Origin of the sequence: Erwinia persicina, assembly GCF_014838825.1 — a bacterium.
Taxonomy (GTDB): Bacteria; Pseudomonadota; Gammaproteobacteria; order Enterobacterales; family Enterobacteriaceae; genus Erwinia; species Erwinia persicina_A.
On sequence record NZ_JACYMO010000002.1, the window covers coordinates 1 to 57,671 of the forward strand.

At 55.3% G+C, this 57,671-nt stretch carries 56 protein-coding genes and 1 pseudogene (1 of these 57 running past the window's edge); 26 read left to right on the top strand and 31 right to left on the bottom strand.

Annotated features, from left to right (window positions below; translation table 11 throughout):
• Positions 1-251 (top strand): integrase core domain-containing protein (locus tag IFU29_RS06030; RefSeq protein ID WP_191933146.1); only part of this gene is annotated, 251 nt, incomplete at its 5' end.
• Here IFU29_RS06030 and IFU29_RS22460 read toward each other — a convergent pair.
• Positions 249-458, bottom strand: a pseudogene (locus tag IFU29_RS22460) (tape measure protein); the annotation flags it as partial. The gene IFU29_RS06030 and the pseudogene IFU29_RS22460 sit on opposite strands and share 3 nt — an antisense overlap.
• Positions 459-478: 20 nt before the next feature.
• Between IFU29_RS22460 and IFU29_RS06035 the strand changes: the two are divergent.
• Positions 479-1,759 (top strand): tyrosine-type recombinase/integrase, encoded by a 1,281-nt coding sequence (locus tag IFU29_RS06035; protein WP_191933147.1) that lies wholly within the window; start codon positions 479-481, stop codon positions 1,757-1,759.
• A gap of 35 nt (positions 1,760-1,794) precedes the next feature.
• Here IFU29_RS06035 and fliE read toward each other — a convergent pair whose 3' ends face one another.
• Positions 1,795-2,109 carry a flagellar hook-basal body complex protein FliE gene (fliE, locus tag IFU29_RS06040; RefSeq protein WP_191933148.1) on the bottom strand — a complete coding sequence of 105 codons (315 nt, stop codon included), beginning with the start codon at positions 2,107-2,109 and terminating at the stop codon, positions 1,795-1,797.
• Positions 2,110-2,349: 240 nt separating this feature from the next.
• Here fliE and fliF point away from each other — a divergent pair, with 240 nt between their 5' ends.
• The 15 genes from fliF (at position 2,350) to IFU29_RS06115 (ending at position 16,336) form a co-directional block, all read left to right on the top strand.
• A complete protein-coding gene (gene fliF, locus IFU29_RS06045; RefSeq protein WP_191933149.1) occupies positions 2,350-4,092 on the top strand; it encodes a flagellar basal-body MS-ring/collar protein FliF in 1,743 nt (580 codons plus the stop codon).
• Complete coding sequence (gene fliG / locus IFU29_RS06050) at positions 4,089-5,081, top strand: flagellar motor switch protein FliG (protein WP_062743693.1); 993 nt, start codon at positions 4,089-4,091, stop codon at positions 5,079-5,081. The genes fliF and fliG overlap by 4 nt, the downstream gene beginning before the upstream one ends.
• The gene (gene fliH, locus IFU29_RS06055) at positions 5,074-5,763 is read left to right on the top strand and encodes a flagellar assembly protein FliH (RefSeq protein WP_191933150.1); all 690 of its coding nucleotides are present in this window, start codon (positions 5,074-5,076) and stop codon (positions 5,761-5,763) included. Before fliG ends, fliH begins: the two co-directional genes overlap by 8 nt.
• The gene (fliI, locus tag IFU29_RS06060; RefSeq protein WP_062743695.1) at positions 5,763-7,124 is read left to right on the top strand and encodes a flagellar protein export ATPase FliI; all 1,362 of its coding nucleotides are present in this window, start codon (positions 5,763-5,765) and stop codon (positions 7,122-7,124) included. The genes fliH and fliI overlap by 1 nt, the downstream gene beginning before the upstream one ends.
• Before the next feature lie 58 nt (positions 7,125-7,182).
• Positions 7,183-7,629, top strand: a complete 447-nt coding sequence (gene fliJ, locus IFU29_RS06065) for a flagellar export protein FliJ (RefSeq protein WP_137268853.1) — start codon at positions 7,183-7,185, stop codon at positions 7,627-7,629.
• Positions 7,626-8,939, top strand: a complete 1,314-nt coding sequence (locus IFU29_RS06070) for a flagellar hook-length control protein FliK (protein WP_191933151.1) — start codon at positions 7,626-7,628, stop codon at positions 8,937-8,939. Before fliJ ends, IFU29_RS06070 begins: the two co-directional genes overlap by 4 nt.
• Before the next feature lie 149 nt (positions 8,940-9,088).
• Positions 9,089-9,571 carry a flagellar basal body-associated protein FliL gene (gene fliL / locus IFU29_RS06075; protein WP_062743698.1) on the top strand — a complete coding sequence of 161 codons (483 nt, stop codon included), beginning with the start codon at positions 9,089-9,091 and terminating at the stop codon, positions 9,569-9,571.
• A 9-nt stretch (positions 9,572-9,580) separates the two neighbouring features.
• Positions 9,581-10,588 (top strand): flagellar motor switch protein FliM, encoded by a 1,008-nt coding sequence (fliM, locus tag IFU29_RS06080; protein ID WP_062743699.1) that lies wholly within the window; start codon positions 9,581-9,583, stop codon positions 10,586-10,588.
• Positions 10,581-10,982 (top strand): flagellar motor switch protein FliN, encoded by a 402-nt coding sequence (gene fliN / locus IFU29_RS06085; RefSeq protein WP_062743700.1) that lies wholly within the window; start codon positions 10,581-10,583, stop codon positions 10,980-10,982. The genes fliM and fliN overlap by 8 nt, the downstream gene beginning before the upstream one ends.
• Entirely contained in the window at positions 10,983-11,372 is a 390-nt protein-coding gene (fliO, locus tag IFU29_RS06090; protein ID WP_191933152.1) for a flagellar biosynthetic protein FliO, read from the top strand.
• Positions 11,369-12,106: a flagellar type III secretion system pore protein FliP gene (fliP, locus tag IFU29_RS06095; protein ID WP_191933153.1), complete on the top strand. Its 738-nt coding sequence runs from the start codon at positions 11,369-11,371 to the stop codon at positions 12,104-12,106. The genes fliO and fliP overlap by 4 nt, the downstream gene beginning before the upstream one ends.
• Positions 12,107-12,121: 15 nt before the next feature.
• On the top strand, positions 12,122-12,391 hold the full coding sequence (gene fliQ, locus IFU29_RS06100) for a flagellar biosynthesis protein FliQ (protein ID WP_191933154.1): 270 nt from the start codon (positions 12,122-12,124) through the stop codon (positions 12,389-12,391).
• Positions 12,391-13,176 carry a flagellar biosynthetic protein FliR gene (fliR, locus tag IFU29_RS06105; protein ID WP_191933155.1) on the top strand — a complete coding sequence of 262 codons (786 nt, stop codon included), beginning with the start codon at positions 12,391-12,393 and terminating at the stop codon, positions 13,174-13,176. Before fliQ ends, fliR begins: the two co-directional genes overlap by 1 nt.
• Positions 13,177-13,831: 655 nt before the next feature.
• The gene (rcsA, locus tag IFU29_RS06110; RefSeq protein ID WP_191933156.1) at positions 13,832-14,467 is read left to right on the top strand and encodes a transcriptional regulator RcsA; all 636 of its coding nucleotides are present in this window, start codon (positions 13,832-13,834) and stop codon (positions 14,465-14,467) included.
• Positions 14,468-14,632: 165 nt separating this feature from the next.
• A complete protein-coding gene (locus IFU29_RS06115; RefSeq protein WP_191933157.1) occupies positions 14,633-16,336 on the top strand; it encodes a methyl-accepting chemotaxis protein in 1,704 nt (567 codons plus the stop codon).
• A gap of 90 nt (positions 16,337-16,426) precedes the next feature.
• On the opposite strand, the gene dsrB is transcribed toward IFU29_RS06115, so the two are convergent.
• Both dsrB and IFU29_RS06125 read right to left on the bottom strand, forming a co-directional pair.
• Positions 16,427-16,618, bottom strand: coding sequence for a protein DsrB (dsrB, locus tag IFU29_RS06120; protein ID WP_191933158.1), 192 nt, complete (start codon positions 16,616-16,618; stop codon positions 16,427-16,429).
• A 71-nt stretch (positions 16,619-16,689) separates the two neighbouring features.
• Entirely contained in the window at positions 16,690-16,848 is a 159-nt protein-coding gene (locus IFU29_RS06125) for a YqaE/Pmp3 family membrane protein (protein WP_017800079.1), read from the bottom strand.
• Between the two features lie 681 nt (positions 16,849-17,529).
• Between IFU29_RS06125 and IFU29_RS06130 the strand changes: the two genes are divergently transcribed.
• Together IFU29_RS06130 and IFU29_RS06135 are read left to right on the top strand one after the other, a co-directional pair.
• The gene (locus IFU29_RS06130) at positions 17,530-18,333 is read left to right on the top strand and encodes a mannosyl-3-phosphoglycerate phosphatase-related protein (RefSeq protein WP_191933159.1); all 804 of its coding nucleotides are present in this window, start codon (positions 17,530-17,532) and stop codon (positions 18,331-18,333) included.
• Positions 18,334-18,361: 28 nt separating this feature from the next.
• Positions 18,362-19,582, top strand: a complete 1,221-nt coding sequence (locus IFU29_RS06135) for a glycosyl transferase (protein WP_191933160.1) — start codon at positions 18,362-18,364, stop codon at positions 19,580-19,582.
• On the opposite strand, the gene dgcQ is transcribed toward IFU29_RS06135, so the two are convergent.
• Positions 19,579-21,234, bottom strand: a complete 1,656-nt coding sequence (gene dgcQ / locus IFU29_RS06140) for a cellulose biosynthesis regulator diguanylate cyclase DgcQ (protein ID WP_342214451.1) — start codon at positions 21,232-21,234, stop codon at positions 19,579-19,581. The two genes, IFU29_RS06135 and dgcQ, sit on opposite strands and share 4 nt — an antisense overlap.
• Positions 21,235-21,434: 200 nt before the next feature.
• On the opposite strand from dgcQ, the gene IFU29_RS06145 reads away from it, so the two are divergent.
• The gene (locus IFU29_RS06145) at positions 21,435-21,644 is read left to right on the top strand and encodes a hypothetical protein (protein ID WP_191933162.1); all 210 of its coding nucleotides are present in this window, start codon (positions 21,435-21,437) and stop codon (positions 21,642-21,644) included.
• A gap of 114 nt (positions 21,645-21,758) precedes the next feature.
• Positions 21,759-25,205 (top strand): transcription-repair coupling factor, encoded by a 3,447-nt coding sequence (gene mfd, locus IFU29_RS06150; RefSeq protein ID WP_191933163.1) that lies wholly within the window; start codon positions 21,759-21,761, stop codon positions 25,203-25,205.
• A gap of 107 nt (positions 25,206-25,312) precedes the next feature.
• Here the strand turns inward: mfd and IFU29_RS06155 are convergent, their stop codons facing one another.
• The 8 genes from IFU29_RS06155 to hinT all read right to left on the bottom strand — a co-directional run bounded on the left by IFU29_RS06155 (position 25,313) and on the right by hinT (position 31,508).
• On the bottom strand, positions 25,313-25,852 hold the full coding sequence (locus IFU29_RS06155; RefSeq protein ID WP_062743712.1) for a glycine zipper 2TM domain-containing protein: 540 nt from the start codon (positions 25,850-25,852) through the stop codon (positions 25,313-25,315).
• 302 nt (positions 25,853-26,154) lie between these two features.
• Positions 26,155-27,459, bottom strand: a complete 1,305-nt coding sequence (locus tag IFU29_RS06160) for an NAD(P)/FAD-dependent oxidoreductase (protein WP_191933164.1) — start codon at positions 27,457-27,459, stop codon at positions 26,155-26,157.
• Between the two features lie 245 nt (positions 27,460-27,704).
• On the bottom strand, positions 27,705-28,247 hold the full coding sequence (gene ycfP, locus IFU29_RS06165) for an alpha/beta hydrolase YcfP (protein WP_191933640.1): 543 nt from the start codon (positions 28,245-28,247) through the stop codon (positions 27,705-27,707).
• Positions 28,248-28,286: 39 nt separating this feature from the next.
• On the bottom strand, positions 28,287-29,318 hold the full coding sequence (gene nagZ / locus IFU29_RS06170; protein WP_191933165.1) for a beta-N-acetylhexosaminidase: 1,032 nt from the start codon (positions 29,316-29,318) through the stop codon (positions 28,287-28,289).
• Between the two features lie 3 nt (positions 29,319-29,321).
• Positions 29,322-30,173: a thiamine kinase gene (gene thiK / locus IFU29_RS06175; protein WP_191933641.1), complete on the bottom strand. Its 852-nt coding sequence runs from the start codon at positions 30,171-30,173 to the stop codon at positions 29,322-29,324.
• A complete protein-coding gene (gene lpoB, locus IFU29_RS06180) occupies positions 30,157-30,741 on the bottom strand; it encodes a penicillin-binding protein activator LpoB (protein WP_191933642.1) in 585 nt (194 codons plus the stop codon). Before lpoB ends, thiK begins: the two co-directional genes overlap by 17 nt.
• A 23-nt stretch (positions 30,742-30,764) precedes the next feature.
• Positions 30,765-31,133, bottom strand: coding sequence for a YcfL family protein (locus tag IFU29_RS06185; RefSeq protein ID WP_191933166.1), 369 nt, complete (start codon positions 31,131-31,133; stop codon positions 30,765-30,767).
• Between the two features lie 24 nt (positions 31,134-31,157).
• Positions 31,158-31,508 carry a purine nucleoside phosphoramidase gene (hinT, locus tag IFU29_RS06190; RefSeq protein WP_191933167.1) on the bottom strand — a complete coding sequence of 117 codons (351 nt, stop codon included), beginning with the start codon at positions 31,506-31,508 and terminating at the stop codon, positions 31,158-31,160.
• A 371-nt stretch (positions 31,509-31,879) separates the two neighbouring features.
• Between hinT and IFU29_RS06195 the strand changes: the two genes are divergently transcribed.
• Positions 31,880-33,490, top strand: coding sequence for an MFS transporter (locus IFU29_RS06195; RefSeq protein WP_191933168.1), 1,611 nt, complete (start codon positions 31,880-31,882; stop codon positions 33,488-33,490).
• Positions 33,471-34,610 carry a beta-galactosidase BglB gene (gene bglB, locus IFU29_RS06200; protein WP_191933169.1) on the top strand — a complete coding sequence of 380 codons (1,140 nt, stop codon included), beginning with the start codon at positions 33,471-33,473 and terminating at the stop codon, positions 34,608-34,610. Before IFU29_RS06195 ends, bglB begins: the two co-directional genes overlap by 20 nt.
• Before the next feature lie 57 nt (positions 34,611-34,667).
• On the opposite strand, the gene ptsG is transcribed toward bglB, so the two are convergent.
• The 14 genes from ptsG to yceD form a co-directional block, all read right to left on the bottom strand.
• The gene (ptsG, locus tag IFU29_RS06205) at positions 34,668-36,101 is read right to left on the bottom strand and encodes a PTS glucose transporter subunit IIBC (RefSeq protein WP_191933170.1); all 1,434 of its coding nucleotides are present in this window, start codon (positions 36,099-36,101) and stop codon (positions 34,668-34,670) included.
• 304 nt (positions 36,102-36,405) lie between these two features.
• On the bottom strand, positions 36,406-37,197 hold the full coding sequence (locus IFU29_RS06210; RefSeq protein ID WP_191933171.1) for a metal-dependent hydrolase: 792 nt from the start codon (positions 37,195-37,197) through the stop codon (positions 36,406-36,408).
• A 10-nt stretch (positions 37,198-37,207) separates the two neighbouring features.
• Positions 37,208-38,206, bottom strand: coding sequence for a DNA polymerase III subunit delta' (gene holB / locus IFU29_RS06215; protein WP_191933172.1), 999 nt, complete (start codon positions 38,204-38,206; stop codon positions 37,208-37,210).
• The gene (gene tmk / locus IFU29_RS06220) at positions 38,203-38,835 is read right to left on the bottom strand and encodes a dTMP kinase (RefSeq protein WP_191933173.1); all 633 of its coding nucleotides are present in this window, start codon (positions 38,833-38,835) and stop codon (positions 38,203-38,205) included. Before tmk ends, holB begins: the two co-directional genes overlap by 4 nt.
• The gene (gene yceG / locus IFU29_RS06225) at positions 38,825-39,850 is read right to left on the bottom strand and encodes a cell division protein YceG (RefSeq protein WP_191933174.1); all 1,026 of its coding nucleotides are present in this window, start codon (positions 39,848-39,850) and stop codon (positions 38,825-38,827) included. The genes tmk and yceG overlap by 11 nt, the downstream gene beginning before the upstream one ends.
• A 12-nt stretch (positions 39,851-39,862) precedes the next feature.
• Entirely contained in the window at positions 39,863-40,663 is an 801-nt protein-coding gene (pabC, locus tag IFU29_RS06230) for an aminodeoxychorismate lyase (RefSeq protein WP_191933175.1), read from the bottom strand.
• Between the two features lie 129 nt (positions 40,664-40,792).
• Complete coding sequence (gene fabF / locus IFU29_RS06235) at positions 40,793-42,034, bottom strand: beta-ketoacyl-ACP synthase II (RefSeq protein WP_191933176.1); 1,242 nt, start codon at positions 42,032-42,034, stop codon at positions 40,793-40,795.
• Positions 42,035-42,122: 88 nt separating this feature from the next.
• Entirely contained in the window at positions 42,123-42,359 is a 237-nt protein-coding gene (gene acpP / locus IFU29_RS06240) for an acyl carrier protein (RefSeq protein WP_004157115.1), read from the bottom strand.
• A gap of 154 nt (positions 42,360-42,513) precedes the next feature.
• Complete coding sequence (fabG, locus tag IFU29_RS06245) at positions 42,514-43,248, bottom strand: 3-oxoacyl-ACP reductase FabG (RefSeq protein WP_062743729.1); 735 nt, start codon at positions 43,246-43,248, stop codon at positions 42,514-42,516.
• A gap of 13 nt (positions 43,249-43,261) precedes the next feature.
• Positions 43,262-44,191 (bottom strand): ACP S-malonyltransferase, encoded by a 930-nt coding sequence (gene fabD, locus IFU29_RS06250; protein WP_191933177.1) that lies wholly within the window; start codon positions 44,189-44,191, stop codon positions 43,262-43,264.
• A gap of 16 nt (positions 44,192-44,207) precedes the next feature.
• Complete coding sequence (locus tag IFU29_RS06255) at positions 44,208-45,161, bottom strand: beta-ketoacyl-ACP synthase III (protein WP_191933178.1); 954 nt, start codon at positions 45,159-45,161, stop codon at positions 44,208-44,210.
• A gap of 6 nt (positions 45,162-45,167) precedes the next feature.
• On the bottom strand, positions 45,168-46,202 hold the full coding sequence (gene plsX, locus IFU29_RS06260) for a phosphate acyltransferase PlsX (protein ID WP_191933179.1): 1,035 nt from the start codon (positions 46,200-46,202) through the stop codon (positions 45,168-45,170).
• A 22-nt stretch (positions 46,203-46,224) separates the two neighbouring features.
• Positions 46,225-46,395, bottom strand: coding sequence for a 50S ribosomal protein L32 (rpmF, locus tag IFU29_RS06265; protein ID WP_003849870.1), 171 nt, complete (start codon positions 46,393-46,395; stop codon positions 46,225-46,227).
• 14 nt (positions 46,396-46,409) lie between these two features.
• The gene (yceD, locus tag IFU29_RS06270; protein ID WP_062743733.1) at positions 46,410-46,931 is read right to left on the bottom strand and encodes a 23S rRNA accumulation protein YceD; all 522 of its coding nucleotides are present in this window, start codon (positions 46,929-46,931) and stop codon (positions 46,410-46,412) included.
• Between the two features lie 142 nt (positions 46,932-47,073).
• Between yceD and IFU29_RS06275 the strand changes: the two genes are divergently transcribed.
• Complete coding sequence (locus IFU29_RS06275; RefSeq protein WP_191933180.1) at positions 47,074-47,661, top strand: Maf family protein; 588 nt, start codon at positions 47,074-47,076, stop codon at positions 47,659-47,661.
• A gap of 41 nt (positions 47,662-47,702) precedes the next feature.
• On the opposite strand, the gene rluC is transcribed toward IFU29_RS06275, so the two are convergent.
• Complete coding sequence (rluC, locus tag IFU29_RS06280; RefSeq protein ID WP_191933181.1) at positions 47,703-48,665, bottom strand: 23S rRNA pseudouridine(955/2504/2580) synthase RluC; 963 nt, start codon at positions 48,663-48,665, stop codon at positions 47,703-47,705.
• A 691-nt stretch (positions 48,666-49,356) separates the two neighbouring features.
• Between rluC and rne the strand changes: the two genes are divergently transcribed.
• Positions 49,357-52,983, top strand: a complete 3,627-nt coding sequence (gene rne / locus IFU29_RS06285; RefSeq protein ID WP_191933182.1) for a ribonuclease E — start codon at positions 49,357-49,359, stop codon at positions 52,981-52,983.
• 146 nt (positions 52,984-53,129) lie between these two features.
• Positions 53,130-53,879, top strand: coding sequence for an NAD-dependent epimerase/dehydratase family protein (locus tag IFU29_RS06290; protein WP_191933183.1), 750 nt, complete (start codon positions 53,130-53,132; stop codon positions 53,877-53,879).
• A gap of 95 nt (positions 53,880-53,974) precedes the next feature.
• Here the strand turns inward: IFU29_RS06290 and flgL are convergent, their stop codons facing one another.
• The 3 genes from flgL to flgJ all read right to left on the bottom strand — a co-directional run.
• The gene (gene flgL / locus IFU29_RS06295; RefSeq protein ID WP_191933184.1) at positions 53,975-54,940 is read right to left on the bottom strand and encodes a flagellar hook-associated protein FlgL; all 966 of its coding nucleotides are present in this window, start codon (positions 54,938-54,940) and stop codon (positions 53,975-53,977) included.
• 23 nt (positions 54,941-54,963) lie between these two features.
• Positions 54,964-56,607, bottom strand: a complete 1,644-nt coding sequence (gene flgK, locus IFU29_RS06300; protein WP_191933185.1) for a flagellar hook-associated protein FlgK — start codon at positions 56,605-56,607, stop codon at positions 54,964-54,966.
• Positions 56,608-56,737: 130 nt separating this feature from the next.
• A protein-coding gene (gene flgJ, locus IFU29_RS06305; protein WP_062743740.1) for a flagellar assembly peptidoglycan hydrolase FlgJ crosses the window boundary here: on the bottom strand, positions 56,738-57,671 show its 3' portion. 8 nt of this gene lie beyond the right edge of the window; only the last 934 of its 942 coding nucleotides appear in the window; its start codon lies off the right edge, out of view; it ends in the stop codon at positions 56,738-56,740.

Below are 57,671 nucleotides of genomic sequence, written 5' to 3' on the forward strand. Positions count from 1 at the left end.
GCTTAATCCAGCCGGGCAAGCCAACGCAGAACGGATTTATTGAGAGTTTTAACGGACGCTTTCGCGATGAATGCCTGAATGAGCACTGGTTCAGCGATATTACTCACGCCAGGAAAATCATTAATGACTGGCGGCAGGATTATAACGAGTGCCGTCCACATTCGTCGCTGAATTACCAGACACCATCTGAGTTTGCAGCGGGCTGGAGAAACAGAAAATTAGAAGGTAATCAAACCGACATTACTAACTGATCGTTGTATCTGAGACTGGGGGCAGGTCAGAGCTGTTGCACCTGAAACGACAAAGCCTTGGTTAATTATGGTTGTTAAGCGCGCAAGGTCTTCCGCTGAAGTATTGTACTGTCGCGTGCCACGCTCAAGCCTTGCGTAAAGAGTTGCTGTACCATCAAGACTAGAGCGAGTTGCCTGAGTAATATCGAAAACGCGCTGAGTGACATCATTGGACTATGGAGGTTTAAATGAAGGTGAATTATCCGACAGGAGTTGAAAACCATGGAGGGTTTTTGCGTATCTGGTTCATGTATCAGGGGCAGAGGGTACGCGAAGGATTGGGGGTTTCAGACACAGCTAAAAACAGGAAGGCGGCGGGAGAGCTTCGGGCTAGTGTGGCGTATTCGATTAAAGTTGGCACATTTGATTACGCCAGGCAGTTTCCAGACTCATCAAACCTGACCAAATTCGGTGTTGCGCGGGAGGAGCTGACCGTGGGGGAATTGGCGGCGAAGTGGCTTGCAATAAAAGAAACGGAGATCTCGAAGAATTCCCACGACTCCTACACAACAAGGGTAAAAACGTCTATTTCTTTGCTTGGTGAGAATAAGATGGTTTCTGGGTTACGTTCGGAGAGCATGCAGGCACTCCGAACATGCCTTCTGAAAGGAAGCTTTACGCAGGGAAGGAATAACGCCGTCACTAAGACTGGGAGGTCTGTGGCGTACGTAAACACGTGCATGACTGATATGTTCTCAATGCTGAAATTCGCCCATGATAACGGATATATTGAGCGCAACCCTATGGCTGCTATTGGCAGGCTGAAGAGAGACAAGAAGAGGCCAGACCCGATAGAAAGAGATGAATTTCATCGCCTCATTGACTCAATGAAAACGCGGCAGCTTCGTAATTTCTGGTCACTGGCAGTCTACACAGGCCTGCGTCACGGTGAGCTATGCGCTCTGGCGTGGGAAGATATCGATCTGAAGAAATGGACTCTCAATGTAAGCAGAAATCTTACAAAGAAAGGTGACTTTACACCGCCCAAAACTGATGCAGGATTCCGAAGCGTGTATCTGATTGAGGCAGCTAGAAATGTCATTCGGGATCAGATGGAACTCACCAGGATGAAGAAGTCAATTTTAGTCCAGGTTGCCGGGCGCGAATACGGGAAAGCGGAAAGCGAAGAGTTAACTTTCATCTTCAATCCGAAAATAAACGCCATTAATAACGTCAGTAATGATTACTACACAGTATCATCTATTTCTCAGACATGGCGGGCAGGCATGATCAAAGCAGGATTGAGATTGCGCAAAGCGTACCAGTCCCGACACACTTATGCGTGCTGGTCCCTGTCAGCTGGAGCAAATCCAAACTTCATAGCAAGCCAGATGGGTCATGCCGACGCACAGATGGTCTATCAGGTTTATGGGGCGTGGATGGCCGAAAATGATGATGCGCAATTAAGCCTGATGAACTCGAAATTGAACGAGTTTGCCCCACTGATGCCCCAAAGCCACACAGGATAGTAACTTAACCTATAAAATACAGTTAGTTGCCTAACCTAAACCTGCATGTTCATGATGTCGCTGTACGCACTGACCAGCTTGTTACGCACCTGGATCCCCATCTGCATGGAGACGCTGGACTTCTGCATATCAACCATAACGTCATTCAGCGAGACGCCCTCTTTACCCATCTGGAAATTTTGTGCCTGCGCACGTGATTCCGTCTGTACTTCACTGATCTTGTTCAGGGCTGCTTTCAGCTCTGCCCCAAAATCTGCGCCGGACGTACTGTCTGCGCCCTTGCCACCCGCCGCCTGCATTGCCGTGGTCTGCAGCGCCTGCATCACACTTTCAATACCCTGAATAGCCATGAATTCCCCCGAACGAACGATGTAGTGATTACGATTGCTGACAAACTTAACACAATGTCAATAAGACAAAGCCCCTAAATAGCCGCATAAATCACAGCTTATCCAGCCATCGATTTTCTCGTTTCAGAAAATAATGGCAGTCCATTGAGGTGGAAATTTTTTAAGCCAGCGCATCAGGGAGTCAGTTTTGTTACGACACTACACGCAGCAGTCCGGTCAACTGTCAGGCAGGAACGAGTCATGAATGCAACTGTCACGCAGGATAATCCAGAGAAGAAAGGTCTGAATGACCTGTTCGCTCGCCTACGCGCAAACCCCCGCATCCCGATTATTGTCGCGGCGGCCGCGGTTGTTGCCATCATCATTGCGATGGTGCTGTGGGCTAAGCAGCCAGATTATCGCGTTCTTTTTAGCAACCTCAGCAATGAGGATGGCGGTACTATCGTCACGCAGCTGACCCAGATGAACGTACCTTATAAGTTCGACGATCAGGGTGGTGCGCTGTTAGTTCCTGCCGCACAGGTACACGAGCTGCGTCTGCGCCTCGCTTCACAGGGCTTACCGAAAGGTGGCGCGGTGGGCTTTGAGCTGCTGGATAAAGAGAAGTTTGGTATCAGCCAGTTTAGCGAACAGATTAACTACCAGCGTGCGCTGGAAGGTGAACTGTCACGCACTATCGAAACGCTCGGCCCGGTGAAGAGTGCCCGCGTCCACCTGGCCATGCCGAAACCCACGCTGTTCGTGCGCGAACAGAAATCACCTTCTGCCTCCGTAACCCTGGCCCTGCAGCCGGGTCGTGCGCTTGATGAAGGCCAGATCAACGCGGTTGTGCATATGGTGTCCAGCAGCGTCGCGGGGATGCCCCCGGGTAATGTGACCGTCGTTGACCAGGCCGGTCGCCTGCTGACTCAGAACGATCCAACCGGGCGTGACCTCAATGACACCCAGTTAAAATACGCCAACGATGTGGAAACACGTTATCAGCAGCGTATCGAAACCATCCTCGGCCCGATTGTTGGTAACGGTAACGTTCATGCCCAGGTCACCGCGCAGATCGACTTTAACAAGCGTGAGCAGACGGACGAGCAGTACAAACCCAACAGCAATCCTGACCAGCAGGCCATTCGCTCACGCCAGACCAGCGACAGCGAACAACTGGGTGGTCAATACCCTGGCGGCGTTCCGGGTGCCCTTTCAAACCAGCCAGCTCCGGCGAATGCAGGTCCGATTACCACGCCAAATAACAATGCGAACACTGCCAACGCAAATAATGCAAATGGCGCGGCGGGCGCGAATACAGCAAATAACGCTGCGGCGAATGCCGCGACGTCGACGGCACAGAAAGCCGTACCGTCCAATACCCGCAGCGACAACACCACGAACTATGAAGTTAACCGCACCATCCTGCATACCAAGATGAATGTTGGAGAAGTGCAGCGTCTGTCGGTGGCCGTAGTCGTGAACTACCGTACGGATGCCGCCGGCAAGCCGGTGGCACTGAATGAAGCACAGATTAAACAGATTGAAGACCTGACCCGTGAAGCGATGGGCTTCTCAGAACAGCGTGGAGACAGCCTGAACGTCGTCAACTCGCCGTTTACCGCCAACGAAGACCTGGCTGATGACCTGCCATTCTGGAAACAGCCGGCATTTATCGAACAGATGTTTGAAGCGGGCCGCTGGTTACTGGTGCTGATTGTCGCCTTCATCCTGTATCGCAAACTGGTTCGCCCTCAGCTGCGTCGCCGGGCTGAGCAGGAGAAAGCAGCGCTTGAAGCGGCATCGGTGGCTGCGGCACGTCGCGCTGAAGATGAAGAGTCCGGTATCTCCGTCAAGCTGTCGAAAGATGAACTTGATCAGGAACGTAAATCTCAGCACCGCATGAGTGCTGAGGTCATGAGCCAGCGTATTCGTGAGATGTCAGAAAATGACCCACGCGTTGTCGCTCTGGTTATTCGCCAGTGGATGAAGGACGAACTATGAGTCTCACCGGTACTGAAAAAAGCGCCATTCTGATGATGACGATTGGCGAAGATCGCGCGGCCGAGGTGTTCAAACACCTCGACTCCCGCGAGGTGCAGCATCTCAGCTCTGCCATCTCCAACATGCGTCAGGTGTCTCATAAGCAGCTGACCGACGTGCTGCGCGAATTTGAAATTGATGCGGAACAGTATGCGGCCCTGAGCCTGAATTCCAATGACTACCTGCGTTCCGTGCTGATCAAGGCGCTGGGCGAAGAGAAAGCCTCCACCCTGCTGGAAGATATTCTCGAAACGCGCGAAACCACCTCCGGGATGGACACGCTTAACTTTATGGAACCTCAGGCGGCTGCCGACCTGATCCGCGACGAACATCCACAGATCATCGCCACCATCCTGGTTCACCTCAAGCGTGGCCAGGCGGCCGATATTCTGGCCCAGTTCGACGAGCGTCTGCGTCACGACGTGATGCTGCGTATTGCCACCTTCGGCGGCGTACAGCCAGCCGCGCTGGCAGAACTGACCGAAGTGCTCAACGGCCTGCTGGATGGTCAGAATCTCAAGCGTGCGAAGATGGGCGGTGTACGTACCGCAGCCGAGATTATCAACCTGATGAAAACACAGCAGGAAGAAGCGGTTATCGAAGCGGTTCGCGAGTTCGACGGCGAGCTGGCACAAAAAATCATCGACGAAATGTTCCTGTTCGAAAACCTTGTCGAAGTGGACGATCGCAGCATTCAGCGCCTGTTGCAGGAAGTGGAATCCGAATCACTGCTGGTGGCACTGAAAGGCTCCGAACAGCCGCTGCGCGAGAAGTTCCTGCGCAATATGTCGCAGCGTGCGGCCGATATTCTGCGCGACGACCTCGCCAACCGTGGTCCGATGCGTATGTCTGCAGTCGAAAACGAACAGAAAGCGATTCTGTTGATTGTCCGTCGTCTGGCCGAAAGTGGCGAGATGGTGATTGGTGGCAGCGAGGAAACTTATGTCTGATAACGCTTCCCTGCCCTGGCAGCGCTGGCAGCCCAACGATCTGGCGAGCCTGGACCGGCCGCTGATCGAAGAGCTGGTGTTACCCGACGTCACGGAAGAGCCGGTTGATGAGCAGCAGTTTCAGTTAGAACAGCTTCAGGCCCAGGTGCGCAATGAAGCCCAGGGTCTGGGCTATGCGGAAGGCCAGCAGCGCGGTTTTGCTGAAGGCCAGAAGGCCGGCTACGACGCCGGATTCCAGCAGGGACTGGCTGATGCCCAGCAGCAGCAGGCGCCTTTACAGGCGCGGATGCAGCAGCTCGTTTCAGAATTTCATCACACGCTGGAAGCGCTGGACAGCGTTATCGCTTCCCGCCTGATGCAGCTGGCACTGGAGGCGGCCCGCCAGGTGATCGGCCAGGCCCCGCACGTCGATGGTACCGCCCTGCACCGTCAGATTCAGGGCATGCTGCAGCAGGAGCCCATGTTCAGCGGCAAACCAACGCTGCGCGTCCATCCCGACGATCTGCCGCGCGTGGAAACCACGCTGGGCGCCACGCTCAGTCTGCACGGCTGGCGTCTGCTGGGTGACAGCACCATCCATCCCGGCGGCTGCAAGGTCAGCGCCGAGGATGGCGATCTGGATGCCAGTATTGCAACCCGCTGGCACGAACTGTGCCGCCTGGCCGCACCGGGAGAATTGTAATGACCACTCGCCTGTCGCGCTGGCTTGGTGTACTCGACAATTTCGAAAAGCGTCTGGCTCAGGTGCCGGACGTCCGTCGTTATGGTCGCCTGATCCGCGCTACCGGCCTGGTACTGGAAGCCACGGGCTTACAGCTGCCGCTGGGTGCCACCTGCGTCATTGAACGTCACGACAGCCAGGGCGTCAGTGAAGTCGAAAGTGAAGTAGTCGGTTTTAACGGCCAGAAACTGCTGCTGATGCCGCTGGAAGAGGTCGAAGGGATCCTGCCCGGTGCCCGCGTCTATGCGCGAATTGCAGGCGATAAGCAGAACAGCGGTAAGCAGATGATGCTGGGGCCGGAGCTGCTCGGACGCGTGCTGGACGGCAGCGGACGTCCGCTGGACGGCCTGCCTGCACCGGAAACCGGCTATCGTGCGCCGCTGAATACGCCACCGTTTAACCCGTTACAGCGTACCCCTATTACGGACGTTCTCGATACCGGTGTGCGGGCAATCAATGCCCTGCTGACCGTTGGACGTGGCCAGCGCATGGGCCTGTTTGCAGGCTCTGGGGTCGGGAAAAGTGTGCTGCTGGGCATGATGGCCCGCTACACCAAAGCCGATGTGATTGTTGTGGGCCTGATCGGTGAGCGTGGCCGTGAAGTAAAAGACTTTATCGAGAATATTCTCGGTACAGAGGGACGCGCCCGTTCGGTGGTCATTGCCGCACCGGCCGATGTCTCTCCTTTATTACGTATGCAGGGAGCATCTTACGCCACACGTATTGCCGAAGATTTTCGCGATCGCGGTCAGCATGTCCTGCTGATTATGGACTCCCTGACCCGTTACGCCATGGCCCAGCGTGAAATTGCGCTGGCTATCGGTGAACCTCCGGCGACCAAAGGCTATCCACCGTCTGTGTTTGCCAAACTGCCGGCACTGGTGGAGCGCGCCGGGAACGGTATCGACGGCGGCGGCTCGATTACCGCTTTCTATACCGTGCTGACCGAAGGGGATGACCAGCAGGATCCGATCGCTGACTCCGCGCGCGCCATTCTGGACGGTCATATCGTTCTTTCCCGCCGTCTGGCGGAATCCGGTCACTATCCGGCCATTGATATTGAAGCCTCGATCAGCCGCGTAATGGCGCACCTGATCGATGATACCCACTACGCGCGGGTTCGCCAGTTTAAGCAGCTACTGTCCAGCTACCAGCGTAACCGCGATCTGGTCAGCGTGGGGGCCTATGCGGCGGGAACCGATCCAACGTTGGATAAAGCCATCAAGCTGTATCCCGAGCTGGAAGCGTTTCTGCAGCAAGGTATGTTTGAGCGCAGCACCTTCGACGACGCCAGTCTGCATCTGCAGGCCATTTTTGGATAAGTTTCATCTGACAACGCATCACGCCCTGCTGTGTGACGCCGCCTGACTGGAGGGCTTTATGACAAAGACCGTTTCCGCTATCGACACGCTGCGCGACCTTGCGCATAAAGACGTGGAAAAAGCCGCCATTCAGTTGGGTGACGTGCGTCGCGCGCAAAAACAGGCCGATGAGCAGCTGACCATGCTGCTTAATTATCAGGATGAATACCGTAAAAATCTCAATACCACCATGAGCGAAGGGATCGCCAGCACCCGCTGGTACAACTATCACCAGTTTATTCAGACGCTGGAAAATGCGATTGAGCAGCATCGCCAGCAGCTGCTGCACTGGAACACCCGGGTGGAGAACGCGCTGCGCCTGTGGCGCGACAAACAGCAGCGGCTGCATGCCTACGAGACTTTGCAGTCCCGTGCCCTTGCGACCGCTCTCTTACAAGAAAACCGTCTCGATCAGAAACGGAATGATGAATTTGCCCAACGGGCATCACTGAGGAAAGGCGAATGATTACCTTACCAACGGCCGCCACGACAGCGGCCAGCGCCGGCGCTAAAAGTACACCTTCCACTGGCGAGGCCCGTGAAGGCGACCTGACCAGCACCGGCGGCGACGCACTTTCTACCGGTGAGACCTCACAGCAGGGATTTATCACCCTGCTGGGTAACCACCTTTTATCGCTGGCCCAACAGGGCGGCACCGCCGGGGTGAAAGTCGACGCCGGTGAGGCTATGACAGAAACCGGGGGAAAAACGGCGAAAAAGCCGGGGATCGGCGATCTGCTGGCAGCCCTGGATAAACCTGAAACCCTCACCGCCCTGCTTCAGCCTCAGCAGGAGCGCGTCAACACAAAAGACGACGTCGCCAGCGATGAGAAAGATGCCCCGGCCGTGAGCCTCAGCGACAGCGACCTGCAGACGCTTCAGGCACTTTACGCCATGCTACCGAATAATACGGTAGTACCGACGGCCAGCTCCGCCGCAAAAAGCAGTGACCTGCTCTCCAGCGGTCTGAATAAAAGTGAAAAACAGTCAACGCTGAGTGCGTTAAGCGCTGCCCTGGGGAAAGTAACCGCTGAAGAAGGGGATGATACTGACGCCAGGTCAAAAAACAGCGATAGCGGGCTTTTGGTTTCAGTTAACGCAAAATCTTCTGAGGGCACGGCGGCGGTTAAGGGGTCAGTCAATCCTGCTGCTGCCAGTATCGACCCGGCTTTTCAGCAGGTTATGAGCAATATCAGCAAAGATTTCGATAAAGAAAATTCAAGTTCTGTGCCTGCGGCGACGATAACCAATAATGTGATCAGTACCGCGTCTTCATTACTGACTCCGACGACAACGTCGGTAGTAAGTGCACCGGCCACCCCCATGCTGAATTCTCAGCTGGGGAGTCCGGAATGGCAGCAGGCACTGGGACAACAGATCCTGATGTTCAGCCGCAACGGGCAGCAAACCGCCGAGTTGCATCTGCATCCGCAGGACCTGGGCAGCATCCAGATCAGCCTGAAACTGGATAATGACCAGGCCCAGCTGAGTATGGTGTCAAACCACAGCCAGGTCAGGGCAGCACTGGAGGCAGCGATGCCTCAGCTGCGTGCCTCTCTGGCAGAAAGTGGCATCAACCTGGGTCAAAGTAATGTCAGTAGCGATGCCTTCCAGCAGGGTCAGTCCTTTAACGGCCAGCAGGAACAGCAGCGCAATAACAACGGAAGCCCGTTTAGTCTTGCTAATGAAAATGACAGTGATGTGACGCCAATTGCCGTTCCTGCCGCCCTGCAGGCGCGCGCAGCCGGTGCCAATGCTGTTGATATTTTCGCCTGACGGCAACAAACGCGTAAGCTGATGGCAAAACTCGCGTCTTTTCTGCCTATTGTTTGGCGCAAGACAAGGGATAATTTGCTCATAACGCCGTGGGACAGTGGATTACGTGGCACCGCCCCCGAAAATAATCACAGGAAGTTACAGCTAATATGACTGATAACGCTAAAGCCAAAAGCGGCAAACGTAAGCTCCTGATACCGGTGTTACTTATCGTGACTCTGGTCGCTTGCAGCGTGGCGGGCTATACAGTCTGGCGCATGATGAAAACTCCGGCTGATGCCGCTGCGGCAGCCAAGCCGGAGCCACCACCTGTGCCGGTGTTTTTTGCTCTGGATACTTTTACGGTTAACTTGATCAATCCTGACAACGATCCGGATCGCGTGCTTTACGTAGGATTTACCCTGCGTTTGCCGGACGAAGAGACCCGTCGTCGGATGAATGATTATCTGCCGGAAGTCCGTAGTCGTCTGCTGCTGTTGCTTTCGCGTCAAAGTGCCTCGGCGTTAGCGAATGAGCAAGGTAAGCAGGAATTAATGAAACAGATAAAACAGGTACTGGCACCTCCGCTGGTGCAGGGACAACCACAGCAGGTCGTGACGGATGTTCTTTTCACGGCCTTCATACTGCGGTGATGTAAATTTATGGGCGATAGCATTCTTTCTCAGGCAGAAATTGACGCACTACTCAATGGCGACAGCGATAGTGCGACAGAAGATAAGGTCAGTAGCGGCGGCGAAAGCGATATTCGCCCCTATGATCCCAATACGCAGCGCCGCGTGGTTCGTGAGCGTCTGCAGGCTCTGGAGATCATTAACGAACGTTTTGCGCGTTCTTATCGTATGGCGCTGTTCAACCTGCTGCGCCGCAGCCCGGATATTTCGGTCGGCGCGATTAAGATTCAGCCATACCATGAGTTCGCCCGCAATTTGCCGGTGCCAACTAACCTTAACCTTATCCACCTCAAGCCGCTGCGTGGCACGGCGCTGGTGGTATTCTCGCCGAGTCTGGTGTTTATCGCCGTAGATAACCTGTTTGGTGGTGACGGCCGTTTCCCGACGAAAGTTGAGGGACGCGAATTCACCCACACCGAGCAACGCGTCATCCGCCGTATGCTGAAGCTGGCACTCGACGGCTACAGCGATGCCTGGAAACCTATCTATCCGCTGGATGTGGAATACGTCCGTTCAGAGATGCAGGTGAAATTCACCAACATCACCACCTCACCTAACGATATCGTGGTCACCACGCCGTTCCAGGTTGAGATTGGTAACCTGACGGGCGAGTTTAATATCTGTATCCCTTTCAGCATGATCGAACCGCTGCGTGAAACGCTGGTTAACCCGCCGCTGGAAAACTCACGTAGCGAAGATGAAAACTGGCGTGACACGCTGGTCAAACAGGTTCAGCACTCAGAGCTGGAGCTGGTGGCTAATTTTGCCGAAGTGTCGATGAGAATTTCACGTCTGCTGGCCCTGAAGCCAGGCGACGTATTACCGATTGAAAAACCGGACCGCATCATCGCCCATGTGGATGGCGTGCCGGTGTTGACCAGCCAGTACGGAACGCTGAATAAGCAGTACGCTCTGCGCGTGGAACACCTGATCAACCCGATTTTGAATTCGCTGAATGAGGAACAGCCCGATGAGTGATACGAATAAGCCGTCCGACGACGACATCTCTGCGGACGACCTGTGGGCTGACGCAATGAATGAACAGGTAAAGTCGACCTCCACTGAAGGCGTTTTTAAGTCGCTGGATTTGGGTGATGTCTCCGGTTCTGTGCAGGATATCGATATGATTATGGATATCCCGGTCAAACTGACCGTTGAACTGGGCCGCACGAAAATGACCATCAAAGAGCTGCTGCGTCTGTCGCAGGGTTCCGTGGTGGCGCTGGACGGATTAGCGGGTGAGCCGCTGGATATCCTGATCAACGGTTATCTTATTGCTCAGGGTGAAGTAGTGGTCGTTGCCGATAAGTATGGCGTGCGCATTACTGACATTATCACCCCGACTGAACGTATGCGTCGTCTGAGTCGCTAAATGAATACCACCCAGCATCAGCCGGCCACTACCGCACCGGCCATTTCTACCGGCTCCATGCTCACCCAGGTGAGCGGTGTGCTGGCGGCGATTATTATCCTTATTCTCGCCTGTGCCTGGCTGGCAAAACGGCTGGGCTTTGCCTCACGCCGCAGCGGTAGCCAGACGCTGAATATCAGTGCAAGCTGCTCGCTGGGACAGCGTGAACGCGTGGTGATTGTCGATGTTGACAATGCGCGTCTGGTGCTGGGCGTCACCGCCCAGCAGATCACTCATCTGCATACCCTGCCCGCCAGCCCCGAGCCAGCCGTCACTGACGCCACTGAGCCTAAGCCCGATTTCCGTCAGGTTCTGCAGTCATTAATGAAAAGCACCGGAAAGAAAAAATGAAACGCATCCTTCCACTGCTGCTGCTCGGTCTGCTGATGCTGGCTCCCGACGTTTATGCCCAGCTGCCGGGCCTGGTCAGTAAACCGATGCCAGGCGGTGGCCAGAGCTGGTCACTGCCGGTACAGACGCTGGTGTTCATTACCTCACTGACGTTCCTCCCGGCCATTTTGCTGATGATGACCAGTTTTACCCGCATCATTATCGTTTTTGGTCTGCTACGTAATGCCCTGGGCACGCCGTCAGCACCGCCAAACCAGGTCCTGCTGGGTCTGTCGCTGTTCCTGACCTTCTTTATTATGAGCCCGGTGTTCGACAAAATTTATACCGATGCTTATCTGCCGTTCAGTGAAGATAAGATCAGCATGCAGGATGCCATCGAAAAAGGGGCCCAGCCGCTGCGCGAATTTATGCTGCGTCAGACCCGTGAAGCCGATCTGGCACTGTTTGCCCGCCTGGCCAACACGCCGCCGATTGCCGGTCCGGAAGCGGTGCCGATGCGTATTCTGCTGCCCGCCTATGTCACCAGTGAGCTGAAAACTGCTTTCCAGATTGGTTTTACCGTTTTTATTCCTTTCCTGATTATCGACCTGGTGGTAGCCAGCGTGCTGATGGCACTGGGAATGATGATGGTGCCGCCGGCGACCATATCCCTGCCCTTTAAGCTAATGCTGTTTGTGTTAGTGGACGGCTGGCAGTTACTGGTCGGTTCGCTGGCCCAGAGCTTTTATTCCTGACGCGGAGCCACAACAATGACACCTGAATCGGTAATGGTAATGGGGCACGAGGCCATGAAAATTGCCCTGGCGCTGGCCGCCCCGCTGCTGCTGGCAGCCCTGGTCAGCGGGTTGTTAATCAGCCTGCTGCAGGCCGCAACTCAGATCAACGAACAGACACTCTCCTTTATCCCTAAGATCCTCGCTGTGGTCACCACCATCGTGATTGCCGGTCCGTGGATGCTGAGTCTGGTACTCGACTATATGCGTACCCTGTTCAGTAACCTGCCTTATATGATCGGATAATGATTCTTTTTGACAGTAGTCAACTGCTGTTCTGGATCAGTCAGTTATTCTGGCCCCTCGCCCGCGTGCTGGCGCTGATCATGACCGCGCCGATACTCAGTGAAAAAGCGATCAGCCGCAAAGTCAAAATAGGCCTGGGGGTGATGATCACCTGGGTACTGGTGCCTTCACTGCCGCCGACGACGGTCACGCTGTTTTCCGTGGGCGGTTTCTGGCTGCTGATACAGCAAATACTGATTGGTATGGCAATCGGTTTTACCATGCAGTTTGCCTTTGCTGCGGTGCGTACGGCGGGGGAAGTGATTGGTTTGCAGATGGGACTTTCGTTTGCGACCTTCTTTGATCCCGGCAGCCGTCTGAACATGCCGGTGCTGGCCCGTTTTCTGGATATGCTGGCCATGCTGCTGTTTCTGTCGTTCAACGGCCACCTGTGGCTGATCTCAATGGTCGCCGACAGTTTTCATACCTTACCCATCGGTGGGGAACCCCTCAACGGCAATGCGTTTATGGTGCTGACCAAGGCCGCCAGTCTGATTTTCCTTAACGGTATGAGATTAGCGCTACCATTAATCACTTTGCTCCTCACCTTAAACCTGGCCCTGGGTTTGTTAAACCGCGTTTCACCTCAACTCTCTGTTTTTGCCATCGGCTTCCCGGTGACCTTATCAATCGGCATGGTGTTCATCATCCTGATGATGCCTCTGCTGGGGCCCTTCTGTGAACATTTGTTCAGTGAAGTGTTCGATTTACTGGCTACGCTGCTCAGTGAATTACCCGGTAAGTAATCTTACCTATTGCCCACTTTATGCAAAAGCATTGTTAAGCAATCAAAATACATTGGTGTATTTTTCGCCCCATTATTTGCAGAATTTCCTTAAGGAAATTCTGATAAATGCACCGCTGCGATGAAAATTATTCTTATTAAAACCCAGTTAGCGTATTTTAACTCCTCAAACCGATGATTTGTTGCGAAAGAGTTAACGGTCAAAAAACAGTCAACTAGCTGTTTTTTATAGGGATTTTATTTTTCGCGGTTTTTCTTGTTTTAAAATACATTTTGCGGCATTGTCAATGCTCTCCGCAGGCCTACACTTTCGGAGAATGAATGTTTTTAAGAATCGTCCTATCCGAGTTTTCTGATTTCTGCGCGATAGTGTGTCGAAGCAGGCAGAAAGCTGCATTAAATGCTGTTTTAAGTCAGATAAGTAAGCCGAAATCTTGCTTATGTAATGACTGTGGTACTCTGGCAGGTTATCGCCGCGTCCAAACTCAAATTACCTGCCAGCACGGACGAATCAGTACCCTCGCCATCAATGGCAAAGCTTTGCAAACGCTGGGTAAATATAACAAGATCGTGAATACAGAACTCTTGCTCTCGTACCGAACGCGCGTAATTCATCGTTGATTTAAACGGATAACAAATTGGTGAGGGTCGCTATTATGCCAACGATTATTATGGACTCATGTAACTATACACGACTGGGTTTATCTGACTATATGGCAGTGAAAGGGGTTAAAAAGAAAAATATAACCTCAGTCAATGACATAGAGCAGTTACAAATTAAGTGTCAGCAACTACAACCGGGTGTAGTTTTTATTAATGAAGACTGTTTCATCCATGAATCCGATGCAAGCCAGCGAATCAGAAATGTTATTATGCAGCACCCTGATACCCTGTTCTTTATATTCATGGCCATCTCCAATATCCATTTTGAGGAATACCTCTACGTTCGTAAGAATCTGATTATTACGTCAAAATCGATAAAGCCATCAACACTGGATTCATTACTTAGCAGCTATTTTCAAAAAAATCTTAATCTGTCCCCCCGCTATGCTTCGGGCTTTGAGGTACATCCACTGACGCTGAGTCAGACAGAGTCAAACATGCTTAAGATGTGGATGTCAGGCCATGACACCATTCAGATTTCAGATAAGATGCAGATTAAAGCAAAAACAGTGTCATCGCACAAAGGTAATATCAAACGTAAAATAAAAACACACAATAAACAGGTTATTTATCATGTTGTTCGTTTAACTGATAACGTTACCAGCGGTATTTATGTGAATGTAAGATGATTTCTTTGAGAGGCGGGTACCTGCCGGCCTCTCTCCCCTTCTGCAAAAAAGGCTGATTCTGTGAGCCTGCTCCCAATTACAGTCCTAATCCTTTTCAGTACTTTGCCGATGCTTTCTAGACGACCGGAGTGTTCCTTCGTCCCTATCTGAAAGAGAGCAAAGGATATGAAACCACAACAACCATCTCACGAACAACAGACCATCAGCTTCTGGCAGCATCTGCGTCTGGTCCCGCTGTTCGCCGCCATTCTCGGCGGAATTTTGCTACTTTTTGCCTTGTGTATCGGCCTCGCCAGCTATTTTTTGATCCAGAGTAATCAGTCACTGAACGATGTAACCGAAGAGATCCAGATACGTACCGCGCTCTCCAACAGCTCTAACCACCTGCGTACGGCACGTCTGACCGTGATCCACGCGGGTGCCTCTGCACGTATTGGTGAAATGGATGAATTTAAAGCGAATCTGGCGACCACGGAAAAACGCATCAAAATGGCGCGCGACAGCTTTGCTGTTTATCTGAACCGTCCGGTCAAAACCCCGGCCGGCGAAGCGCTGGATATTGACCTGAAAAAACGCTTTGAAGCCTATATCAGCCAGGGGCTGGTGCCGATGGTTAAAAGCGCCAGCGATGGCAGCTTCGAAGGTGTGATCGCTCAGGAAACGGATTACACCCGCAAGCTGGACGACGCCTACAACGAACTGCTGTTTAAAGCCATTAAGCTGCGCACCGAGCGCGCGGAAGGCCTGAATGCCGCTGCCAGGTCTCAGACCCGCTTCGGGTTTATCATGATGGCGGGTGCATTCGCTCTTGCCCTGCTGTTAACGCTGGCCACCTTTATCTTCCTGCGCCGGGTAGTGATCACGCCGTTACGCCAGGCCGTAGAACGCATCGAGCATATTTCTCGTGGCGATCTCACCGCCCCGCTGCAGAGTTGGGGCCGCAGTGAGATCGGTAGCCTGGGAAATAATTTACAGCTGATGCAGCAGGCATTAGTGAAAACCGTGGGCACGGTGCGCGAAGGTGCGGTGGCAATTTATCAGGGATCGAGTGAGATCTCCGCCGGGAATACCGATCTGTCCTCCCGCACCGAACAGCAGGCCTCTGCGCTGGAACAGACCGCTGCCAGTATGGAAGAACTTACTGCCACGGTGAAACAGAACGCCGAAAATGCTCACCATGCCAGCCAGCTGGCCTCCGATGCCTCTGGCAAGGCCCGTCAGGGGGGCGATATCGTCACTGGCGTGGTGAACACCATGAATAACATCTCCACCAGCTCGAAGAAAATCGCTGAAATCACCACCGTGATTAACAGTATCGCCTTCCAGACCAACATCTTAGCGCTGAATGCGGCCGTTGAGGCCGCCCGTGCCGGTGAACAGGGGCGCGGTTTTGCCGTCGTCGCCAGCGAAGTGCGCAATCTGGCACAGCGCAGTGCCGGGGCCGCTAAGGAGATCGAAGGGCTGATTTCTGAATCGGTGGACTTGATCGGTAAGGGATCGGCACAGGTGGGTCAGGCGGGTAACACGATGAGTGAAATTGTGGATGCCGTGCGACGCGTCACCGATATTATGGCGGAAATTGCCGCAGCGTCGGACGAGCAGAGTAAGGGAATTCAGCAAGTGAGCATGGCGGTGACCGAAATGGATAACGTTACCCAGCAGAATGCTTCCCTGGTTGAAGAAGCCTCTTCTGCCGCCGCGTCACTGGAAGAGCAGGCTGCCCGTCTGACTCAGGCGGTCTCCGCCTTTAAACTGAGCGCTGGCTCTGTCGCACCGGTCAGGCCCCGGGACGTCAGCAGTAAACCGGCGGCTGTGGCTGCGCCCCGTCCGGCACTGGCGACCAGCAACGATCACTGGGAAACGTTCTGATAAAAGACGGAGCCTGACTGGAAAGGACGCGAACAGCGTCAGCACTGCTCATCGCAGGGAGCGACCGGAAAAGGGTCGCTCCCTGCATGTTCATGACGCGTGAGGTTCAACAAAGATCCCATCCTGGTGACCCATCTCATTGAAGAACCAAATCCCCAGCGGATACTCTTCCAGCGCCACCAGATACATGGTGCCCTCACTGAAGTCTTCCACGGCCAGCACTGTCCCTTCCCGACGTGGCCCGCCATCGGTTTTCACCGTTACCCTGTCATTGACCTGCATGGATCCTCCTGCGTAATTTTTTGCAGTAGTGTAACCGAAAACCTTATCAAGCACAGGGTCTGCGTTGAGGATCAGCGACGCGCAATCACCCATACCGCATGGACGATACCGGGAATGTATCCGCAGAGCGTCAACAGAATATTCAGCCAGAAGGCACCGCCAAATCCGACCTGCATAAACACGCCCAGTGGGGGTAACAGAATCGCAATTACAATTCGTAAAAAGTCCATAAACTCTCCATTATCTGTTTTATCTTACGGGGTTAGCCGAACCCAGAGTATAGCCAGTGAAAAGCATCTCGCTGTCACCAGCGGGTAAAAGTGAGTAAATCCCGTGCCCTGCGGGTATTTGCACTTTCTTTACGTTTTCGGGTGAGACTTCTGACAGCAGACCACTCTACAATCGCCTCACTGCACCAACCCCTAAGGGCAGGCCAAAGTAACAAGGATTTTTGCCCGCGCAGCGCGGGCTTTTTTTTGCCCGTGACTTCCAACGATCGCCGGCCTCCCGGCCGATACCGGCAAAAAAAATCCCAACCAGTCTGGCCGGGATAATGTGCTGCTCACAGGAATTGACACTCGCCAGTGACGGGATGACGCCACTGCCTGCAGATTAGCCTGCCTTCCCTCCAGGATAATTCTCATTGAATGACTTAAGTTGTACATATTCCGAACTACTGTACAGGTGAGTTTTCTCTAACCCCCTGGCCTTACTCTTTTTTCCCCCCGAGAGGTCGTTTCATTTTCACCGTCGGATACAGTTTTTTTTAAGATAACTCCTGGAATAAGCGTGGAAGGTGCCCGGGCGTATTCCCTGTCCTGCCGTCTGTGGTGGCTCGACTATACTCAGTGAGCATACAGACGGGGCTGTTTCAGCCTGCGGCGCAGTGATATCACTCTGAGGGATTGCTTATGCTCACATTGCAGGACCCACTGATGATCGTTACCGATCTCGACGGCTCACTGCTGGACCATCACACCTACCGCTGGGAAGCGGCAGAACCCTGGCTGACGCGCCTGCAGGAACATCAGATCCCGCTGGTGATCTGTTCCAGTAAAACGGCGGCAGAGATTATTCCCCTGCAGCAGTCGATGGGGCTGAACGGTGCGCCCTTTATCGCCGAGAATGGTGCCCGCGTGGTGCTGAACAGCACCGATCCGCTGCCCCCCTACCCGGAGAATGTGCGTTATGACTATCCCGGACTGTGCGGGCTGTTGCAGGAGCTGAAGCAGCAATACGGATTCAAATTCACCGGATTTGGCGAGGTCACGGAAAAGGAGGTGGCTGACTGGACCGGACTGACGCCGCATGAGGCCACGCTGGCACGTCAGCGCCAGGCATCTGAAAGTCTTATCTGGCGCGACAGCGAAGCGCAGTTTGCGCTGTTCTGCAGGCGGCTGGAAGAAAAGAGTCTGACAGTGGTGCAGGGAGGCCGGTTCTGGCACGTGATGCCTGAAGGAAGCAGTAAGGGCGCAGCGCTGCGCTGGCTGCTCCGACATACCCGCCAGGCTGGCACGGAGCGCATCACCATCGGGCTGGGCGATGGCCCGAATGATGCCCCAATGCTCGACTGCGTGGACTATGCCGTGGTGATCAAAGGCTACAGTAAAAATCCCGTCATCCTGCAGCGGCAGGATAAACACCATATCTACCATACTGCCCACTTTGGCCCTGCGGGCTGGAGCGAAGGCCTGACGCATTTTATCACCCGCTGAGCCGGGATGATCTTTAAAGGGGTAAGCGATGAGCGATTTTTATCAGAATGGCGTCATAACCAATTTCCATAATCTGACCGGTCGTTCCGTCGCAGAGCTGGAAAAAGACCTGGTGCGCTTTTCACGCAAGCGCAAAATGGGCCTGATCCTGCCGTCGCTCTATTCAGAGCTTGAAGGACCTGCCCTCAGCCATATTGTCGACGAACTGGCTAAAGTGCCCTACCTGGCCGAAATTGTCATTGGCCTTGACCGGGCAGACCGGGATCAGTTTCTTCATGCCCGCGAGTTTTTTTCACGTCTGCCGCAGCGGCATCGTATTCTTTGGAATGACGGCCCGCGCCTGAAAGCGCTGGATGCCGAACTGGATAAAGAGGGGCTTTCCCCTTCACAGCCAGGTAAAGGCCGTAACGTCTGGTTCTGTACCGGGTACACCCTGGCGTCGGATAAATCGAGCTGCGTGGCGCTGCACGACTGCGATATTGTCACTTATGAACGGGGGATGCTGGCCCGCCTGCTCTACCCGCTGGCCAATCCCAGCTTTCAGTACGAATTCTGTAAAGGCTTCTACGCCCGCGTCGCCGACAATAAGCTCAACGGTCGCGTCGGCCGTCTGCTGGTCGGGCCGCTGCTGCGCTCCCTGCAAAAAGTCTACGGTCACTCGGAGTACCTGGATTATTTAACCAGTTTCCGCTATCCCCTTTCCGGGGAGTTCGCCATGCGCACCCACGTGCTGAACGGCATTAAACTTCCGGGAGACTGGGGGCTGGAAATTGGTGTGCTGTCGGAGATATATCGCAACTACACCACCCGTCAGAGCTGTCAGGTAGAAATTGCTGATAATTACGACCATAAGCACCAGCCTCTGGCAGAAGAGGACGGCACCGGTGGGCTGAAGCGCATGAGCAACGATATTGTGCAGTCGTTATTGCGTAAGATGGCCACCATGGGGGTGAGCATCACCAGTGACTCTTTCCGCGTATTAAAAGCAACCTACTACCGTAATGCGCTGGATATGATGGAAATTTACAACCATGAAGCGACAATGAACGGGCTGAAGTTCGACCAGCATGCTGAGGAAGCCGCCGTCGAGATGTTTACCCAGGCGATCCTTGATGCCGGACAGGCATTTATTGAGCGTCCGAATGAAAAACCGTTTATCCCCAGCTGGAGCCGCGTACAGTCGGCATTCCCTGATATTATGCAGCGTATTTACCAGGCCGTGGAAGATGACAACAGCGGCGACGTTTAAGCCCCGCTACTGACGCAGTTGCGGCCGGCGGCTTTTGCCAGGTAGAGCCGGCCGTCCGCCACGGACTGCAGGTTTTCAATCTTATAATCCTGCTGTTCCTCACTGCTGCTCACGCCAAGAGAGGCCGTAACCTTAAGCGTATGCGTGGCGTCGATCAGCACCACCTTCGTCGCCAGCTTACAGCGAATACGCTCCGCAATTTCCACCGCCTCCGCCAGTCCGGTGTCCGGTAATATGATGCAAAATTCTTCTCCCCCCACGCGCCCCAGCACGTCTGCCTTGCGCACCGCCTGTGCGATAATGGCGGCTGAATGAGTCAGTACCACATCGCCGGCATGATGCCCGAGGGTATCATTGACGGCTTTAAAGTGGTCAAGATCCAGCTGGATAAGGGAAAGCGGCTGCTGCTGGCGTTCGCTAAACGCCGCCAGCTTTTCGGCCTGATCAAAGAAGGCGCTGCGGTTCAGCAGACGGGTCAGACCATCGAAGTTTGCCCGCCAGCTCAGAGTCTCCTGCAGCGTCAGCAGCCTGCCTGTCATGCGGATGATGGCCTGATGGGACGCGATCAGCACCAGGCTGAACAGCCCCCACATCAGTATCAGCACCAGTGTTACGCGGCCTATCTCGCTGGACATCCCCTCACGCAGCGGCTGTACGCTAATCAGCAGCCCATCGAAATTTTGCAGGCGTACCCAGGTGATAAAATTCAGCCCCAGCGATAACTGTCCGCTTTGTGCCCGGGTGACCTGACTGAATATTTTTGCCACCTGGTCCGCATCAAGATTATGCTCATTCAGGTGTTTCCCGTCTGATATTGCCACCGGATGCTGATGATTATCAAACAGCATCACGCTGGCATCCTGCCATTCCGGCAGCGCGTGTTGCAGGTGCTCGTGGATCACGTTCGTCGAAAAATCCATTGCCAGCACGCCGTACCAGTAACCACCGGAATCAACCGGCAGCGTTACCGTGACCACATCACCTTCATTTTCAATGGATCGGTAAGTTTCAGACCAGCGTAGTTTGCGCCCGGGGTTTTGCTGCGGACCGGCATTAATGAAATAGGGGCGGTCGATCACGGTATTATAGCTGGCCACCGTGTCTTCATTATCATCCTGTACCGAACTGAGATAAAACCCGGCGCGGGAGATATACCAGAGGCGATAGTGAAAATCCTGGCGGGGATCGGCGAACTGTAGAATGTAGCTCATTTCTACTGCGGCTTTCAGTTCATCTTCCAGCCGCTGTGGGTCGTGCCGGCTTAATAAAGGGAGACGGTCTACCGCCCTGTCTGAAATACCGTACAGAGGAATGCTCCGCTGGGTATTAATAGAAACTTTCCACAGCGAGTCGCTGCGATGGTCATTAAAAATTCTCAAGGCATCATGCGATTTATCCGTTTCGAGTGGATAACCCAGCGCATATTGCAACATTTTCTGGAAAAAAAGCATCTGATCAATGCTTTGCTGCCACTGCCGCTCAAGGCTGCCTGCGGCCTGAACCAGCCAGGCACGCTGCGTCGTCTCATAGGACGATTTGAGGATCATCGCTTCACGCACGGTGAGAATACTGGAGAAGACAAAGACAATGGCAAAACAGAAATGAACAATCATTTTGGGTCGGAAAAAACGCGAATCTTTGTCAGGTATCACTTATGTCTTCTCCGCTGCTGCGTTTTATTCATTGATAGTTTAGACCGCAGCCTGCTGTACGGCCAGCACCCTGCGATATGGCACAGCGTGATGGTCATATAATTGATCCACTACAACTCGCTCCACTTTCAACCGGGTGAAAATAGCGCTATTACTATTAACAAGGTTTGCCTGACATTCTGCTGGTTCAGGAGGTAGTCATGTTCCGATTTCCTAAAGGCAGTATTGTGCGCCATAAAACTGGCCAGATTAAAGGTGTGGTTCTGAATGTTTTCGAACAGGGCGCACAATACGCAGGATATTACATTAAATGGGATGACGGCAACCACAGCTATCACGCTGAAAAAGAACTGGTCTGGGCAAATATTGACCGTCCGAGCCGGTATCCGGGTCAGCCATCAGCAAAATAGTGCGTTGCGTCCAACAAGCGGTAAAATCAGGGTATACTCTCTTTAGCTGAATCGGGACCACCCGGCACGCCAGGGCTTCCGATCTCCCTTATTAAAGAGACCGTCTAACTCATTATGCCTGAACTCTACCGTTATGACCTGCCGACCAGAGCAGGTGACCAGCGCCAGCTCGGCCAGCTTACCGGCGCGGCCTGCGCCGTTGAATGCGCCGAAATTGTTGAACGTCATCATGGACTGGTCATACTGATTGCGCAGGATATGCAGAATGCCCTGCGCCTGCAGGATGAAATCAAACAGTTCACCTCGCATCCCGTAATGGCGCTGGCCGACTGGGAAACGCTGCCTTTCGACAGCTTCTCTCCACATCAGGAAATCATCTCCTCCCGACTGTCCACCCTTTATCAGTTGCCGACGCTGGAGCGCGGGCTGCTGATCATGCCCGTCAATACGCTGATGCAGCGTGTCTGCCCGCATACCTTCCTCAACGGCCACGCGCTGGTGATGAAAAAAGGGCAGAAGCTGTCGCGCGATAAACTCCGTGCCCAGCTTGAACAGGCAGGCTACCGCAGCGTGGATCAGGTGATGGCCCACGGTGAATTTGCTACACGCGGGGCACTGCTGGACCTCTATCCAATGGGCAGTGAGCGTCCTTACCGTATCGACTTCTTCGATGATGAGATCGACAGCCTTCGTCTGTTCGACGTCGACAGCCAGCGCACCCAGGAAGAAGTGGCCGCCATCAATCTGCTGCCTGCCCATGAATTCCCGACGGATAAAAATGCCATCGAACTGTTCCGCACCCAGTGGCGTGAGCACTTTGACGTACGCCGTGAACCGGAACACATTTATCAGCAGGTCAGTAAAGGCACGCTGCCCGCCGGGATTGAGTACTGGCAGCCCCTGTTTTTCGAACAACCCCTTCCTGCCCTGTTCAGCTACCTGCCCGCCGGTACGCTGATGGTGATTTCAGGCGATCTGGAAAGCAGCGCCGAACGTTTCTGGCAGGATGTGAATGCGCGTTACGAAAACCGCCGCGTTGACCCGATGCGTCCGCTGCTACCGCCGCCTACCCTGTGGCTGCGCAAAGAAGAGCTGTTCAGCGAACTGAAGCAGTGGCCACGCATTCAGCTGCGAACCGATCTGCTGCCTGAAAAAGCCGCCAATACCAACCTGCATTACGAAACGCTGCCGGACCTGGCGGTACAGGCGCAGGCCAAAGCGCCGCTGGATGCGCTTCGTCGCTTCCTGGAGTCTTTCGACGGCCCGGTCGTCTTCTCCGTGGAAAGTGAAGGGCGTCGCGAAACCCTGCAGGAATTACTCGCCAGGATCAAACTGAAGCCCGCAGCCATTGACTCCCTGCCGCAGGCTGACCGTCCCGGCCACTACCTGCTGATCGGCGCCAGCGAGCACGGGTTTATCGACGGCCTGCGCCATCGTGCCCTGATCTGTGAAAGTGATTTGCTGGGCGAACGCGTCAGCCGCCGCCGCCAGGACAGCCGCCGCACCATCAACCCTGACGTGCTGATCCGTAACCTCGCGGAGCTGCGTCCCGGCCAGCCGGTGGTCCATCTCGAGCACGGTGTGGGCCGCTATATCGGCCTGAGCACGCTGGAAACCGGCGGTATCCAGGCGGAATACCTGATGCTGGCCTATGCCGGAGATGCCAAACTCTATGTCCCGGTGTCCTCCCTGCATCTGATCAGCCGCTATGCCGGTGGCGCAGAAGAGAACGCCCCCCAGCATAAGCTGGGCAGCGATGCCTGGTCCCGTGCCCGGCAAAAAGCGGCTGAAAAAGTGCGCGATGTCGCCGCAGAACTGCTGGATATTTACGCCCAGCGTGCGGCGAAAACCGGCTTCGCCTTTAAACACGATAAGCAGCAGTATCAGCTGTTTTGTGAAAGCTTCCCGTTTGAAACGACACCCGACCAGGCCCAGGCAATCAATGCGGTACTCAGTGATATGTGCCAGCCGCTGGCCATGGATCGCCTCGTCTGTGGCGATGTCGGATTCGGTAAAACCGAAGTGGCCATGCGTGCCGCCTTCCTGGCGGTAGAAAACCACAAGCAGGTGGCCGTGCTGGTCCCGACCACCCTGCTTGCCCAGCAGCATTATGATAACTTCCGCGACCGCTTCGCCAACTGGCCGGTGCGTATTGAGATGCTGTCGCGCTTCCGTACCGCCAAAGAGCAGGCGCAGGTGATGGCGGAAGCCCAGGAAGGCAAAGTTGATATTCTTATCGGTACCCATAAGCTGTTACAGAATGAGATCAAATGGCGCGATCTGGGGCTGCTGATTGTGGATGAAGAGCACCGCTTTGGCGTGCGTCATAAAGAGCGCATCAAAGCCATGCGCGCTGATGTGGATATCCTGACCCTGACGGCCACCCCAATCCCGCGAACCCTGAATATGGCGATGAGCGGAATGCGCGATCTGTCGATTATTGCCACCCCGCCCGCCCGCAGACTGGCGGTTAAAACCTTCGTGCGTGAATACGACGATATGGTGGTGCGTGAGGCGATCCTGCGTGAAGTACTGCGCGGCGGCCAGGTGTACTACCTGTATAACGACGTGGAGAATATTGAAAAGGCCGCCAAACGCCTGTCAGACCTGGTCCCGGAGGCACGTGTCGCCGTCGGTCACGGTCAGATGCGTGAGCGTGAGCTGGAGCGGGTGATGAATGACTTTCATCACCAGCGTTTCAACGTGCTGGTCTGTACCACCATTATTGAAACCGGCATCGATATTCCCACCGCCAATACCATTGTGATTGAACGCGCCGACCACTTCGGCCTGGCGCAGCTGCACCAGCTGCGTGGCCGCGTTGGCCGTTCGCACCACCAGGCGTATGCGTGGCTTCTGACGCCACATCCTAAAGCCATGACCACAGACGCCCATAAGCGTCTGGAAGCGCTGGCGTCGCTGGAGGATCTGGGGGCCGGGTTTGCCCTGGCTACTCATGACCTGGAAATCCGCGGTGCCGGCGAGCTGCTGGGTGAGGGCCAGAGCGGCCAGATGGAAACCATCGGTTTCTCTCTCTATATGGAGCTGCTGGAAAACGCAGTAGATGCTCTGAAAGAGGGGCGTGAGCCGTCGCTGGAAGATCTGACCAACAGCCAGACCGAGATTGAGCTGCGCATGCCGGCGCTGCTGCCCGAAGACTTTATCCCGGACGTGAACACCCGCCTGTCGTTCTATAAGCGCATTGCCAGCGCCGGGCAGGCCGCTGAGCTGGACGACCTGAAAGTTGAACTGATAGACCGCTTCGGCCTGCTGCCGGATGCCGCGCGTAATCTGCTGGATATTGCCTCCCTGCGTCTGGTGGCGAAAACCCTGGGGATCCGCAAGGTCGAGGCCAGCGAGAAAGGCGGATTTATCGAGTTTGCCGAGAAGAATAAGGTCGATCCGGTGTGGCTGATTGGGCTGTTAAAGAAGGAACCGCAGCACTGGCGTCTGGATGGCCCCACCCGGCTGAAGTTTATGCGGGACCTGGGTGAGCGTAAGGTGCGGATGAGCTGGGTGCAGACGCTGCTCGGGCAGATGATGGAGCATACCACGGCGTAGCCCCTGCTCCCGATGAGGGCGACCTCCCTCATCGGGATATGTCTTGTCTGCGGGCCATAAAAAAAGGGACCAGCCGGTCCCTTTTTCACATTCATTATGCCGCGTTATCAGGCTTTATCATTCAGCACCAGCTGGCCGTTATTATCCAGCGGAATACGTGTGCCGGGGTCATTCTCCATTCGGATTTTTCCCTGCTGGTCGCCAATCTTGTAGGTGACGTCATAGCCCAGCATTTTTTCCTGTTTGTCATAGACAGTTTTACAACGCTGCTCGGTCGTGGTGTAGGTGTCACGATCCTGCATGGCGCCCTGCACCTGGTTACCGCCGTAGCCACCGGCCAGCGCACCCGCTACCGTTGCGACGTCGCGGCCGCGACCGCCGCCAAACTGGTGTCCCAGCACCCCACCGGCTACCGCGCCCAGCACGGAACCCGCAATACGGTTTTCGTCCTGTACGGCACGACGATGAGTCAGCGTCACGTTTCGGCACTCCTGACGCGGGTTCTTCAGGGTTTCTTTAATCGGGGTGGCTGAAAGCACCTGCGCATACTGCGGGCTGCGATCGAACACATTCATACTGGCGACCGTTGCCACGCCTAATGCCGCAGCAACACCAATTCCAATACCCGCTAACATTGATTTATTCACAGGAAAACCTCCTGACATTGTTACCGCGCATTCTTGCCTGTTGCGACATCCTGTCGCAGATATGGCATTCCCGGCGTGCGCGACGCACCGTGGTAATTAAGCGTAATTCTGCGGTGAGCCGGAGATTGTGACAATAAGAATACTGGACGAAAATTAGATCCAGCATGATAAGAGAAAGCTTTTAAGAGTCTTCTTAACGAGGGAGTTTTACTGTCGGGTCAGAAGCGCAGCTTATCACCGCCCGATAAAGACCGGGGAGGATAAGCCGCGTGTACCTGCACGGATCCGGGGGCAGCCCCCTGTCAGTGTAGTTTCAGACGAGGTCGGATGACGCGGTTGATACTGCCCACCAGCATCATCAGCCCGGTCTTGAAGTAGCCGTGCAGCGCCACCTGATGCATACGATACAGCGAAATATAGACGACGCGCGCGATGCGCCCTTCTACCATCATTGAGCCCCGCATCAGGTTGCCCATCAGGCTACCAACGGTACTGAAACGAGACAGCGACACCAGAGACCCGTGATCTTTATAAACGTAAGGTTTCTGCGGTTGCCCTTTCATCTCAGCCAGAATATTGGCCAGCACGCGGGAGGCCATCTGATGCGCAGACTGGGCTCGCGGCGGCACGAAACCACCCGACGGCAGCGCACAGGAGGCGCAGTCACCGATGGCGTAAATATTCGGGTCTCGGGTGGTCTGCAGCGTCGGCTCCACCACCAGCTGGTTAATACGGTTGGTTTCCAGACCGCCCAGATCTTTCATAAAGTCAGGGGCTTTTATCCCCGCCGCCCAGACCATCAGATCAGCATCAATAAACTCACCCGATTTGGTGTTCAGGCCATTTTTATCCGCGCTGGTGACCATTGTCTGGGTCAGGACGCGTACGCCAAGCTTGGTCAGCTCACTGTGGGCCGCGCTGGAGATACGCGGCGGCAGGACCGGGAGAATGCGCTCTCCGGCTTCCACCAGCGTGACGTTCAGCGCCTGGCTGTCGAGCCCTTTATAACCATAGCTGTGCAGCTGCTTCACCGCGTTATGCAGCTCGGCGGACAGCTCCACGCCGGTAGCTCCCCCGCCGACAATGGCAATATTGACCTTAGCCTGCGGTTCCTCGCTGGCAGAAAACTTCAGGAACAGGTTCAGCATCTCGTTATGGAAGCGGCGTGCCTGATGCGGGTTATCCAGGAAGATGCAGTTCTCTTTCACCCCGGGGGTACCGAAGTCGTTAGAAGTGCTCCCCAGCGCCATGACCAGCGTGTCATAGGCCAGTTCACGCTGTGGCACCAGCAATTCACCCTGCGCATCGCGAATTTCGGCCAGTTGCAGACGGTTATTTTCGCGGTCGAGATCGGTCAGCGTCCCCAGCTGGAAGCTGAAGCCATGCTTGTGTGCATGGGCCAGGTAACTCAGGCCATCGATGCCTTCATCGAGTGAGCCGGTGGCCACTTCATGTAACAACGGTTTCCACAGGTGGCTGTGATTACGATCCACCAGAGTGATGTGGGCTTTTTTCTTACGGCCAAGTTTATGTCCCAGCTGGGTAGCCAGTTCAAGCCCCCCGGCCCCCCCGCCAATGATAACAATTTTTTTCATAGGTGTTGTCAAACGACCCTCTCTAAAAGTGAACCAATCGTTAATTAAAAGTTAAATAAATAACCTTAATTAACATAGGGTTGGCGATATTAATTCGCGAGCTGGGGTCAGAATAGCACGAGGGAATTCATCTGTTATAAGAAAATTGATCTTGGTCAATTTTATTGGCAAAACTAAGAATATTACGAATAAAGACCTTGCCACCCGCCCGCCTTTTAGCGGGCGTGATGCAGCTTAATTACAGAGGAAGAGACTGTTTAACCTAACGATTTAAAAGCTTTAATACGGGGAAGGTGGTGAGAGATGTTGCTGAACTTATGCCCTTCCACTTCATCCCAGACCAGTTCATAAAAGGGCTGTAACCCGGCGGCACTGCGCTGATTATCCAGGACGTCATCATGGCGGGAGAGAAAAGTCAGGCAGCGGTCACGATTTTTCTCGCGAAAGTTACCCACGCATTTGGTGGCGATATCGGCATACTCTTCCGGGCGATCGATCCTGCCCTGCATCACTTCCTGCGGCCACAGGTTGGGATTAAACATCACCTGCCGGACATCACAGAGAAAGCCGATTCGTTCAGCCCAGTAGCCCCCGAGACCCACGCCGCAGATCAGCGGCCGCTCGTCATCGCTCTGCTGTAACATCTTGTAAGCTTCCTTCAGCAGGTGCTGCATATCGTGCTTCGGATGCCGGGTGCTGTAACTCAGCAACCGGACATCCGGATCGATAAACTGCAGCTGCAGGACTTTCTCATGGTTGCCCGGGCTGTTTGAATCAAAACCGTGCAGATAAATAATCATGCTCATCCTCACCGTTGTTGCGCCGCGGGCCGCCTTCGATCAGAGGCCCGACGCCGCTTTGTGGTCCAGCCAGCGTTCCTGCAGCTGGCTCAGTGTGGCACTGGTCTCTTTCCAGCGCGACGAGTCCCGCAGTTGCTGACGGGTAAACGAACCCTGATGGTAAAGCTGCGTCACTCTTTCAGCATTGATCGGCGACAGGTTATCCAGCACGCTCACCGCCCCCTGACGATTATTACAGACCAGGATCATGTCACAGCCGGCATCCAGCGCAGCCTGACCGCGCTCAGCATAGCTGCCCATGATCGCTGCCCCCTCCATCGACAAATCGTCAGAGAAAATGACGCCGTCAAACCCCAGCTCCTGACGCAGCACCGTTTTCAGCCAGTGTGATGAACCGCTGGCCGGACGCGGATCCACCTCAGTATAGATAACATGGGCAGGCATAATGGCATCCAGTGCCTGTTCGGCAATCAGCTGCTGAAAGATCGGCATATCATGCCGGCGGATCTCCGCTTCGCTGCGCGTATCGCGGGGCGTTTCCTTATGAGAATCGGCACTGACTGCACCATGCCCGGGGAAGTGCTTCCCGGTGGTTTTCATCCCCGCCTCGTGCATACCGCGAATAAAGCTGCGTGCCATTTGCACAGCAATAGCCGGATCTTCATGGAACGAACGTTCACCAATGGCCGCGCTGCCGTGCCCAATGTCCAGCACCGGGGCGAAGCTGATATCGATATCCATCGCAATCATCTCAGACGCCATCAGCCAGCCTGCCTGCTGCGCCAGAGATTCAGCCTCTGCGCCCTGATGCAGCGCCGCAAACGCCTGCATGGCGGGCAGACGGGTAAAGCCGTCGCGGAAGCGCTGTACGCGCCCCCCTTCCTGATCCACGGCCACCACCAGACGGTGGCGTGACGCCGCACGGATTTGCCGTACCAGCTCCCGCAGCTGCGCCGGATCGTGGTAGTTACGGCTGAACAGGATCAGCCCGCCCACCAGCGGATGTTGTAAAATTTCACGCTCTTCCGCATCCAGCTCGTAGCCCTGCACGTCTAACATTACCGGTCCCACACTTCACCTCTTACCTGATGATATGCGCTGCCAGCCTGCGGCTGCCAGCGTCTGAAAATGTTGTTCACCACTCTGCTGCCAGCGCAGTTCGTACCAGCTGGTCGCCAGCAGTGCCAGCCACGGCTGCCAGCGGTTAACCTGACGCCGTAGCGTATCCTCATCCCAGTGCTGGCGGCTGGCGTAACGGGCGATCAGGCGCTGCTGTTGTAACGCATTCAATCCGTTACCCATCGCGATCGCCGCCAGCTCCAGCGCGGTATCCCCGTCCCCGGCATACTCCCAGTCAATCAGCCGCAGCCGATCGCCTTCGGCAATCAGGTTACCGCTGTGAATATCCATATGCAGCACGCCGGTGCGCAACGCCTTCGGTTCGCCCTCGCGCTGACAGCGTTTCAGCGCCCGCAGCCAGTGGATCTGCCGCCGGGCGGGGACGCTGCGCTGCCAGTAGTCCTCAAGCAGCGGTAGCAGCCGCAGCGGATAGCCCGTCAATGGCTGACAATGAAGACGCGCCACCTCATCCACCACGCGATCCTGCCAGCGGTCCCACTCACCGGCGGACAGCACCTTTCCGGGCTGCCAGGCCAGCAGCAGCCAGTGCCTGTTGCATCCGTAAACGCGTGGCACCAGCCCACCGGGGGCCAGCCGTCGCAGCAGACGATACTCACGCTGGCGGTTAACGCCAGGCATCGTGAGCGCCCCTGCCGCCTGTCGTGCCAGCAGCTGCACCTCCCCCAGCGAGACCCGGACGCTGTAGCCGCTCAAGCCGGCCAGAGGAGAAAAAGAAGCGGCGGCTTGCGCCGCCGGAAAATGTTGCGTGATCAGCCGTTCAAGGGCCCGATCAGTGCAGGACTGCACCGCTGCCCGACCAGATAATTTCACCGGTCTGCACCAGCATCAGCTGCATTTGCAGCGTCGGTGATTTCACATCCCCTTTCGCATTGCTGTAAAGCACATACTGAGCGCCGACGTAGCGGGCCAGACCGATAGCTTTACTGCGCGAAACCAGGCTGTCTTCCGCCGACAGGCCCAGGGTTTGCTTTGCTACCGCCATCTGCTGCGGCGTCACCAGGGTAAACTGACTGTTTCCCTGCAGTGCGCCCTGCAGCGCGGCCGTGGCCTTCGCACTTTGCAGGCTGCCGTTGGTGCTGTTTTTTACGTTGTCCACCAGCAGCACGCTACCCGGCGTAATACCTTCAGCTTTCAGCATCTGCGCCACCAGCGGTGACACGCTGGCAGGCCAGTTCAGCGTCTGCATTTTTGGCGGCTGCGGCACCGTCTGCCCTGGTTCAGGCTGAGGCTGCTCCGGCACGGTGATCGGCGGCTGAACCGGCTCAACTGGCGCGGGCTGCTGCGGCTCCGGCTGCCGGGTCAGACAGCCGGTAAGAAACAGCGCCAGCATCAGCACGCCTGAAAGTTTAATCATATTGCTGTTCACGCGATAACTCCTTACAGATACAGATAGAGACGAACTTTGCTTGCCGTCAGATTACCGGTTTGTGATGAAATTTCGGCTTTACCGTGGGCAGGTACCGTCAGGGTTCGCGGTCGTTCAAACGGTATAATCTCCAGACCCTTTTCATCATACCAGTAGAAACGGTAGGAGACCTGGACCGGTTTTTCCTGCTGATTAAATAACACCGCTGACGCGCGCTGCTGCCCTTCTGTTTCCCGAATGGTCGGTTCATCGGTGGTGATCCCGGCGGACAGGACCGAAGACTCCATGATCAGTGACTGCGACGTATTGATCGTCGTCCGATCGCTGCTGCAGCCCGCTAAGGCTGTCAGCAACGTTAAAGCCGTTAAGCTTGCCCGCATAGCGTCATTTCTCTGTCATTGGCATTACGATGCCAGCATAGGGCCTAAAGGTCGGCCACCGACGAGATGCAGGTGGATGTGATAAACCTCCTGACCGCCATGTTTATTACAGTTCATGATCAGGCGGTAGCCGTCTTCGGCGATCCCTTCCTCTTTGGCGATTTTCGCCGCCACGGTGATCATCCGCCCCAGCGCCGCCTCGTGACCGGCCACCGCATCGTTTGCTGTCGCAATTAGCAGGTTGGGCACGATGAGGATGTGCGTGGGTGCCTGAGGGGCGATATCGCGAAACGCAGTGACCAGCTCATCCTGATAGACGATATTGGCCGGGATTTCACGGCGAATGATTTTACTGAAAATCGTTTCTTCAGCCATGCTATCTGTCCTTATGATCTTGCTATTCAAGTTAACGCAGTATGAGCGAGAAAATCGTTTTCTTTCAACCTGCAACTGACTTTTCTTTCTCCGACCGCGCGCGTTTACGCCATTTTTTCTGCCGGCCTGCCTCCCGGCGGCGCATTTATGTGCGCCACACCTAAAAATGAACCCTAAAACCTATAAAAACGAAACGCTGTTTTATAAATTTAGATATCGGGCATCCTGATAGCGGGAATTTTGCCACCGGATGCTCCGCTGCGGCAAAAATGACAAGGTTCAGCCACGACTAACGCTCTATTTTTTCAGCATCCGCCTGAGTTGTCCGGAACATGTGGTTCATTCCACCCCACAGCACAAGGAGTTTCCTGATGCGTACCCGTAAGATCGGACTGGCAAATTATCTTGCCTACGGCTCCGGTGATTTTCTTGGCGCCGGTACCACCGCGCTGACTGCCGCCTGGCTGCTCTATTTCTACACCACCTTCTGCGGCCTGACGCCGATTGAAGCAACCTTTATCTTTGCCCTTGCCCGGGTGCTGGATGCCATTATCAGCCCGCTGATGGGGTTTCTTACCGACAACTTTGGCAGCACGCGGCTGGGTAAGCGCTTTGGCCGCCGTAAGTTCTTTATCCTACTGGGTATCCCCGCTGTGTTTAGCTACAGCCTGATGTGGGTCGGCGATATGAGCTACCTGTGGTATCTGCTGACCTATCTGGCGTTCGACATCGTCTATACCATGGTGCTGGTGCCGTACGAAACGCTGGTCCCGGAAATGACCGACGATTTTAAGCAGAAAACCCGCTTCTCCGGTGCCCGCATTGCCCTTGCCCAGCTTTCGGCCATTCTTGCCGCCTTTCTGCCGGGCATTCTGCTGGGCATTTTTGGTAAGGACAATGCGGTATCGTTCTTCTATTCCAGCCTGGTATTTTCGACTCTGTGTGCCATTGTCCTGACCCTGGTGTGGTTCTTTACCTGGGAACGTCCGGCCGATGCCCTGTCGGAAGAGTCGAAGCGCGCTGAGGCCGAGCGAAAACAGCTGACGTTAGGCCAGAGCCTGAAACGCCTCTACGTTGAACTGGCCTCCACCCTGCGCATCCGTATTTTCCGCCAGCATCTCGGCATGTACCTCGGCGGCTATATTGCTCAGGACGTCTTTAACGCAGTCTTTACCTGGTATGTGGTCTTTGTGCTGATGCAGAGTGCCCAGCTGGCCTCGAATCTGATGGGGACCATGGCCGTGCTGCAGTTTATTGCGGTGATTGGCATGATCCCACTGTGCATCCGCATCGGGCCCGCCCCGGCCTATCGTCTGGTGGTGGTACTGTTTGCCGCCAGCGCCCTCTCTTACTGCCTGCTGTGGTATGCAGGGATGAGCAACAATCTGGCGCTGCTGGTGCTGATCTCAGCGGTCGCTGGCCTGGGACGTGGCGGTATTAACTATGTCCCCTGGAATATTTATACCTACATTGCGGATGTTGATGAAGCGATCACCGGCCAGCGCCGCGAAGGGATCTTTGCCGGGATCATGACGCTGACGCGCAAAGCCTCTCAGGCTGGTGCGGTGATGCTCGTGGGGATCGTTCTGCAACTCTCCGGCTTTGTTTCTGGCCGCGCAGAGCAGTTGCCGCAGGTCGGCCATACCATTGTGTGGATCCTCAGCCTCGGGACCCTGGCGATGCTGACGTTTGGCTTTATCATCTCCCTGCGCTTTAAGCTCAACCTCACCACTCATCAGATCCTGCGGGAAGAGACCATCAGGATGCGCGAGGCCGATGGCACGGTGCCGCAGCAGCTGACACCGCAGGCACGTTCCGTCGTGGAAACGCTGACGGGCATGCCTTACGAAAATCTCTGGGGTAACAACAATATTGGTTACCTCAATCGTCATAAACCTCAGGCGGCTGCGCTCACCGAGACACGCGCCGTTTTCCCCGCTATCCGACCTCAGGAGCACCAAGATGACAGTTTATCCGGTTAAGCACAGTGCGCTGCTACGCCAGCCCGACTTTCTGCTGCCACGCGCCGCGCTACAGCAGTTAATTACCCGCCTCAGCGACAATCTGGTCGGCATTACCGATGAAAGCGGTGAGTTTCTGCTGCGCCTGGATGATGGCCGGGTGATTGATACCAAAGGCTGGGCGGGCTGGGAGTGGACGCACGGCATCGGGCTGTACGGGATGTACCACTATTATCAGCAGACCGGCGACAGGCTAACGTTACAGCGCATTGATGACTGGTTCCGCACGCGACTGCAGGAGGGAACGCCGACGAAAAATGTGAATACGGTCTGTCCGTTTCTGACGCTGGCCTGTCGCTATGAAGAAACCGGCGACCCGACACTGCGCCCGGTGCTGGAGCGCTGGGCAGAGTGGGTGATGTATGAGATGCCGCGTACCGAGCACAATGGCATTCAGCATCTGGTTTATAACAGTGAAAACCACCAGCAGATGTGGGACGACACGCTGATGATGAGCGTGATGCCGCTGGCCAAAATCGGTCAGTTGCTCAACCGGCCGGAATTTGTCGAAGAAGCCACTTACCAGTTCCTGCTGCATACCCAGTATCTGATGGATCGTCAGACCGGACTGTGGTTCCACGGCTGGACGTTTGATGGTCATCATAACTTCGCCAATGCGCGCTGGGCGCGCGGTAACAGCTGGCTGACCATTGCCATTCCGGATTTTATTGAGCTGATGAACTGGCCGGAGCAGCACGCCACCCGCCGTTATCTGTTACAGGTGCTGGAAAGCCAGGTGAAAGCGCTGGCGGCGTGTCAGCATGAAAGCGGGCTGTGGCACACGCTGCTGGACGACCGCGACGCCTACCTTGAAGCCTCGGCCACGGCTGGCTTCGCCTACGGCATCCTGAAAGCCGTTCGCAAGCGCTACCTCTCCCGGGACTATTATCCGGTAGCAGAAAAAGCGCTGAAGGGCGTGATGGCACATATCAATGAGGACGGGGAATTAACCCAGGTTTCTTTCGGCACCGCCATGGGCAGCGACCTGGAATACTACCGCCAGATACCGCTGACCTCGATGCCCTATGGCCAGGCGATGGCGCTGCTGTGCCTGACAGAGTATCTGCGGGTCTATCTCTGAGGCATAAAAAAAGGGGCGCCTGCGCGCCCCTCCTTCGTGATGCTCATTCGTCATGCATTACGCATTACGCATGTAGTCATCCATATCGGTTTTCAGGTTATCGGACTTGGTGCCGAAAATAGCCTGAACGCCAGAACCTGCCACGACAACGCCTGCCGCACCCAGTTTCTTCAGTCCCGCCTGGTCAACTTTGCTCACATCCGCCACGCTGACGCGCAGACGAGTGATACAGGCATCCAGGTTAGTGATGTTTTCTTTACCACCGAACGCGGCCACCAGATTAGCCGCCATTTCACTGGCATTACCGGTCGTCTGCTCGCTGGTCGCGTCTTCACGGCCCGGGGTTTTCAGATCCAGTTTAGCAATCAGCACGCGGAAGATGGTGTAGTAAACCAGACCGTAAATGATCCCTACAATCGGGAACAGCCAGATTTTGCTGCTGTTACCGCTCAGGACGATAAAGTCGATCAGACCATGCGAGAAGCTGGTACCGTCGCGCATCCCTAACAGGATACAGATAGGGAACGCCAGGCCTGCCAGAATCGCGTGAATCGCATACAGGATCGGTGCCACAAACATGAACGAGAATTCAATGGGTTCGGTGATACCGGTCAGGAATGACGTCAACGCTGCGGAGATCATGATCCCGCCAACTTTGGCACGGTTTTCAGGTTTTGCTGAATGCCAGATAGCAATGGCTGCGGCTGGCAGACCGTACATTTTGAACAGGAAGCCGCCAGACAGTTTACCTGCCGTCGGGTCACCCGCCATATAGCGTGGGATATCACCGTGGAATACCTGACCCGCCGCATTGGTGAACTCACCAATCTGCATCTGGAAAGGAACGTTCCAGATATGGTGCAGGCCGAATGGCACCAGCGAACGCTCAACCACCCCGTAGATACCAAAAGCGACTACCGGGTTCTGATAGGCCGCCCACTGTGAGAACTCCTGAATCGCGGTACCAATCGGCGGCCAGACAAAGGAGAGTGCCACACCGAGGAAAATGGCGGTGAAGCCTGAAATGATGGGGACAAAACGTTTCCCGGCGAAGAAGCCCAGATACTCGGGCAGCTTGATACGGTAGAAGCGGTTAAACATATAGGCTGCGATGGAACCGGCAATAATGCCGCCCAGAACCCCGGTGTCAGCCAGGTGCTTCGCCGCAATTTCTTCGGCTGGCAGATGTAATACCAGCGGTGCCACGACTGCCATGGTTTTTACCATGATGCCGTAAGCTACCACGGCGGCCAACGCCGACACACCGTCGTTATTGGTAAAGCCCAGAGCCACACCGATCGCGAAGATCAGCGGCATGTTGGCGAACACCGACCCACCGGCTTCCGCCATCACATGTGAAACGACCGCTGGCAGCCAGTCGAAGTTGGCAGAACCAACGCCCAGCAGGATCCCCGCGATCGGCAGGACCGATACGGGCAACATCAGCGATTTACCGACCTTTTGCAGGTTCGCAAATGCATTTTTGAACATAGTCTAAAGCTCCTGAGTATGAGTGCTTTTCTTCGCGCTGTGCGCGTTGCAAGAGGGGGAGGTTCCTCTTACGGGTGGGGCAATTTATATGCCCTCGGTATTTATTACGAAGAGTAAAATAAATCCGTTCAAATTTGTTTGATGGCTATCACGTTTCGTTGAACGCGCACCATTTCCTGAGAAAAAGCGGCTCTGAATGGCCCCTTTTTTGCTCAAAAAAAAGGCAGAACCCGTTTTCATGGCGCTGCACTTTACGACTTTTAGCTATTAATTACGAGCTCTAAAAGAAATCCTGCGCGGTGAGTCAGTCCGTCAGACGTGACATCGGTACGTGGAACAGGCGGGAAAAGTTTTCCGTCGTCACCTGCGCCATCTGCTCAATGCTCACCCCTTTGACCACCGCCATATATTCCGCCACGTCGCGGGTATAAGCAGGCTGATTTTCTTTACCACGATGCGGTACCGGGGCCAGATACGGCGAGTCGGTTTCCACCAGCATGCGATCGAGCGGGACATAGCGCGCCGCTTCACGGATCTGCTCTGCATTACGGAACGTGGCAATTCCGGAGAACGAAATATAGAATCCCATATCCAGCAGCTTTTCCGCTGTCTGACGGTCTTCCGTAAAACAGTGCAGTACGCCGCCGCACTCTTCTGCTTTCTCTTCTTGCAGAATGGCCAGCGTGTCCTCACGGGCATCGCGGGTATGCACGATCACCGGTTTGTTCAGATCGCGGCCCACGCGAATATGTTCACGGAATGACGCCTGCTGGCGGGCCATCGTCTCCTTCTGATAGAAATAATCCAACCCGGTCTCCCCCATCGCGACAACGCGCGGGTGAGCAGCCAGCTCGCGCAGCTCCGCAAAGTCGTACGCCTCTTCCTGATTCAGAGGATGCACGCCGCAGGAGTAGGCCACACGGTCACGCTCACCGATCAGCTCAACCATTGCCTTGTAGCCCGGCAGGGTTGTGGCTACCGCCAGCATAAATTTCACATCACGCGCGGCCGCTTTTGCCAGCACATCGGACACGTCCTGATGCAGGGTTTCGTAGTTCAGGCCATCAAGATGGCAGTGTGAATCAACTAAAAACATAATGTACTCTCTAAAGCGGTGAAGCGGCTGAAGCCGGTTTAATCATTATTTCCCAGCTCAACAGCTGTTCAGTCAGTAACAGTTCGCGGTTAACGGCGACAACCGTTAACAGACGGTCACGGCAAATCATCCATTGCCGCAGGCTGGCATCGAGCGCACTGGCGGGAAGCATCCCGGCGATATGCATCACTTCACTCTGGCGATCAACATTGGTGATAAAGGAGGCACCGCCCTGTTGCCATTTCACCGCATCCACCAGTAATGAACAGAGCCAGCCTATGCGCTGCGCGACATTATCGTGGTGCAGCACCGGGAGCAGACTCAGCATATCGCCCTGCAGGGCAGCAGGCAGCGCCTGACAAAGCAGATCGCGCTGATGCCAGGTTTTTTCTTCCAGCAGCGTTAGCGCTGCCGCCGGCGCACCCGCCGACAGACGCAGCGCGGCAGCCCGTTCGTTCACCCCGGCAGGGCACTGTTTCTGTAACCATTGCAGGCTCTGCGCTTCATCCGGCGGTGCCAGATGCCACAGCAGACAGCGGCTGCGCAGCGTGGGCAGCAGCCGGGAGGGCTCACGGCTGCTGAGTAAAAACCAGGTATTCTTCGGCGGCTCCTCCAGGGTCTTCAGAAGGGCATTGGCTGCAGCCTCCGTCAGTTGCCCGGCATCCGGCAGCCAGACCACCTTTGCCCCACCCTGCTGGGCGTGATGATACAGCTTCTCGGTCACGCCACGAATAGCATCAACCCCGAGAGAACTCTTGCCCTTTTCCGCCTCCAGGCGATACCAGTCAGGGTGCGTTCCAGCCAGCATCAGCTGGCAGGCATGGCATTCCCCGCAGCTTTTCAGCCCCTCCGGACGCCTGCACATCAGCCAGCGGCTGATCCCCCAGACCAGCGCGTCATCGCCCATTCCCGCAAGGGCCTGTATCAGCAGTGCATGATGGCCACGCTGCTGTTGATGCTGACTGAGGATCTGTCGGTAGCTGTGATTCAGCCACGGATACCAGTTCATTGCTGTTCCTGTAACCACTGGCCAAGCGTCTGCTGCAGTGAGGCTGTCACCTGGGCCAGCGGCTGCGTGGCATCCACCGTTTTAATGCGGGGGTCGGCCGCGGCGAGTTGCAGATAGCGATCGCGGGTGCGGGTAAAGAAATTCAGGGACTCCTGTTCAATACGATCGAGTGCCCCGCGCGCCCTCGCGCGCTGCAGGCCAATCTCCGGCGTCACATCCAGATACAGCGTCAAATCCGGGGCGAAATCGCCCAGCACCGCCTGCTTCAGGCTGTTCATCAGCCCGGTATCCATCTGCCGCCCGCCGCCCTGATAGGCCTGCGAAGAGAGATCGTGGCGGTCACCCACCACCCAGGCACCCCGCGCCAGTGCGGGTTTGATGACGTTTTCCACCAGTTGAACGCGTGCGGCATACAGCATCAGCAGTTCGGCGCGATCGGTAACCGGTTCATCACTGATCCCCTGCTTGATCAGCTCACGCAGTTTTTCCGCGAGCGGAGTACCGCCGGGTTCGCGGGTGAAAACAATGTCGTTAATGCCATGGCGCTGAAGTTCGCTGACTACCGCATCACGGGCGGTGGTTTTCCCTGCGCCTTCCAGACCTTCAATAACGATAAATTTACTGTTCATTTTTTTCCTTCATCGCCAGGCGATAGACCTGCACGGCTTTATTATGGCTGGCCAGATTAGTGGTAAAGGTATGTCCCCCTTTCCCATCGGCCACAAAATAGAGGAAGTTGGTCTTATCGGGATGTGCAGCGGCAGCCAGCGAGGCTTTACCCGGCATGGCGATTGGACCCGGCGGCAGTCCGTTGATGGTATAGGTATTATACGGCGTCGGCGTTTCCAGATCTTTACGCGTCAGGGTGCCCTTGTAGCTTTCACCCATGCCATAGATAACGGTCGGATCGGTTTGCAGACGCATTCCAAGGCGCAGCCGGTTGATAAAGACCGAGGCAACACGGGTGCGTTCGGCGCTGACAGCCGTCTCTTTTTCAATGATCGAGGCCATAGTCAGCATATCATTTTTACTTTTATACGGCAGGTTATCCATTTTTCCCTGCCACTCGCTGTCCACCAGACTGACCATGCGGTCGTGGGCGCGTTTCAGCAGCGCGACGTCGGTGGTGTTCGCCGTGTAGAGATAGGTATCAGGGTAGAACCAGCCTTCGACCTCCGCCTGTTCCCCTTCCAGCTTTAGCGCTGATGCCACGCTGGCCAGTTTGTCATCTGGCAGGGTGTGTTTAATATAGGGCGCCTTACGCAGCTGGCTCAGCCACTCCTGCATCCGCGTCCCCTCCACGAAGCGCAGTGGGAATTGCGCCTCCTTTCCACTCGCCAGCAGGGCCAGCATTTCGCGAACGGTCATCTCCGGAGTAAAGCGGTAGGTCCCGGCTTTAAATTTTGCCAGATCGGGCTCCAGTTTCAGCAGTACGCCAAACCACGGGCCCGGTTGCACTATATGCTTCGACTCAAGCTGAGCTTCCAGCACCACGCGGCCTGATCCCGCCGGCAGGGTGAATATCGTTTCCCTGTCCACAGTTAACCGGGAATCGGCAAACTGGCGCGTCTGCCAGTAGCCATAAGCCACCGCCAGCAGCACGACGGCCAGTAGCACCACAATAATCTTTCGGAGTGTAGTCATAACGATCCCGCGTCATTCAAAAGGGTGGTTGAGCAGATTAAACAGCTGCCGGGAGGAGTAACACCACTCCTCAGCCTGGTAAACTGGCAGGACGGGCATCAGGGCATTGGTGATCAGCACTTCTTCTGCAGCGGCCAGCACGTCTATTTTTACGCGCACTTCTTTCAACGTAAAGCCCAGTTGAACGACCTGCTGCATAACCCGCTGACGCTGAATACCGTTCACCCCGGATGCACTGAGATCGGGGGTAAACACCTGATTTCCCGTACGCCAGAATAAATTAGCCGCACAGCATTCCACCAGCATGGCGTCACTGTCAAGCACCAGTGCCTCATCGGCGGTAGTCTGCTCAAGCTCTGTACGGATCAAGACCTGTTCAAGGCGATTAAGATGTTTGATACCGGCAAGGTGCGGGTTTTTACCCAACCTGACGCTGCTGAGCGCCAGCCTGACGCCGCGCTCGCGCAGCACATGATAGTGTGCCGGGTAATCAGCAAGAGAAATCACCCGCGTGGGCTGGCAGCATCCCGCCGTGCTGTAGCCGCGCCCTCCGCTGCCGCGCGTCAGGATCACTTTCAGCACACCATCATCCCGGGTGGCCGCCGCGCCGATCATTTCACTTTCCAGCCGCTGCCAGTCTACATCGCCGATCTTCAGTCGTTCACAGCCCTGCTGTAAACGCGAAAGATGGGCTTCAGTCCGCTGGATCTTGCCCTGATGGATACGGGCCGTTGTGAAACAACCATCACCAAACTGCACTGCGCGGTCGCGGGCTGCAATACTGTCCCGCCGTTCACCGTTGACCCAAACCATGATCGCTCTCCGTTATCGTCCTCTGCCAAGACTACCTGCCAATCCCGCCAGAATCATCTGATTGTCTCATCCAACTCACCATAAAAAAAAGGCCCGCACGGTGCGGGCCTTTCAGTCGGTCGAGCAAACTCAGATCTTACGGAAAATCAGCGACCCGTTGGTGCCGCCGAAGCCGAAGGAGTTACACAGCGTGTACTCCAGACCTTTGGTCTGACGTGCCGTATGCGGAACGAAATCCAGGTCACAGCCTTCGTCCGGGTTATCCAGGTTTATGGTCGGAGGGACCACCTGGTCACGCAGAGCAAGAATGGAGAAGATCGACTCTATCGCGCCCGCCGCCCCTAACAGGTGACCGGTCATGGATTTCGTCGAGCTGACCATCACGCTGTTAGCGCTGGCACCAAAGACCGATTTCACGGCCTGGGTCTCCGCTTTATCACCGGCCGGCGTTGAGGTGCCGTGTGCGTTGATATAGCCGATTAGCTCCGGAGAGAGTTGCGCATCTTTCAGCGCGTTCACCATCGCCAGGGCCGCGCCTGCACCGTTTTCCGGCGGCGAAGTCATGTGATAAGCATCGCTGCTCATGCCAAAACCAACGATTTCCGCGTAGATTTTTGCACCGCGTTTTTTCGCATGCTCATACTCTTCCAGCACCACCAGGCCTGCACCGTCACCCAGTACAAAGCCGTCACGATCTTTGTCCCAGGGACGGCTTGCCGCCGCCGGGTTGTCGTTGCGGGTTGAAAGCGCACGTGCCGCACCAAAGCCACCCACACCCAGCGGGGTACTGGCTTTTTCAGCACCACCGGCCAGCATGACATCGGCATCGTTATACGCAATGATACGCGCAGCATGACCAATGTTATGCACGCCAGAAGTACAGGCAGTGGCGATGGAGATACTTGGGCCTTTCATGCCAAACATGATCGTCAGGTGACCTGCAATCATGTTAACAATGGTCGACGGAACAAAGAACGGGCTGATTTTACGTGGGCCACCGTTCACCAGTGAGGTGTGGTTTTCTTCGATCAGTCCAAGACCGCCAATGCCGGAGCCAATAGCGGCCCCAATACGGTCAGCGTTCTCTTCGGTGATTTCCAGGCCGGAATCCTGCATGGCCTGAATGCCAGCGACAATCCCATATTGGATGAACGCGTCCATCTTGCGCTGATCTTTGCGCGAGATGAATTCATCACAATCAAAATCTTTTACTAAGCCAGCAAAACGCGTTGCGTAGGCACTAGTATCAAAATGGTCGATGAGGCTGATGCCACTCTGACCGGCAACAAGAGCATTCCAGGTGGACTCTACGGTATTGCCGACAGGAGACAACATGCCAAGACCAGTCACAACTACACGACGCTTAGACACGTTCGTCCTCCAGGGAGGGAAAAGTTGACACTGTGTGGGACGTTCAGAAAAAACTCAGGCGGTCGAATGACCGCCTGGAGATGCTCACTTATGCCTGGTGACCATTGATGTAATCAATAGCAGCCTGAACGGTAGTGATTTTCTCAGCTTCTTCGTCCGGAATCTCGGTGTCGAACTCTTCTTCCAGAGCCATTACCAGCTCAACGGTATCAAGAGAATCAGCGCCCAGATCTTCTACAAAAGAGGCAGTATTAACAACTTCTTCCTGCTTAACGCCCAGCTGCTCGCCAATGATTTTCTTAACGCGTTCTTCGATAGTGCTCATACTATTAAATTTCCTATCAAAACTCGCTTTCGCGATGGTTTTCGTAGTGTATAAAATGTTGAAAAAGATGCAACTAAATCCCGGCTGGTCCAACCACGATTTTACGCTATTTTGCGGCCTTAACCCCAAATAACGCAAATATTTTTCGTGATTTTCAGACCATGTACATTCCGCCATTGACGTGCAGCGTCTCACCAGTGATGTACGCTGCCTCGTCAGAGGCTAAAAATGCAACGGCATTGGCGATTTCCTGCGCGCCGCCGAGGCGACCTGCAGGGACTTCCGCCAGAATGCCCGCACGCTGATCTTCGCTCAGTGCACGCGTCATGTCGGTTTCAATAAAACCAGGTGCCACGACGTTAACAGTAATGCCACGGGACGCGATTTCGCGCGCCAGTGACTTGCTAAAGCCAATCAAACCCGCTTTTGCTGCCGCGTAGTTTGCCTGACCCGCATTACCCATTGTTCCAACGACGGAGCCAATGGTAATAATTCGACCCGCGCGTTTTTTCATCATGGCACGCATTACCGCTTTTGACAGACGGAATACTGAAGTCAGATTGGTGTCCAGGATATCCTGCCACTCGTCATCCTTCATGCGCATCAGAAGATTATCACGCGTGATGCCTGCATTATTGACTAAAATGTCCACTTCGCCAAATTCGGCGCGAATATTTTCCAACACGCTCTCAATCGAAGCAGAATCGGTCACATTCAGCAGCAGGCCTTTACCGTTATCACCCAGATAGGTACTGATAGCGTCGGCACCGCTTTGGCTGGTCGCAGTTCCCACCACTTTGGCACCGCGTGCCACCAGGGTTTCTGCAATCGCACGGCCGATCCCACGGCTTGCACCGGTGACCAGCGCGATTTTACCTTCGAAGTTCATGTTTATCTCCGTGTTATTGTTCCAGCGCCGCTGACAGGCTGGCCTGGTCGTTTACCGCCGCCGCCGTCAGGGTGTCAACAATACGTTTCGTCAGCCCGGTCAACACTTTACCTGGACCCACTTCCAGCAGTGACGTCATGCCCTGCGCGGCCATAAATTCGACACAACCGGTCCAGCGTACCGGATTATACAGCTGACGCACCAGCGCACTGCGAATCGCTTCCGGTGATGTCTCGCACTTCACATCAACGTTATTGACCACCGGGAAGGCCGGGGCGTTGAACGTCAGTGCATCCAGCGCTGCGGCTAATTTGTCTGCGGCAGGCTTCATCAGCGCACAGTGTGACGGTACGCTGACAGGCAGCGGCAGTGCGCGCTTAGCGCCGGCGGCCTTACAGGCAGCACCCGCACGCTCAACGGCTTCTTTGTTTCCCGCAATCACTACCTGGCCCGGTGAGTTAAAGTTCACCGGCGAGACAACCTGCCCCTGAGCCGACTCTTCACAGGCTTTGGCGATGGACGCATCGTCCAGGCCAATAATAGCCTGCATGGCCCCCGTCCCTTCCGGAACGGCTTCCTGCATCAGTTTGCCGCGCAGTTCAACCAGCTTAATCGCATCAGTAAACGCAATGACACCTGCACAAACCAGCGCACTGTACTCACCCAGGCTGTGCCCTGCAAGCATTGACGGCGCTTTTCCGCCTTTTTCCTGCCAAACGCGGAAAATGGCAACAGAAGCAGCCAGCAAAGCAGGCTGAGTTTGCCATGTTTTGTTCAATTCTTCCGCAGGGCCCTGTTGCACCAGTTGCCAGAGATCGTAACCCAGTGCGTCCGAAGCTTCACGGAAGGTTTTCTCTACAATCGGGTTGGCTGCCGCCAGATCGGCCAGCATGCCTTGCGTTTGCGATCCCTGCCCCGGGAAGACCATTGCAAATTGCGTCATTGTGATTTCCTGTTAATTAAAAGCGAACCAGTGCAGAACCCCAGGTGAACCCGCCACCAAAAGCTTCCAGCAGAATTAACTGACCACGCTGAATACGGCCATCACGTACCGCTTCATCAAGGGCAGTCGGCACCGACGCGGCCGAGGTATTGCCATGACGATCGAGTGTCACCACCACTTTATCCATGTCCATGCCCAGTTTGCGGGCCGTGGCGCTGATAATACGCAGATTGGCCTGGTGCGGTACCAGCCAGTCGATCGACGAACGATCGAGCTTGTTGGCTTCCAGCGTCTCATCGACGATATGTGCCAGTTCAGTGACCGCGACCTTGAACACTTCGTTACCCGCCATGGTGACATACGCCGGCTGGTCCTGGTTTGCACGATCCTGATTCGGCAGCGTCAGCAGCTGGCCATAGCGTCCATCAGCGTGAAGATGCGTAGAGATAATCCCCTGCTCTTCGCTCGCCCCCAGCACAACAGCGCCTGCGCCATCACCAAACAGAATGATGGTACCGCGATCGTTCGGGTCAAGCATGCGGGCCAGCACATCTGCACCGATGACCAGGGCGTGTTTCACCGCACCGTTCTTGATGTACTGATCGGCCACGCTAAGTGCATAGGTAAACCCTGCACAAGCCGCCGCAAGATCGAATGCCGCCGCATCGTCAATCTCCAGCATCTGCTGGATCATGCAGGCTGAACTGGGGAAGGCATGGCTGGAGGAGGTTGTTGCCACCACGATCAAACCGATATCATTTTTATCGATACCGGCCATTTCCAGCGCGCGCTCAGCGGCGTGGAAGCCCATGGTCGCCACGGTTTCATCCAGGCCTGCGATACGACGTTCACGAATGCCAGTACGGGTGACAATCCACTCGTCTGACGTTTCCACCATTTTTTCCAGATCGGCGTTAGTCCGCACCTGCTCGGGCAAATAGCTGCCCGTACCGATAATCTTCGTATACATGTACGCTCAGTCACTCTTAGGTAATACAGCTTGAAGGCGGGCAGCAATCCGCTCGGGAACTTGCCGCCGCACCGCCTGCTCTGCCTGTTGGATCGCTACCGTAAATGCGCGTTGATTCGCTGCACCGTGGCTCTTAATTACGGTACCGCGTAACCCTAACAGACAGGCGCCATTGTACTGGTCGGGGTTGAGATGGCCGAATTTCTTCGCCAGGCGCTTCTGGATCCAGCGCCCCAGTAACCTCAACCACCAGGCCTTCTTTTTACCTTCGCCCTGTGATTTCAACAGCGAAAGAAACATTCTTACCACGCCTTCCATCGTTTTCAACGTGACGTTGCCGACAAAGCCATCGCAAACAAGCACGTCTGTTTTACCGGTAAGAAGATCGTTGCCTTCAAGGTATCCAATATAGTTAAGTTCTGGCGTTGCGCGCAGAATCGCCGCGGCATCACGGATCGAACTTAACCCTTTGGTCTCTTCCTGACCAATATTTAACAATGCCACTCGTGGCCGCTGGATAGCTAAAACTTCTTCAGCCATCACCGCACCCATAACGGCAAATTGCACCAGCATCGCACTGTCTGAGTCAACGTTAGCACCCAGATCCAGTACCACGGTTTTACCCTGATGCTGATGCGGTAACACGGTCATTAACGCCGGGCGAACAATGCCGTCCAGCGGTTTTAATAATAATTTAGCCAGCCCCATCAGTGCGCCGGTATTGCCTGCGCTGATGCAGGCCTGCGCCTGCCCCTCTTTCACCTGCTCCAGCGCAATGCGCATGGAGGTTCCGCGACTGGCGCGGATCGCCTGTGAAGGCCTGGCATCACTGGCAATAACCGATTCGGCAGGAATGATCTGCAGACGCGCCCTGAGGGCAGAATCAGCTTTGGCAAGTAATGACGTGATGGTGTCGGGGTCACCGACCAGAAGGAGATGCAGATGCGGATTAGATTCCAGTGCCTGCAGTGATGCAGGCACTGTCACGCAGGGACCGAAGTCCCCGCCCATGGCATCTATCGCCAGGGTCAACCGTGTCAAAGTAGCGCCGCGAACCGCGGAATTACTTAACGATGACCTTGCGACCGCGGTAGTAACCATCCGCAGTGATGTGGTGACGCAGATGCGTTTCGCCAGAAACTTTATCTACGGAAAGTGCTGCTGTGGTCAGCGCATCGTGTGAACGACGCATGCCACGTTTGGAACGGGTTGGTTTATTCTGTTGTACGGCCATGGACCTTACTCCTATTACTTACGCTTTAAACTGGCTAATACGGCAAATGGATTTGGCTTTTCTGCCTCTGCAGGCAACTTGCCAAAGACCATGTCCGCCTCGGACACTTCACAGTGTTCAGAATCATGCACCGGAACGACAGGCAGGGCGAGAATGATTTCATCCTCCACCATTGCCAGCAGATCGGTTTCGCCAAACTCGTTGACGTTGATCGGCTCGTACGCTTCCGGCAGTGCTTCGGCCTGTTCGTCAGTGACGACCGGGCTGAAACAGTACGATACGTGGACGTGCTGTGGAAATGTCTTGTTGCAGCGTTGGCAGCACAGCGTCACAGAGACTTCGGCCGTACCTTTCAGTACTGCCAGACGCTGTTCGTCAATCGCGAACGACATGACACATTCTACATCACTGTCCACACTCACTACCGACTCAGCAATCCGCTCAACCTGTTCAGGGGTGTAAACACCCTGGTAGTCCAGGCGTTTTTGAGCGGTACGAGCCGCATCGAGAGTCAGGGGTAATTTTACCTTTTGCATAGGGCGCGCATATTAACTTTGTAACGACATAGAGTCAAAGAAAAAGGCCGTATTACGGCATCTTTCACCCATCATTCGCATCCAGTGCGGCGCATAGTTTAAAATGCCTGCCACTGATTCGCTATCTATTATGGAAAAAATAATGCGACAACTGGTATTAGCCTCAACGTCGGATTACCGAAAAGCTTTATTAGCCAAGCTGGAACTGCCCTTTATTACCGCTGCCCCCGAGGTCGATGAAACTCCACTGGCGAATGAAGATGCCACGCAGTTAGTGGTCAGACTGGCCGCCGCTAAAGCCCGGGCGCTGGCAGAACGTTATCCCGACCACCTGATTATCGGTTCCGATCAGGTCTGCGTAGTGGCCGGGAAAATTTGCGGGAAGCCGCATACCGAAACCCGGGCCCGGGAGCAACTGCGCGCCGCCAGCGGTCACAGCGTGGTGTTCTATACCGGCCTGGCACTCTGTGACAGCCGCGACGGCTCATTGCAGGTGGTGTGTGAACCCTTCAGCGTGGATTTCCGCACGCTGACCGAGGGCGAGATTGCCACTTACGTGAGTAAGGAGCAGCCGCTGAACTGTGCCGGAAGTTTTAAAAGTGAGGGGCTCGGCATTACGCTGTTCGACCGCCTGTCCGGACGTGACCCGAATACGCTGGTCGGTCTGCCGCTGATCGCCCTGTGCGATATGCTGCGGGCCGCAGGCGTGGATCCGCTGACGGCATTATAAGGAAGAAAAGGAACAGGACGGCCGGGGCCGTCCATAACGGCTTACAGCGGAAGCGTAGTTTTACGTAAAACCGCCAGGCAACGCTTCAGTTCGTCATCCAGCGGTGCCTCTACCCGCATCACTTCGCCCGTGCCGGGGTGGGTGAAACGCAACGCAGCGGCGTGGAGGAACAGGCGTTTAAGGCCGGTGCCTTTTAGCTGCTGGTCAAACTCCTCTTCACCGTAGCGGTCGTCAAAGGCGATAGGATGCCCGGCATGTAAGGTGTGTACGCGAATCTGATGCGTGCGTCCTGTCACCGGGCTGGCTTTCACCAGCGTTGCCACCGCATAGCGCTCTTCCACCTTAAACAGCGTTTCTGACGGTTTACCTTCACTGTTAACCTTGACGATACGTTCACCGCTTTGCAGGATATTTTTCAGTAAGGGAGCCCGCACGGCTTTCACATGTGAAGGCCACTGCCCGCGAACCAGGGCGAGGTAATCTTTCTGCATGCCCTTTTCTCGCAGCTGTTCATGCAGCGAACGCAGCGCAGATCGCTTCTTGGCCACCAGCAGAATACCGGAGGTGTCGCGATCCAGGCGGTGTACCAGCTCCAGGAAACGGGCATCGGGGCGCAGAGCACGTAATCCTTCAATCACCCCGAAGCTGAGGCCACTTCCTCCGTGCACGGCGGTGCCGGACGGTTTGTTCATCACCAGAATATGTTCGTCTTCAAAGACAATAGCCTGTTCCAGCGCAGCGACCTTCGCCAGCTTCGGTGACAGATTATCATCCTCACGTTCCGCGACCCGCACGGGGGGGATGCGCACCTCATCCCCGGCTTCCAGCTTATATTCCGGTTTGATGCGTTTCTTGTTCACCCGCACTTCGCCTTTACGCAAAATGCGATAAATCATACTTTTCGGCACCCCTTTAAGATGGGTACGCAAAAAGTTATCGATACGTTGTCCTGCCTCATCGGCAGAAATGGCAATAAAATGTACGGCTGGAGTATTGGTTTTCATGGTTGGCGATTCTAAATAGTGCGCTGTGATAGCGCCACCTCTTTTTCTGTGCTTAACTGACGGAGACGGTTACCGCAGGAAGTTGTGACCGGTTTTTAGACAATCTGCTGAAAAGCACTGCAATACGTTCTAAAAGCTGAGAGAAACTTCTCAACGCGGATAAAGTCACCTTGCGATCACCGCCTTAGCAATGGAATAATATCTCCGTTTTTTACGCTAAGACTTGTGAATGCAAGGGAATAGATAGCGTACACCCCTTTGATTTCGTGTTGCAGCGAGGCAGCAGGCGAAATAAACCCTGGAAACGGACATAAGTCGGTATCCGCGGCGAATAAGAGCAGCTAACAGGGCTGTGGCTCGGAAGATTAAGGGTGAGAAATTTTGCAGGATAGCGCATACACGCAGCAATGGCGTAAGACGTATTGTGCAATCAGGCATTTAGCGGGCTGCGGGTTGCAGCCTGGACGATAAAACGGGATTGGTTCACCTGGTATCCTTACTGGCGGTTCCCCCCACAAATGCGCTGTTTTTCCATATGTAAAACAGGCTACCGAGTATTTGCGCCCCTTTAGCTGCTGACAACCGGGAGGTTGACGGCTTTGCGATGAGACACGGGGTCATCGGTTTCTGACGTCCAGCGTTACTTTGCCCGCAGCTTTGTCACTAATGTAAGAATAATGAGTAAGTTACGATGAAAAGAATGTTGATAAACGCAACTCAACAAGAAGAGTTGCGTGTCGCCCTCGTTGACGGACAACGTCTGTACGATCTGGATATTGAAAGCCCTGGACACGAACAGAAAAAAGCCAACATCTACAAAGGCAAGATCACCCGCATTGAACCCAGCCTTGAAGCCGCATTTGTTGATTACGGCGCTGAACGGCACGGTTTCCTACCTCTGAAAGAAATTTCCCGCGAATACTTCCCTGCTAACTATAACGCCCATGGTCGTCCAAACATTAAGGATGTACTGCGTGAAGGTCAGGAAGTCATCGTCCAGATCGATAAAGAAGAACGTGGCAATAAAGGCGCAGCCCTGACCACCTTTATCAGTCTGGCAGGGAGCTATCTGGTTCTGATGCCAAACAACCCACGAGCCGGCGGTATTTCACGTCGTATCGAAGGGGATGACCGCACCGAACTGAAAGAGGCCCTTTCCGCTCTGGAACTGCCAGACGGCATGGGTCTGATTGTCCGCACCGCAGGCGTAGGCAAGCAAGCTGATGCGCTGCAGTGGGATCTGAGCTTCCGTCTGAAGCATTGGGAAGCCATTAAAAAAGCCGCTGACAGCCGCCCTGCGCCGTTCCTGATCCATCAGGAAAGCAACGTGATTGTCCGTGCCTTCCGTGATTACCTGCGCCAGGACATCGGCGAAATCCTGATCGATAACCCGAAAGTGCTTGAGCTGGCTCGTCAGCATATCGCCGCCCTGGGCCGTCCGGATTTCAGCAGCAAAATTAAACTGTACACCGGTGAAATCCCGCTGTTCAGTCATTACCAGATCGAATCGCAGATTGAATCTGCCTTCCAGCGCGAAGTGCGTCTTCCTTCCGGCGGCTCGATTGTTATCGACTCCACCGAAGCGCTGACCGCCATTGACATCAACTCTGCACGCGCCACGCGCGGCGGCGACATTGAAGAAACGGCGTTTAACACCAACCTTGAAGCCGCTGACGAAATTGCCCGCCAGCTGCGCCTGCGTGACCTGGGTGGCCTGATCGTTATCGACTTTATCGATATGACACCCGTCCGTCACCAGCGTGCGGTAGAAAACCGCCTGCGCGAAGCCGTGCGTCAGGATCGTGCCCGTATTCAGATCAGCCATATCTCTCGCTTCGGCCTGCTGGAAATGTCGCGTCAGCGCCTCAGCCCGTCGCTGGGTGAGTCCAGCCATCACGTTTGCCCGCGCTGTAGCGGCACCGGCACCATCCGTGATAACGAATCTCTTGCACTGTCCATTCTGCGTCTGATTGAAGAAGAAGCGCTGAAAGAGAACACCAAAGAAGTGCATGCCATCGTGCCTGTCCAGGTTGCCTCTTACCTGCTGAACGAGAAGCGTGAAGCCGTCAGTGCCATTGAAAAACGCCAGGGTGGCGTCAAAGCAATTATCGTCCCTAACGATAATATGCAGACACCACACTACTCGGTGCTGCGCGTTCGCACCGGCGAAGAAACGCAGACACTCAGTTACCATCTGCCTAAACTGCACGAAGCCGAAATGGCGCTGCCTTCTGAAGAAGAGCACGCCGAGCGCAAGCGCCCTGAGCAGCCTGCCCTCGCCGCCTTCGTCATGCCTGATGCGCCACCAGCGCCACAGGAAGAAACCGCAGAAGTGGCCGTGACTCAGCCGGTTGCACAACTACAGGTCAAAGCCCCTGCCGCCGCTGCGCAGCCGGGTCTGGTCAGCCGCTTACTCAGCGGGCTGAAAAAGCTGTTTGCTGCCGAAGAGAAACCGGCTGAACAGCCTCAGCCGCCGGTTGCAGAAGAAAAACCGACCGAAGCAGCCACCCCAGCGCGTGGTGAACGTCGCAATAACCGCCGTCAGAACAACAACCGTCGCGACCGCAACGGCGAGCGTAATGAACGTTATGGCGATCGTAACGAACGCAACGGCGAGCGTAGCGACCGCAATGGCGAACGTAACGACCGCAATGGCGAACGTAACGACCGCAACGGTGAACGTAACGACCGCAACGGCGAACGTAACGACCGCAACGGTGAACGTAACGACCGCAACGGTGAACGTAACGACCGCAACAGTGAGCGTAATACCGACCGCAGCAGTGAGCGTAATACCGACCGCAGCAGTGAGCGCACCGAGCGCGCCCCGCGCGAACGCAATAACGAAGGCCGTGACGACCGTCGTAACAACAAGCGCAACGCGCCGCAGAATGATGCCCGCAGCGAGCGTATGGTGCCGGATGAGTTTGAACGCAGCGAAACCACGCCGGCTCGTCCGCCGCGTCAGGAGCGTCAGCGTCGTCGTCCTGGTCAGAACCAGGAAGAAAAGCGCCCGGTTGTGCAGGAAGAGCCGATCGTTGAGCCGCTGATTGAAACCGCTGAGAATCTGGAAGAGCAGGAAGAGAACGTACAGGTCATGCCGCGTCGTAAGCCGCGCCAGTTGAACCAGAAGGTGCGTATCGAAACCGCTGAACAGACCGCAGCCCGCTCGTTTGACACTGAAGAAACGGCCCCGGCTGAACAGCCTGTCGCCAGCGAAACCGTGGCCGAAGTGGCAGACGGTGACGATCGCGATGGCAACAACATGCCACGTCGTTCACGTCGTTCACCGCGCCACCTGCGCGTGAGTGGCCAGCGTCGTCGTCGTTACCGTGATGAGCGCTACCCAACACAGTCACCGATGCCGCTGGCTAATGCTGCTGCATCACCAGAAATGGCTTCCGGTAAAGTATGGGTGTCTTACCCGGTAGCACAGGGCAGCGATCACGAAACGCATGAAGAACCTGGCCATTCTGTGGTTCCTGCTTACGGCCACGCTGACGTTGATGCGCCACAGGCCGTAGCAGCCGCAGACAGCATCATCAGCGCGAAGGATGAAAACCATGAACCCGCTGTTGTCGCTCCTGTTGCAGAAGCTTCTGCAATTGAAGCTCCGGCAGCAGAACAGGCAGCCCCTGTGCAGCTTGCGGAACCCCAGCCTGAAAATCTGCCAGAAATCACTCCGGTGATCGCGGAAGAGACGTCGGCCATCGATGCACCGGTAAGTGAAGAGCCGGCCGTCATCTCTTCTGCTGATGAAGCTGTCGCAGAAGAGACCGCTGCCGCGTCTGTTTCGGCAGACGACGTTCAGACAGAACCGGCCTTCGTTGCCGTTGATGCCGTGGCTGAAATCGTTGAAGAAGCGAAGCAGGCTGCACCTGAGCAGCAGGCAGCCGAGATTGCTCACGCCGCGCCGGTTGAAGTCAGCGACGCGCTTGAGCAGCAGGTTGCTGAAGTGCTTCATGCACCGGAAGTGGCAGCGGAACCCGTTGTTACTCAGGAACCGCATGCGCCTGTCCCTGCCCGCGATGAACCTGTCGCTGAAGCAGAGACACCTGTCGCGGCTGAACCTGTTGTTAACGCACCGGTTGTTACTGAAACGGCTCAGGCTGAAATCGTGCCCGCTGCACAACCGGCTCAGAGCAACTTCAAGCTGCATGCCACGGCACCGATGACAAAAGCACCGGCTCCGGCTTACCAGCCAGAGACCCCACCTCAGAGCGACTGGGTGCGTCCGGACTTTAACTTTGAAGGTAAGGGATCTGCTGGCGGCCACGCGGCGACCCACCAGGCGACGGCTCCGGCCACGCGTCCTTAATACCGGATAAAGCGTCAATCAGGCCCTGACCTCTGGTCAGGGCTTTTTTTATGCCCTCACTTCACTGAATACCTTTTTCTCTGTTTCACCTTCCCCCCGGGCTGTGGCAGAGTGGCTGTCCTGTTTTCAACCCAAAGGCTGACAGCGTGACCGTTAAAAATATTCTCCTCACCGGCGCAAGTGGGCGCATCGGGCGTACCTTTTTCAATGCCATGAAGGAGAGCTGGCGCTTCGTACTGACCGACCTTAGCCTGCCGGCTTACGATGTACCTTCTCCGCACCGGTTTATTCCAGCTGACCTCTCGCTGCCGGGGGTGGCTGCCGAGCTGTTGCGCGGAGAGACGTTTGATGCGGTGATTCATCTGGCCGGCATTCCCGATGCCGGTGCGGCTTTCGAAGACCTGCTGCCCGCCAATATTTTATCTACGACTTACCTGCTTGAAGCCGTGTCGCATACCCCCTGCCCGCGCTTTATTTTTGCCAGCAGCGCACAGACTATCGAAGGGTATCCTGAAGACGTGCAGATCCACCCGGGTATGGCGGTGGCTCCGGCCAATTTATACGGCGTGACGAAATGCTACGGGGAAGCACTCTGCTCCTTTTACGCCACTCAGCGCGGCATAAGCTGCGTGGCACTGCGGATAGGGGCATTTGAAACCCGCTGCCCCAGCAACCTGAAAAACGCCAGAGACTACAGCGCCTGGCTCAGTCCGGAGGATGGCGTCAGGCTGCTGACCGCAGCGGTAACGGCAGAAAATATTACGTTCTTTATTGGCTACGGGATCTCAGATAACCGGTTTAAACGATTTGATCTGAGTCAGACTCGCGAGGTGCTGGGCTATCAGCCCCGGGATAATGCTTTCAGCGAATTTGTCCCGGAACAGTCGATCTTTTAACGGCGGCAAAAAAAACCCGCTGCCAACAGAGAGCTGTCGGCAGCGGGACAAACTGAACGTACCCGGTTAAAGCACGTTCAAATTCTGATGTCAGATTATCGATTCAAACTAAACAGTGACAGCTTGGACATCTGCTGGAATACGGTATAGGACGCCTGCAGGGCGGCCTGCTGCATGGTGTAACTGGAAATGGTTTCGGTCGTATCTGCGCCGATCAGTCCGCTGACCTTATTTTTCAGACTGAGCGTGGTGTCATCCCCTTTCGCATCCAGTTTCCCCAGTTCATCAAGATTGGTACCAATCTGTGCACGAACCGCTGACACGTTTTCCTGCGCATTGCGCAGTCCGCGGTTGGCTTTACCCATATTAAGGGCCTCGGCATCCACCGCCGCCTGGTCGGCATTTTCCAGCGGGACCTTCAGCGATTTGATCGCCGTATCCAGAATGGTAAAGATATTACTTTCACTGGCCGTACCGTCAGGCTCTTTCACCGCGCTGCTGGTGAGTGAGTCGAATATCTGCGCACCGGTGTGGTTGATGATCAGCGTACGGCTGGCATCCACCTTCTGGGAAATGGGTGTATCCCCGCCCTGATAAGTGGTGTTTCCGTTCGCATCCGTCACAAACGGTGGCGTATCGCTTTCATAACCGGCAAATACATAACGGCCATTGCCGTCGGTGCTGTTGGCCAGGTTCAGCATCTGTGCACGAATCCCTTCTAACTGCGTCGCATAAGAGGCGCGGTCTGTGTCAGATAAGATACCGTTGGATGCAGCCACTACCGTAGTCTGCGCGCTGATGATAACGTCCACCGCCTGTTTCAGCGTGGTATCTTCCGTCGACTGGTTCTGTGTGGCAAACACGCGCGCCGTTTTGTACTGGGCGGTTTCCGCCTGAGCCTGGGACACTACCACCGCCTGCGCTGCGGCCACCGGATCGTCCGACGGTCGGTTCACCCGGTTGCCGGTCGCGAGCTGTTCACCCACTTTCAGCCAGCTCGCCTGAGAAGTCTGGATGCCGCGCATCTGCTGGTCATAGATCATGCCGGTACTGAGTCGCATGGTATTAATTCCTCTGCAATAAATTAGCTGACAGCACTAATCAGTGACTGAAAAATGGTGGAAGCGGTCTGCAATACCTGGGCATTGGCCATGTAGTACTGCTGATAGCGCGTCAGATTCGAATACTCTTCATCGAGGTTAACCCCGGAAACCGACTGCTGCTGGTTGGTCAGCTGCGTTACCACGGCCGTCTGGGTCTTACTGGTGGTTTGCAGCGTACTGGTTTTGTTACCCACCTCAGCCACCAGGCTGGCGTAACCCTGCGTCAGGGTGCTCTTACCGTTGATCACGTTCGCGGTCTGCAAGGCCAGCAGCTTTTGCACATTCTCATTGTTGCTCGCGCCCCCCGTCGAACTGGCGGCAGCCAGCTCAGACTCCTTGGTCACCAGCACGCTCATGTCACTGACTACACTTGCAACCGGCTTGATGGTAAAGCTGTCTTTACTGGCGGGCAGCTGGTCATACGCAACGGAAAGACCGTCAAATGACAGCGTCTTCGCCGTAGCATCAACGGTTACCGTTGACTTGGTGTTATCCGACAGACGGGTCGCCGTCCAGTTAGTGCCGTCGTAACTGACAGAGTAATCAGACGCCTGCACCTTAGTGGTATCACTCCACGTGGCCGTCAGGGACGCGCCACCGGTATTGTTGGTGTTAGCCAGTACAGAAGGCTTGCCAAGACTGAAGAAAGCGCCGCCGTCCTCGCCCTGGCTATCTTTGCCCTGCATATGCTGGGCGTTAAAGCTGGTACCCAGCGCCATCGCCAGCTGGCCGACCTGATTGCGTGCGCCGTCAAGATCGCTGCGGAACGCCAGCAGGCCACCCAGTGAACCGGTGGTGATCAGCTTTTCAGAGAACTGCGTTTTTGCGCCCGTAGCCGGATCGACGGTGGCGAGTGTGGTACGCGCCGGATCGGCGCTGGACGGCACCGCCGCCAGCTGGCTGTAGGTGTCACCCTGCACCAGGGAGATACCGTTGCCGATGGAGATATTGTAACTGCCGCCATTCTGCTGGCTGACATTCACCCCCACCAGCTTATTCAGCTCACTGACCAGCTGATCGCGCTGATCCAGTAAATTATTCGGTTCGCTGCCCGCACCAGCGCCCTTCAGCTTAGTGATCTGCTGATTAACGTTCGCGATCTGTTTGGCGTAGTTATTAATCTGGTCGACAGTTGCCTTCACCGAGGTGTTCACGCTGCTGTCGAGATTCGATAAATAGGTATCGGTCACCTGGAACTGATTCACCAGTCCCTGCGCTTTGCCGATGACGGCCTGGCGCGCAGAGGAGTCGCTGGCATTGCTGGACAGCGTCTGCAGCGAGCTGAAAAAGTCCTGAATATTGGTCGACAGCGTATTCGTGGTGCTGGAAAAGATGTCATCAAGACTGGAGATCTGACCGTACTGGGTAGTGATCGCGCTGGACTGTGCGCTGGCCGCACGCAGCTGGTTGGTGATGAACTGATCGTATTCGCGATAGACTGTCGAGACATTCGCCCCGTTGCCGTAATAATTGTTACCGCTCAGGGTACTGTTCGCCTGAGCCAGCACGGTGGTCTGGCGTGAATAACCGGTAACGGCATAGTTAGTGATGTTGTTACTGGTGGTATTCAGCGCGGCGGATGCGGCGCTTAACCCGCTCATTGCGGTATTAATTAAGTTTGCCATTTCGGTTCCTTGTTAACCGGCAACTGCGAGCCAGCATTGACGAATCATTTGCCGGAAGCGGGTTAACCCCATCCGGCCTGAAAAGGTTATCGGTTAAATCGGGGTAAACTTGAGCCTTCTCCCCACATTTTTAAAACAAATCGCCAATATCCTGGCTGTAGGCTTTGACCACTTTTTCACCCATGCTTTTGAACTGCTGGATCATGCCGACCAGTTTCTGTGCATACTTAGGATCGGTCGCATACCCCGCGGCCTGCAACGCCTGTGCGCCCTGCTCGGGTGAAGATGCGGTGGTCACTGCGGCGTAGCGCGGGTTGTTACTCAACAGTTTGACGTAGTCGTTCAGGGCATCGAAGTAGGAGTCATAAACGCGGAATTTCTGCTTTACCTTCTTCGCCTCACCGTTTTCGAATTCGGTGGTCATGATATCGGTGGTCTTGCCCTGCCAGCTGCCCGTGGCTTTAATGCCGAAGACGTTATAGCTCGGCTTACCGTCGCGGGTGAGGATCTGACGCTGACCCCAGCCGGATTCCAGCGCAGCCTGCGCAAGGATCAGGTGATGAGGAATACCGCTTTGCTCACTCGCTGCCTGCGCCGGTTTCGACAGCATGGCGATAAAGTCACCGTTATCTCCCGACAGCGGCATCTCATGGGAAGAGAAACGCGGCACCGCCTTGCGGACAATCTGCTCCATTGCAATCGGCGGTAACGTGTTAATAAAGCTCTTATCCAGCGGCATGGGCACCGTACCCGCTTTTTCATTCAGCGGCTTCTGGCCTTCCATCTGTTTAACAATGAGATCTGCCAGACCGAGGCCTTTCGCCCCGATCTGCTGGCCAATCTGCTGATCGTACATGGAGGTATAAAGCCGCGTCTGTTCGCTGCTCATCAGGCCATCCTGAGGCAGCGCCTGGCGCATACTTTTCAACATCATCTGTACAAACATCCCTTCGACCTGTTTGGCCACTTCCCGCGCATGGGCTTTCGGATCGTTGCCCGCCAGGCGTTTCAGGTTGTTTAGCGAGCGGCTGTCATACGCCGCGCTGGTCAGAGACTGGCTGTGG

What these genes read in the sequence shown, in the direction of transcription:
- rpmF (WP_003849870.1), bottom strand. Translation starts at nt 46,395, where the DNA reads ATGGCCGTACAACAGAATAAACCAACCCGTTCCAAACGTGGCATGCGT.
- dsrB (WP_191933158.1), bottom strand. Translation starts at nt 16,618, where the DNA reads ATGCAGGTCAATGACAGGGTAACGGTGAAAACCGATGGCGGGCCACGT.
- tmk (WP_191933173.1), bottom strand. Translation starts at nt 38,835, where the DNA reads ATGAACAGTAAATTTATCGTTATTGAAGGTCTGGAAGGCGCAGGGAAA.
- IFU29_RS06035 (WP_191933147.1), top strand. Translation starts at nt 479, where the DNA reads ATGAAGGTGAATTATCCGACAGGAGTTGAAAACCATGGAGGGTTTTTG.
- IFU29_RS06275 (WP_191933180.1), top strand. Translation starts at nt 47,074, where the DNA reads ATGCGACAACTGGTATTAGCCTCAACGTCGGATTACCGAAAAGCTTTA.
- fabG (WP_062743729.1), bottom strand. Translation starts at nt 43,248, where the DNA reads ATGAACTTCGAAGGTAAAATCGCGCTGGTCACCGGTGCAAGCCGTGGG.
- ptsG (WP_191933170.1), bottom strand. Translation starts at nt 36,101, where the DNA reads ATGTTCAAAAATGCATTTGCGAACCTGCAAAAGGTCGGTAAATCGCTG.
- fliQ (WP_191933154.1), top strand. Translation starts at nt 12,122, where the DNA reads ATGACACCTGAATCGGTAATGGTAATGGGGCACGAGGCCATGAAAATT.
- fliJ (WP_137268853.1), top strand. Translation starts at nt 7,183, where the DNA reads ATGACAAAGACCGTTTCCGCTATCGACACGCTGCGCGACCTTGCGCAT.
- hinT (WP_191933167.1), bottom strand. Translation starts at nt 31,508, where the DNA reads ATGGCTGAAGAAACGATTTTCAGTAAAATCATTCGCCGTGAAATCCCG.
- acpP (WP_004157115.1), bottom strand. Translation starts at nt 42,359, where the DNA reads ATGAGCACTATCGAAGAACGCGTTAAGAAAATCATTGGCGAGCAGCTG.
- fliN (WP_062743700.1), top strand. Translation starts at nt 10,581, where the DNA reads ATGAGTGATACGAATAAGCCGTCCGACGACGACATCTCTGCGGACGAC.
- fliO (WP_191933152.1), top strand. Translation starts at nt 10,983, where the DNA reads ATGAATACCACCCAGCATCAGCCGGCCACTACCGCACCGGCCATTTCT.
- flgK (WP_191933185.1), bottom strand. Translation starts at nt 56,607, where the DNA reads ATGGCAAACTTAATTAATACCGCAATGAGCGGGTTAAGCGCCGCATCC.
- lpoB (WP_191933642.1), bottom strand. Translation starts at nt 30,741, where the DNA reads ATGATTAAACTTTCAGGCGTGCTGATGCTGGCGCTGTTTCTTACCGGC.
- IFU29_RS06125 (WP_017800079.1), bottom strand. Translation starts at nt 16,848, where the DNA reads ATGGACTTTTTACGAATTGTAATTGCGATTCTGTTACCCCCACTGGGC.
- fliM (WP_062743699.1), top strand. Translation starts at nt 9,581, where the DNA reads ATGGGCGATAGCATTCTTTCTCAGGCAGAAATTGACGCACTACTCAAT.
- fliH (WP_191933150.1), top strand. Translation starts at nt 5,074, where the DNA reads ATGTCTGATAACGCTTCCCTGCCCTGGCAGCGCTGGCAGCCCAACGAT.
- holB (WP_191933172.1), bottom strand. Translation starts at nt 38,206, where the DNA reads ATGAACTGGTATCCGTGGCTGAATCACAGCTACCGACAGATCCTCAGT.
- fliE (WP_191933148.1), bottom strand. Translation starts at nt 2,109, where the DNA reads ATGGCTATTCAGGGTATTGAAAGTGTGATGCAGGCGCTGCAGACCACG.
- IFU29_RS06135 (WP_191933160.1), top strand. Translation starts at nt 18,362, where the DNA reads ATGAGCGATTTTTATCAGAATGGCGTCATAACCAATTTCCATAATCTG.
- fabD (WP_191933177.1), bottom strand. Translation starts at nt 44,191, where the DNA reads ATGACGCAATTTGCAATGGTCTTCCCGGGGCAGGGATCGCAAACGCAA.
- fliI (WP_062743695.1), top strand. Translation starts at nt 5,763, where the DNA reads ATGACCACTCGCCTGTCGCGCTGGCTTGGTGTACTCGACAATTTCGAA.
- mfd (WP_191933163.1), top strand. Translation starts at nt 21,759, where the DNA reads ATGCCTGAACTCTACCGTTATGACCTGCCGACCAGAGCAGGTGACCAG.
- rcsA (WP_191933156.1), top strand. Translation starts at nt 13,832, where the DNA reads ATGCCAACGATTATTATGGACTCATGTAACTATACACGACTGGGTTTA.
- IFU29_RS06195 (WP_191933168.1), top strand. Translation starts at nt 31,880, where the DNA reads ATGCGTACCCGTAAGATCGGACTGGCAAATTATCTTGCCTACGGCTCC.
- IFU29_RS06210 (WP_191933171.1), bottom strand. Translation starts at nt 37,197, where the DNA reads ATGTTTTTAGTTGATTCACACTGCCATCTTGATGGCCTGAACTACGAA.
- IFU29_RS06070 (WP_191933151.1), top strand. Translation starts at nt 7,626, where the DNA reads ATGATTACCTTACCAACGGCCGCCACGACAGCGGCCAGCGCCGGCGCT.
- flgL (WP_191933184.1), bottom strand. Translation starts at nt 54,940, where the DNA reads ATGCGACTCAGTACCGGCATGATCTATGACCAGCAGATGCGCGGCATC.
- fliP (WP_191933153.1), top strand. Translation starts at nt 11,369, where the DNA reads ATGAAACGCATCCTTCCACTGCTGCTGCTCGGTCTGCTGATGCTGGCT.
- fliF (WP_191933149.1), top strand. Translation starts at nt 2,350, where the DNA reads ATGAATGCAACTGTCACGCAGGATAATCCAGAGAAGAAAGGTCTGAAT.
- fliG (WP_062743693.1), top strand. Translation starts at nt 4,089, where the DNA reads ATGAGTCTCACCGGTACTGAAAAAAGCGCCATTCTGATGATGACGATT.
- ycfP (WP_191933640.1), bottom strand. Translation starts at nt 28,247, where the DNA reads ATGATTATTTATCTGCACGGTTTTGATTCAAACAGCCCGGGCAACCAT.
- rluC (WP_191933181.1), bottom strand. Translation starts at nt 48,665, where the DNA reads ATGAAAACCAATACTCCAGCCGTACATTTTATTGCCATTTCTGCCGAT.
- IFU29_RS06145 (WP_191933162.1), top strand. Translation starts at nt 21,435, where the DNA reads ATGTTCCGATTTCCTAAAGGCAGTATTGTGCGCCATAAAACTGGCCAG.
- bglB (WP_191933169.1), top strand. Translation starts at nt 33,471, where the DNA reads ATGACAGTTTATCCGGTTAAGCACAGTGCGCTGCTACGCCAGCCCGAC.
- IFU29_RS06255 (WP_191933178.1), bottom strand. Translation starts at nt 45,161, where the DNA reads ATGTATACGAAGATTATCGGTACGGGCAGCTATTTGCCCGAGCAGGTG.
- yceD (WP_062743733.1), bottom strand. Translation starts at nt 46,931, where the DNA reads ATGCAAAAGGTAAAATTACCCCTGACTCTCGATGCGGCTCGTACCGCT.
- IFU29_RS06115 (WP_191933157.1), top strand. Translation starts at nt 14,633, where the DNA reads ATGAAACCACAACAACCATCTCACGAACAACAGACCATCAGCTTCTGG.
- yceG (WP_191933174.1), bottom strand. Translation starts at nt 39,850, where the DNA reads ATGACTACACTCCGAAAGATTATTGTGGTGCTACTGGCCGTCGTGCTG.
- pabC (WP_191933175.1), bottom strand. Translation starts at nt 40,663, where the DNA reads ATGGTTTGGGTCAACGGTGAACGGCGGGACAGTATTGCAGCCCGCGAC.
- fliR (WP_191933155.1), top strand. Translation starts at nt 12,391, where the DNA reads ATGATTCTTTTTGACAGTAGTCAACTGCTGTTCTGGATCAGTCAGTTA.
- rne (WP_191933182.1), top strand. Translation starts at nt 49,357, where the DNA reads ATGAAAAGAATGTTGATAAACGCAACTCAACAAGAAGAGTTGCGTGTC.
- IFU29_RS06130 (WP_191933159.1), top strand. Translation starts at nt 17,530, where the DNA reads ATGCTCACATTGCAGGACCCACTGATGATCGTTACCGATCTCGACGGC.
- IFU29_RS06185 (WP_191933166.1), bottom strand. Translation starts at nt 31,133, where the DNA reads ATGCGGGCAAGCTTAACGGCTTTAACGTTGCTGACAGCCTTAGCGGGC.
- fliL (WP_062743698.1), top strand. Translation starts at nt 9,089, where the DNA reads ATGACTGATAACGCTAAAGCCAAAAGCGGCAAACGTAAGCTCCTGATA.